Raw genomic sequence first — 53,145 nt, forward strand, 5'->3', positions numbered from 1 at the left:
GCCGATTCGGTTGCCGCCTGCCGCGCCAGGCGTTCCGCTTCGGCGCGCTCCGCCGCTTGCCGCGCCAGGCGTTCGGCCTGGGCGTGCTCGGCGGCCTGCAGCGCGCGCTCCTGCGCCAGGCGGAGCTCCACCTCTTCGGCACGCCGGCGTTCGGCCTGCCGTTCGGCCTCTCGTTCGGCCAGCTTTTTGGCTTCCTCTTGCGCCAGTCGCAAGGCTTCATCGCGCCGGCGCTGCTCGTCTTGCGCACGGCGCCGGGCCAGGACCTGCGCCTCGCGCGCGGCCGCCTCCTCGGCGCTCCGCTGTTCGGTCTGGCTGCGCGCCAGTTCCTCCTGTTCGCGGCGCCGCGATTGATCGGCGTTCTCCTGCGCCGCGCTTTCCTGCGCCAGGCGCTGTCGTTCACGCTCCCGCTCGGCCAGCTGCTGCGCACGGCGCTCTTCCTCCAGCCTTGCCTGCGCCGCGTCGCGCCGGGCCTGTTCAGCCCTTTCGATGGCGTTCCGCTCGGCCAGCTGCTGCGCGAGCCTGTCACGGGCCTCGCGCTCGGCGGCGGCCAGCAGTTCCCGCTCCCCGGCGCGGCGCGCTTCCTCTTCCACGGCAGCCAGCCGCTGCGTCTCGTCCGCGGCCTCGGCCTCCTGCGCCGCCAGCGCCGCCAGCGCTGTATCGGCGCTGTCAGGCACCGAGGGTTCGCCGGCGGTTTCCGGACCGGGCGGGGCATCCGCGACCACGGTTTCGGGCCCTGCTTCCAGCTCGGGCAAGGGGACACTGAAATCCGATTCGGCGCGTGCTTCGGCCGCGATCAAGGGTGTGCTGACCGGTGCGACGCGGCGCTTCAGCAAGCGGGGACGACTGCGCTTGGGCGTGGAAGAAGCCTTCTGTTTCGGACGCACGGCCGCCGCTTCGGCAGGCGCGGCCGGCGGCGCCACCGGATCGACCAGGCGCAAGCCGCTCGCAGGCCGCTGCGGCGGGGGCGCCGGTGCGGGAGATATGACCGGCTCAGCCTTGGCCGGGGCGGGTAGCGGTTCGGGCAAGGACGCAGGCGGTGGCGGCGGCGCCGGCGCAAGACTGACCGTGATCGGCCCACCACCGCCCAGGTCGAGTCCAGGCACGCCGAACTGCAGCGACAGCAGCAGCGCGTGCAGCAATACCGATACCGCCACCCCGGTCCCGAGGCGACGGTCGGCGCGGCGATGTGGCTGGTGTCGGCTGCTGGGGTTCGCTGGAGGCATGCCCATCCGCTTGCATATTTGTCAAGCTGGCATCTTAGCGTTTACTCGGCAGTTGCGCGAGACGCGCACGATAGCAAGCGCGGCCCGCCGCGCGCCCGTCAAGCCCTAGGGCATTTCAAGGCCGGGCCGGTGCGAACTGGTAGGTTTCGCCGTGCGACAGGTAGATGACGTCCTTGTCCAGGCCGGCCGCCTTGACCTCGCGTGCGAAGTCCTCGAGCGGCGACTTGAACACGTCGTAGTCGTTGTAGTGGATCGGCACCGTCTTCTTCGGCCGCACCAGCTGCATCATGCGCACCCCGTCCTTGCCGTCCATCGTCACCTTGACGACGCCGAGAATGCGGGTGCCGCCCAGGTGCAGCAGGGCCAGGTCGATCCCGGGGAAGTACTTGGGGATCGCCTGGATGTCCTCGTAGACGAGGGTGTCGCCGCTGATGTACATGCGGTAGTCGGGCGCCTGCGAATCGGCGCCGAAGTCGAGCACCGCTCCCATCACCCTGGGCAGCAGCGCCGCCACGCCGGCCGGCCCATGGCGTCCCGGCGTGGCCGTCACGCGCAGACGCGCCCCGCCCCTGCTCACTTCCAGCCGGTCCCAGACCGACAGGCCGAACACGCGCGTGAACCCCATGCGCTTGAGCCCTTCACCGCCCTCCTTGGTGGTGACGATGGGCGTGGCGCGGTTCAGCTTTTCCTGCACCAGCTGGTCGAAGTGGTCGCCATGCAGGTGCGACAGCACGACCAGGTCGATCGGCGGCAGGTTCTCGAACGCGATCGCCGGCTGGGTGAGACGCTTCGATTTCAGCCCGTAGCCGAGGTGGACGTGGTCGCCCTTGTGCAGGAAATTCGGATCGGTCAGGATGGTGAAGCCCTGGAAGCGGATCAGCACCGTCGCGGTGCCGATGAACTGCACGCTGCCTTCGTCCGGGGCCGCGCCCTCCGCCGCGGCCAGCTGCAGGCTGAAGGCGTCTCCCTGGGGAACCGGCGCCTGGGCCTGGGCGCCGTGCGCGGCGCAAGCGAGCATCAGCAGGAACAGGAGTCGATGCAGCGTGCGGACCAGGGCCATGCGGTTTCCTCCTTCGGCAGGCGAACGGCGGCGAAGGGGCCGCCGCGGCTACGCACAGTAGCACGCAGCGGCGCAGGCAGGCGTACGCTTCGGCCGCAGGCTAGGACTTGGCCTTCAGCTCCGCCAGGCGGCTGCGCGCGGCGGCCCAGTCGGTGCCGGCCAGCGCCGCCTCGCACACCGTGCAGGGCTCGAAGGGATTGCAGTCGTGCGTGTAGTCGAAGCAATGCGCGCCGGTCACGATCTTGGCGGCATAGGCATCGACGCGCGCTTTCACGCCACCGGCGCCGCCGGCGCCGGCCGCTCCAGCCTTGGGCAGCCATTTGGCGAAGGGTTCGACCGCCACGCCATCGGGCACGTACCAGCGCTTGCGGGTCGGGTTCCACCGGGCGCCGAGCGCCTTGGCGCCGTCCTTGTCGGCATAGGGGACATCAAGAAACTGCATGGTCTGTCAAACGGAAAGATCGATCGGGTCACCCTGGCGGCGCACAGGACGGCGGCCAAGCCGCGGCACGCATGATAACCCGGCGCCGCCTTCCACCCCAAGTGCGCCGCGTTTGGCCTCACTTGCACTAGGCTGCCGCCACGAACACTTCGTCCGCCCGGTCGAGGATGCGCTGCAGCGCGGGATGGTCGACCCGCCGCTCGACGGTCACCGCGTAGAACTGCTCGACGATCGCGTCCACCGTACCAAGCTGCTCCAGGCCGTACTGCCCGCACACGGCCGCCGCCAGCACGGCGGGCACGGCGATGAAGCCGGCGCCGGACCCGGCAAAGGACATCAGCAGCGCGCCGTCGTCGAATTCGCCCACCACGATGGGACGCAGGCGCTGCGACTCGAGCCAGCCCTTGAGCTGGCTGTGCAGGGTCGCGTCCTGCCCCGGCATCAGGAAAGGCGCGCCCTTCAGGCGCTGCGGAAATGTCCCCTGCCAGGCTGCGCACAGCTGCGGATGGCCGACCACGGCGATGGCGCTGGAGCCGAGCAGGTGCGTATGCCCGCGCACCGTGCCGCCCGGCGGCAGGCCCTGGTCGGAGATCACCAGGTCGAGCCGGTGCGCGCTCAGGTCCTGCACCAGGTCGGCAAATCGCCCTTCGCGGCACACCAGGCGCATCGCCAGCCCCGCCTCGCGCGCGGGCTGGAGCAGCCGGAAGGCCATGGTCTTGGGGATCACGTCGCAGATGCCCACCCGCAGGGTCTCGGCGCCGGTGAACACCCCGCGCCGGATCGCCTGCTCCAGCTCGTTGCCGATGCTGAAGATCTGTTCGGCATATTGCAGCACGGTCTTGCCGGCCTCGGTGAGCTCCAGCATCCGCCCTTTTTTCCGGAACAGTTCCTCGCCGAGATGGGCTTCGAGCACCTGCAGTTGGGTGCTGATGGCCTGGGCCGACACGTGCAGCTGCTGGGCCGCGCGCGCCACCGTGCCCGTGGTCGCAACCACGTGGAAGTACTGCAGGTGCTTGTAATTGATCATGGCTCGATACAACCAAAAATATTGATGATTGCGAAATTTTATTCGATTTTACTTTCGCATTGCCGCTTCGTATAGTGGTTACTCCGGTTCACCACTGAAGAGGATTGCCATGAGAACGTACGCCACCAATAGCCACAAAGCCATTTGCCGCCTGCTCGCGCTAGCGATGATCATCGACGGCCGGCTGGCGCCGCAAGAGCTCAAGGCCCTGCACCACAGCGGCCTGCTGCGCCGGCTGGAAGTCAGCGAGGACAGCTTCGACGAGACCGCCGGCGAGCTGTGCCAGGACTTGCTGGCCGGCGCCGGCGGGCGCGAGGACGGCGACGTGGAACTCGATCCGGAAACGATCGACCGCCTCCTGGCCGAAGTCGACGCGCCCCTGCTGCGCGTGCTGGTCCTGCAGGGCATGCTCGACATCGTGCGCGCCGACAAGGTGATCGACCACCGCGAACGCCGGCTGCTGCGCCGGGCGACCCATGCGTGGATGCCCGCGCTCGAACCCGCCGGCAGCTGACGGCGCAAGGAGGACATCATGGAACTGCTGTATACCGTCTGGCTCGGCGCACCGCTCTGGATGTGGGCAAGCTTCGTCGTTATCGTGGTGGCGCTGCTGGCCTTCGACCTGGGCGTGCTCAACAAGGATGACCATGTCATCGGCGTGCGCGAGAGCCTCAAGCTCTCCGCGCTCTATATCGCGGCCGGCCTGGCCTTCGGGCTCTGGGTCTGGCACGCCTTCGGCAGCGAAAAGGCCCTGCACTTCTACACCGGCTTCCTGATCGAAAAGAGCCTGTCGCTGGACAATATCTTCGTGATTTCGCTGATCTTCGCGACGCTGGCGATTCCCGCGGCCTACCAGCACCGGGTGCTGTTCTGGGGCATCCTGGGCGTGATCCTGACGCGCGGCATCATGATCGGCGCCGGCTCGGCCCTGGTGGCCAGCTACTACTGGGTGCTCTACATCTTCGGCGCGATCCTGGTCCTCACCGGCATCAAGATGTTCTTCGCTTCCGACAACCCGGACCAGATCCGCGACAGCGCCGTGCTGAAATGGCTGAAGGGCCACCTGCGCATGACCGAGGGCATGCGCGGCAACGCCTTCCTGGTGCGCGACCCCGATCCGGCCCGCCCGGGCCACACCCTGCTGCTGGCCACGCCGCTGTTCCTGGCGCTGTGCATGGTCGAGGTGACGGACGTGATCTTCGCGGTCGACAGCGTGCCGGCGATCTTCGCCATCACCAGCGACCCGTTCATCGTCTACACCTCGAACATCTTCGCGGTGCTGGGCCTGCGCGCCCTGTACTTCGCGCTGGCGGCGATGGTGGAACGCTTCACCTACCTGAAGTATTCGCTGGCGGCGGTGCTGGTGTTCATCGGCTCCAAGATCTTCCTGGGCGACTTCGTGTTCGAGGGCAAGGTGCCGGCGAGCCTCTCGCTGGCGGTGACGGCGGTGCTGATCGCGGCGGGGATCGGGTATTCGCTGTGGCGGACGCGCGGCGGGCTGGACGGCCGGAAGGCGTGATGTCCAATGGGCGGGTCGGTGGAGAAAACTGGCCCGCCCTGAGGGAATCGAACCCCCGACCCACAGCTTAGAAGTCAGGCGCTCGCTTGACAATTTGTCGTTTCGAATCAGCCGTTTGCTGAGCTGACGCTGCGTTATTCATTCATGAAATACAGGCGCGCAAGTACCTGATTTCATTGAATTGCGGTTTGTTGAATAACGCAGCAGGACGTCAATGAACCCGCTCGATTCACGGCCGTTCCAGCACGGCCAGCCCTCCTCAGCCTCTAGCAGGAGTGCCAGCCCGCGTAGGGATTACGACAGCATCATCCCTGTCGTAAGTAGCTCGCGCTCGCAGGACTGCGTCAGGTTGCCTCAACGAGGAGCGACCGAGCTACTTCAGCGCGACGGCAAACTCCCCAGCCCCTGCCGAAACCGCTCTTCAGTTCAACACCAAGGTGGCACGCCAGGCGCCGCATGGCGACGACCGCCTCGACGGCCAGCTCAACCGCAGTGTCGTCTGATCGACAAGTCTCGACTGCCAGGTAGTCCCATTGATCGCTTAGGAAGTGCATACACTCGCGCGTCAACGCCAACCGCGGTTCTGGTGCTACCGTAATCGTGACGTTTTGTTGACCTTCTGATGACTCGGGTCTATCCTTCATACATCTCCTTCCGCTGAGACACTCAGCATTCGTACAGGTTGTGGGATGCGGGCCCCGACTCGCCGTGGAAAGTGTGTCGGGGCTTGCACTATCTGGAATCTCTTCCATTGCGACCAGCATAACAACAAGATTTCAAGTCTCGCAAGAGTACACTCCACCCCCGGCCAGAACATGGCCACATCTCTTTACAACCGGAATTTACAAAGTGCCAGGGTTAAGTCTTTACTAACCCTTTACTTTCCTATTTGGTTACTATTTACTTGATGCAACGTTGATATCAAGTTGATGTTTGTCTTGTAAAGTAGGGTTGTAATCTAGGCTTCGGCGGTTGCAAGAATATTTTGCCTAAGTGTTGCAGAGTAACAACGCAAAGTCGGCGCTCGTGCGGTAGGACCACTTGCCCATCAAAATTTTTCACGGTATCAGGCTATGGATCAGGTACAACCTGCTGACATTGAGGACTGGATCGACGAACTCGATATTCTCTGCCGCGAACGTCGCTGCAGAGGACCGAAGTTCGTCAAACCGTTTCACTTCGCAACCCTGGCGCACACACTTAGGCGTGATCATGCGACCCAGTTGAACCTGCCGGAAAAGATATCCAGGTACGCCCACACAATGAATTTGTGGGACGCCGTCGACATTCCTTCGCCGCATGGGCCATTTGAACGTAACCCTGCCGGCCGCTACCATCCTCTTGAGCTCTTGGAAGACGAGGCTATGGTCGAGCCAACAGCGAAGGCTCTTTTGGCTCTGTTCACCCCTGTCTGTTCCGATCCAAAAACTCTCGACGCGGTCTACGTGATGCTGCGGGAACTGTTGGGTAATTGCCACGCCCATTCAGAAGCGAGCGACGGACTGTTCGGGGTCGTTTGTGCTCAAGTATGGAGTGTCGGGCGTCGGGCGCAAATCGCAATTGCCGACTCAGGCATTGGCATCCGCCGCTCACTGATGGGGAATCCCCTGCTGCTCGACAGGCTTAAGACCGAAAACAGTTGTCAGATGGCAACCGCGTACGGTATAACAAGTAAACCAGGTAAGGGACACTCAGGGTATGGACTCGCTGTGGCGAGAGGACTGATGGAGCAGAACCATGGAGTGCTATATGTGCGCTCTGGAAACGAAGCTTTCCATCTGTCCGGTGCGAGAACGAGTGCCTCAAACACGCGTTCCCGCTGGAATGGTACTCTGCTAGTAATTGAGTGGGATCTTGATCGACCTATGGACATCACCAAGGTCTACAAAGCTTTTCCCCTCCCAGAAGGAATGGACGATGACGATTTCGACTTTTAGTGTAGACATTGATTCGGTGGCCAGTGAATTGACGACCCGGCCGGTAGGGGCCAGAGCTCGAGAGGAGCTGCTTCGCTTTCTCGAAGAGTACCCGAGCATCGAAATCGACTTCCACTACAAGAGTCTCACCCCCTCGTTCGCTGACGAATGCATCGGCCAACTTGCTGCGACGATTGGCCTGAGTGATTTCAAAACTCGCGTACGGTTGACCAACTTGGACGAAGCGTCGCGACCGCTCGTAAAACACGTCATTTTGACTAGATGTAGTGCGGTTCGCACTTGAGTAAAACGGCACCCAGGCGGTGCCGTTTTACTTAGCGCAACACATCGACAGACTTGGCAAACTGATGCACGTCCCTAGCGCAGGACCGCTCAGAAGTCCCAGACGACAAGTCGGCTCAGACGCCAGGCGGCAGGCGCGGGAATTCACGCACACATGGCTCGTCCTTGAGTTTTTCGCGAAGCGCTTCCAGCACGTCTCCTTGGGGTCCGGATAAGGTCGTGAGCAGCCGCTGTAGCTGATCAGCATGAAGCACAGTCGCCCGCAAACGCTTTATTTCCCACAGCAGCGCGTGGACATCAGCAGAGTCTAGGTTGCGATTCTGTATCTCGCGAAGCGTGTCTCTACTCAGCGGCGGCTTGAAGCCCATGGTATTCATTTTAACTGTACAGGCATACAGTATATCAGCCGCATGCTCTGATCTAGGTCACGCCACCACACGTCCGTTCGGGCCATCATCGTTAGATGGACAAACGGGTGAACAAGCAAACTGCGCTATACCTTGAAGCGGCGGTCAACGTGAGCCGATCGCATGGCATCTTACCAGCGGCAAGAGCGCTGGCTGAGCGAGGCTTACCGATCGAGCTCGCGCTGCGCGTACTGACCCAACCGGGCCGGCGCCGCGCTACGCCGCCTCGAGCATCTCCGGCGTGACCGTGTTCCGGCAGACTTGGCCGAAGTCGGCGTGGTAAGTGATCGCCGTGCACTGACGTTCGCTCATCCAGCCGCCGCGTGCGGCGTAGGCATCACGTGACGCCAGGGTCGAGTGCTGGATCACCGACATGCCGGCGTGCTCCTTCTCCTCTACGTGGTGGCGGTGGCCGACATGGGCGTAGCGCTTTTCTGTGTCGCCCCATACTTTCGGAAACTGGGCGGCAAACAGGAGCGGGAGCTGGTCGTTCTTCTTGAGGTGGCCATGGTGCCAGGCGATCATCGTCTTGCCGTGCTGGTAGACGTAGTATGGCAGCTCCGAATCTATGACTTCGACCCGAGGCTCATTTTCGTACAGGGCCTTGAACATGGCGCGGAGCCAAACCGAGCTGGCGAGATCGTGGTTACCTTCGGCGAGCAGAACGACCACACGCTCATGCTTGGCCAGGGCGAAGTCGACGACCCGGCGCAGGATCCGGAGCGCGGCTTGAACGACTTTCGGGAAGCGACCGTCCTGGTCGAGTATGTGCCCCGACGTCGGGGTTTTCGCCTCCAGACCATCCGAATGCAGGAAGTCGCCCAGCTGGGCAACGATGCCAACGCGGGCCGCTGGGCTCGCATTCACCATATGTTCGAAGCAGCCGGCGAGCACCCGCTCAGCGATCGACAGATCCCAGTCCCCGTTTGGCGCCAGGTTCTCACGATGCCAGGCCAACATGCCGACGTGCGAATCGGTGAGCGTGTACAGGTTAGCCAGCTTGGCGTTCGTGACCTTCGGCGCCTTAACCGGTTTGACGCGGGGGAGCTCCGACGCCATAGCCTCAAAGCCGGCGCGCATGATCTCCGCCATTGCCACGTCGTCGGCCCGAGTCTTCACCCATTGCATGATCGGCTGGCCATCCCGGTAAAGCGTCGACGCTCCACGTAGGACTTGTCCTGGCGCCACGGCGTGCTGCAGATCGAACTCCGGGGCGTAGCCTCGGACAGCAGCTGCCTTCTTGAGTCGGCCGAGCGAGTCCTGAATGGCCGACTTGCCTACGCCGAGCGCGCGCGACGCGGCGCGGATGCTGCCATGCTCCTTGATGGCTTCGATATAACGCGCCTGCGTGCTGGTCGCGTACTCGAGCAGCTTCGGGTCTACTGTTGCTGGTTTAGTCATGCTGTTCTTTCACTTGGGCCAAGCTTGAACGGTCTTGAAATGGCGGGCGGCACAGTCGGCGTATTTTCCGAGGAGATCGATTGCCCAGGCCTGCCAGACATCGTAATCATCGGACTCGGGGCGCTCGACCTGCGGGCACGATGCCGCCAGGGCGCTATCTAGGGATGGCCTTGTTGGCGGCGTCGATGGCGGCGTCGAGGTTGCGCACGCGGTCAGGAGTAGGCCGGCAATCAGGGGGAAGAGGCTTCGCATTTCGGAGCTCCTTGGTGAGCGCCACGATCTTAGGCGCCAGGGTTGTATTGATGGCGCCGTACTCGGTAGCAGCTCGATGGATCGCCGCGGCGTCATCCTTGAGCGTGCTTAGAGCGATATCGGACCTCTCCGCCCTCTCATTCGCATGATCGGCACGCATTTCGGCGATCTTGGCATCGAGTCGGAGCCCGTTAGCTAGCCAGCCAGTCGTGCCGGCCGCAGCCATGGCGCCCACCAGCGCTACGCCGAACGCTAGTACTTTGTACTGGTCGGCGATCATTGGGCCTCCATGCACGCACGGCGACGCTCGAGCTGGCGAGTCCATACGCCAGCGCAGACCTTGTTGCCTGGGATTGAGCAGTCGAAGCCGCCGGATTTCTTATAGAGCAGCAGCGCATTGCAAGCCTGCACATGTCGGCCGGCCTGCAGCTCGCGCCGCATGGTCGACTTCTTCCAGGCGCCGGTCCCATATTGGTAGGTCCAGTCCATGTACACGTCATACTCAGCCTGGTAGAGCGGGACGTCATGGATCGAGGCCCGAAATATGGCCTCTTCCTTCGAAACGTGGCGGGCAGCGCGCTGAACCGCTCGAACTGGAGTGATGCGATCACCCATCCGCACCGCCGTGCCGTCTTCCTTGAACGTCGACCCGAAGCCCACAGTTGGACGATCGTTCTTGGTCGGGATGACAGCCGTATCGGTATAGCCCTCGCCCGCCAGGATCGTGACGAACGCAGCGGCACTAAGTGCCAGGCCACCCGCAGCTATTCGGGCCCGGCTCATTTCGCCGCCTCTATCTGTGCCAAGTGCGCCTCGCGCTCACGGCGCTCCAGGTCGGCCAACATCCACTCGCGGGCATTCTTCTGGCGCGTGTACCAGACGTTCAGCAAAAAAGTCAGCAGTGCTGTCACGATGCCGACGAGAATGCCTACTTGGGTAAGTGTCAAGGATGCGCCGATTGCGGTCACGCCGCCGGCATAGCTACCCACTTCGGGGGCGCTCAGTTTGCTCATGGAAGAGTCTTTCAGTGGGCGTTAAAAAGCCCGCTCGGGGCGGGCTGCGTGAAGATACTCAGGTGGCTGCGAGAATGGCCGGCGGTTCAAGCTCGAGGGCGGGCAACTCAGCGAACAGGGCGTCGTAGGCAGGAGCCACGCGGACTCCTGCATTTACATCAGCTTGAACCTGAAGGCAGTAAGCCCAAACTTTCGAGCGCCATGCTCGAAATGCCATCCCTTCCTGCTGGTATTTTTCGACCGCCGGCTCGTCTGCATACGAAGTCGCACTCAATAGATGATCGTATCCATATGAGCGGGCCACGGTGTCCATATGCCCCTGGACAGCTACCAAGTAGGCAGCTTCGATCTCCGCAGCGGTCGGCTCCCGTTCCGGCATGATCGCATCGCGCACTGCGCCGATAGCCAGAATCGGCAGCGGCGTCGGAATATCTGGGTTCTTGACCGCGTGCATAGTGTTGAACCAGTCGACCGGGCAGTAGCTCATAATGAGCGCGTGAAGCTCGTCGCCTTCCGGGGCCGGCACCGGCAGCGTGATTGCCCAGTCGGTACGATAGCGATCGGGGGTCTTGCCGTCGGCCTTGTAGCTGGAAACCAGCGCCGACTCGGGCAACACATCACTAAAAAACCGTACAGTGATCTGATGTTCTTCCGGGTCGGTGTTGACGATTCGATATCGGATGGTCGGCATTACGTAGTAGCTCCTGAAATGGTGCCCGGCGTCAGAACCGTGACGTTGCTGTAATTGGTGATGGCCGCGCCCCGTGCGCCGTCCAGGCCGTCAGCGGCTTTGACGCTGTTGCCGGTTGAACCCGCCGGCCCGCCGGCCTTGCCTGATTGGTTGGTGTAGATCAGACCGACCTCAGAGCCGGTCGCGGACTGGCCAGGGCTGCCGGAATCAGTGGAGAACCCACCGTCGCCGCCGTAGGTGTTGGCGCTGCCCTTGGTGCCGAGCGTGCGCCCCAGGCTACCGTGACCGCCGTCGCCGCCGTTCGTGTAGGTCGGAAACTGGCCGTCGCTCGTGGTGATCTTGCGGCCGCCCGCACCGCCGCCGCCGCCACCGCCGCCATTGCCGCCCGCACCAATGCCACCGATACCCTTCGCGCCGCCAGTTCCGCCGGCCACGGTGCCTAGGTTGCGCAGCCGTAGCTTATAGAGGGCCGCCAGCGCCGGGCCGCCAGCGCCGCCATTGGTGCCGGCAGTCGCCTGCCCTGCGCCGCCCTTGCTGCCAGCGCTGCCGGAGCTGGCGGCAATGGTGTTGCCGTTTCCGCCATTCCCTCCTGCTCCGCCGTTACCGGTGCCGCCCTTAGTTCCGGTGCCGTGCGTGCCGGGCGTTCCTTGCGCGCCGCTGATGGTGCCCGAGTTGATCAACGCAATCGAGGTGCCTGCGCTCCAGCCGGTGCCGGTGGTGATCGCGGGCGCGGCCGTGCTGCTGGCGGTGATAGCGCCCTCGGCACGGCACAGCACCATTGCAGGCCCTTTCGGGCTGCCGGCGGCGGCCCGCATGTTGTAGTCGACCGCGTTGCCGGGCTTGAGTATTACGGCGCGCGGCAGGACCATCGGCAGGCCCATCATTTCGAGTACCCCGGCATGTACGAGCCGTACAGGTTGACGCCGTCGCTGATGAACGAGAACACGGTGCGGCGGTTCGGCCGCGTGTCGATGTCGGGCTGCACATCGTCAGGGAACACGAACGCTGCGTCAAAGGTCAGCGTCCGCCCGCCGGTGGCGTCCTGCTTGACGTGCATGACGTAGGGGCCCGCCTTGAGGTTGGTTGGCGCGCCGAGCGTGCGATTGCCGATGAGCGTCAAGGTCGGCACCTCGATTGCGCCGGCGTTCCAGGCGATGGGCGTGCCCGAGCTGCCCGAATCGACCAGGTTGCCGGCCGCCGGAGGAACTACAGTGATGTTCTTCCAGTTAGTCGGGTCATTCGCCGGGTCGGTGTTCGATACGCTCGATGCGGTGCGTTTACGATAGGTGAAGTTATCAGATGGGCTGATAACCGAGGCATTGAGGGCGTAGGTCGAGCCGGACACCCAGGTCACAGCACCGGCGGACTGTGCCGCTTGAGCGGCCGCCGCTGCCGCTTGCTCAGCGGCCTGTGCGTTGGCGTTCACGTCGAGTGCGAGTGCATTTGCCTGAGTCGAAAAAAGGTCAATGCCTTGCTGCAGCGGCGGAAGCTTGTCCATCAAGTCCTCGGCCTCATCGTCAAATGGGCCCGGACGATCACGGCTTGGCGACGTGCCGAGTTGCGGAAGTACTACGGTAATCTGTGCTGGCATCAGGTCAGCTCCCGAATCTGAAGGTTAACAAACGAGCCGGCCGGGCTTCGCACGACGAGCTGGAAATCCTGCGCGAACCCGAACAGGTTCAGCGCTCCAAACTTCGGACTGCCAAGCCAGGCCCGGGGCGCCGACTTGGCCTTCGTCAGCAGCCGCACGACCTCGTCGACATCTTCGTTGCGAATGAACAGGTCATACTCGACGACGCGCACCGACTCACCTGGCCTGAACTCGATGGTTCCCCATTGATCTGGCTCATTCTCTGAATAATCGACGGTCCGGATGCTCGGCTCCCACTTCACGGCGCCCAGGTAGTCGTATCGGCCGATCTGGATCTCACCTACCTGGGGGATGTTGCCTGGCCAGGACACTATGATCTCGATGATCGCGTCGCGATACATCGGGAGATCGGTGAACGACACATCACTCCTGAAAGCAATCGGCTTGGTGAACCACTCGCTCCAGCTACGACAGTTGCGAAGCCGAAGGCTCTGTGTTCGGTCGTACTTGATGACGCCGGCCACGGTCACACGCACACGGACAGCCGACGCCAGCACACCGAAGAGTGAGAGCGAATCCACACGGACGCCGGGGGTCAGTGTCCATGACAACACCTCCCCGTTCGCTACGCTCGCAGTCCGCTTCGCGGAGTCGAACGCGGCGTAGAGGTTGGTCGGGCGAACGAAGATCCACTTTCGGCTCTCGCCCGTGCTGTTGTTCTCGGGGTAGTCCACCGCGGCCGACGTTGCGTTATGCGGTACAACGCACTCGTAGACCCTGTGGTTCGGACGTCGAACGCGGTCTCCGGCTGCTTTCGCGCCGGCCGTCCACAGCGGGGCGTCGTCGGTATCGTTCTCTTCAAGCGACGACGCTCCCATGACCGCGTCAGTGATTGGAACCGGCGCGATCAATTTCATACAGTTGCCTCCTTCCTAGTTTTCAGTCCCACTCGGTCCATTCGATCCAGACTGGTCGCGCCGCGCCCAGTGTTCTTCGCCGTCTCATAAAGCAGTGGGAATACCGTTTCACGAAGCGCCCTCACCTCACCCGCAACCTCAGCCAAAAGCTTGGAGTCGGCCCGCGGTGGGCTGGCCAGTCGGCGCATCAGCTCGCGGTTGTCAGCCGCGGGGATGATGCGTTCGTCCTCGTGGATCATGGCCGGCATGTCGTATGGCACGCGGTTCGTACCGACATCGAAGCCGCGGAGCTTGCGCCCCTTGTACTCGTCGCCAGCCATGAACGCCTTGCGGATCTCATCGATCGTGATGCCGGAAGCCAGCTTGTCCTTCCAGAACTCCAGGCCCGACGCATCCGGAGCACGTCCCAGCAGCTCCATGTACAGGCTGGCGATGCTGCCGCCAGAACTCGCGATCGGATTCGCCTTGGCGATGCTCACCGATTTCGCGAACGCTGCCATGGCATCGGCAAGAGTGAGCGTCGCAATCGACTGCCCTTTCAGTGCGTTAATCTGTTCCTGCCCGTTTGCGACGATGGCGTCCAAGTACTCAAGCTGATCGTTGAGCTTCTCGAGGGACTGCTCCTCAACACTCAGCGACTGATCGGTCACCCCAGCCAGGGCGGCGATATCGCTTTGCGTCGTGTAGAAATCCCGCAGATAGTCCTGCTGAGAGGCGAACATCGAACTTGCATCTTGCGACACGACACTCAGCGCCTTCTGGACGTCGCCAGCATCAACCCGCCCGCCTGCACGTGCGATCGCCAGCGAGGCGCGGATCTGGGCTTGCGCCCGGGCCCGGTCATCCAACGTCAGTTCGCCAGTACGCATGCCATCCAGCGTCGAATGCAGGGCGCCGGAAAGACCCTTGAGCCTGTCCACGATGGCCGTTTGGGCCTGCACATACTCCTGAACTCGCGTCTTCTCACGGCCAACGACACTCTGCAGTGCCGAGAACATGCTATCGACGCCGCCCAGAACGTTCGCCGCAGCGTCCTTGGCGCTTTGGACCGCGGTTGCCTGCGCCTTGATCGCCTGGATCTGGTCGAACAGTGCGCGGTTGCTCTCGTCCAGTGCATTGCGCTGCTTGATGAGCAGTTGAGCCGACGTCATGGTTAGCTCGTCGTACTCATTCTGCAGCTCGATGCGTTCTTCGAACTTCGCCGCGTCGATGTCAGCAATCTGTTTGAACACCGGGGCGATCTGCATCAACGTTGCATACGCTTCAGCGCCGGCGGCCGTCGTCAGGTCAAGGCCGGTGACAACATCGCGGAATTGCTTCAGCGAGTCCTCAGCGCCGGTCTTAATCCCGAACTGGTCGAGCGTTGGAGTGATCCGAGCACGCAGCGAATCGGCCCGCTCCTTCTCCGTATAGAAGTCCGCCATGAACTTCTCTGCGCTGGAAGTGAACTCGTCCAGCCCGCCGGCGAGAGCAATCAAGCGCTCGCGTGCGTCGACGGAACCGAGACCGACCTCACTGAACGACATACCCAGCGCTTCGGTGACCACGGTCACGGCCTGGTAGTCGGCAGCCACCCGCGACAGCGTCTCGAGATAGCCCTCCCCCACCTGCTGGAACCGCTCCAGCCCAGCGATACCAAACTTCGCCAGGTCGTCGCCTACCTTAGAGAAGACCGCCTCCAACTCCTTCTGGATTTCGTCATCGCTGAGCCCCTTCAGGCTCACCTTGCCGATATCGACCACGAAGCTGTTCAGCCGAGTCGAGAAGGAGTCCGTGCCCAAGGCGAGCAGCTTGCCGGCCTCGAACACGGTGTCGTAGAGGGAGGTCAGGACGCTGGCAATCTGTCGATTACCCTCCGCGCCTAGACCTTCGGTCTTTGTGCTGTACTTGTCGCTACCGAACCAGCCGCCGTCCTTCTTGATTTCGGCGTACTGCATGGCCTGCAGCCCGCCGGCGAAGATGCTGGCAAAATCCGTCTTGTCGAACGTGAAGCCGGTGTCCTCGACGGTTTGTTTGCCTCCGAAGATCTTGCCGACCAGCTTATCGCCGAGGATCCCACCGATGATCGCGCCGGCCGCCATCCCGAGTGGTCCAGCGATAGCGCCGAGCATCGTGAGCGAGGTAGCGCCGATGGTACCCATCGTCATAGCACCAGCGATTGCTCCACCAGCCAAACCGCCGGCGACGCCGCCGCCAACCTTGCCAAGCGTCCCAACAATACCCGGAGCGTCTTTGCCCAGCCCCTTGCCAAAGTCTCCGGTCACGCCCGTGTCACGCACCAGTAGAGCAGCAAAGTTGCCGATGTTGCTCTCGATGTTGCGCAAAGAGGTGAGCATGCCGACGCTGATGTTCAGGTCCTGGAAAGCGGCACGCTCGATCAGGTCGAGCGACTTGGCGATCGACTCCGTCTTGTCGTCCGAGCCTAGCACTGTGTCCGTGCCCTGCGACTTCTGGCGCGCCTCCGACAGGCTCGGACCACTGCCCGACACACTGCCGATCGCTACGCCTAGACCGGTCACGATCGCCGCCATTGCAGCCATGCGGCCGAAAGCGGTGTACGGGTCGCCGGCGCCCTGCGACAGCACAGCAGCAATGCCTTTCGGCACCAGCTCGGCCAGGGTCATGGCCAGCTCGGCGGCGTGGAAGACCTGCGACATGGACATCAGGGCCTGATAGCCCTTGCTCTGCTCACCGAAGAAACCGGCAGCGGCGCTGGTCATGCTGCCATAGCTCGAGAGACGATCCTTTGTCTCCCGCTCGTTAAGTTCGCTGATTTTGTTCAGGTAAGCGATCTCATCGAGGTCCTTTGAGCCCCGCTCCCGCTCCGCGGTGGCCCGATGCTTCGCAATCTCGGCCTGCCTCTTGCCGAAGCCGTCGAGCGTCGCGGTCAGCTTCGACAGGGATTCCCCGGCGCCACCGAACGCCTCGCGCAGCGCTTCTCCGAAGGTCTGCGCGCGCGACGGGTCCAGGAACTGGTTCAATTCTTCCAGGGCCTTGCGGCTGGTGTCCGCTGCGTCTTGCTTGACGGCGCCGGTCTGCTTTGCCGTGGCCAGGCTGCGAAGCTCCGCAGCTTGCTCGCGGTAGATCTCAGCCAGGCGCTTGCCTTCCGGCGTCATGGCCTGGATGGCTGCTGCCTCCTCCTTCAGGGCCGCGGCCGCGAGCAACCGTTTGGAAGCGAGGTCTGCTACTTCAATCTTGCTCAGCCCAATTTCAGCGTTCGCAAGAACCTGGGCGTCGACCTGGTCTTTCAGGGACTTCAGCTCCGCTTCGGCGGATTGGATGCCCCTGGCGTGGTTCTCCTCATTGACTTGAGCGCGGTTGAACTGCGCGACGGCCAGATCATTCTCGAGTTGCGCCTGGCGGCTTTCGCGTTTCGCTCGCAGCTCCTGAAGTTCTGACTCAGCATCTGCCACGTCACGCTGACTGTCCTTCATTTTCCTCGTCAGGGCGAGTTGACGTTCAGCCTGCTTTTCTTGTTGAGCCAGTCGAGCCAGATCCTTCTGCGCGGCCGCTCGGATTGCTTCATCTTCACCGATCTGGCCTAAGGCTTTCCGGGTCGCAATCCGGCCGAGCTCGCGCTGCAGCATAATTTCTGCGACGCCGTCGAGCTTGTGCAGGCCGGCGATGCTGTCCTCGATGCTGGCGTTTACCGACTCAGCCCGGGCCAGGGCGATTCGCTCGACGATCGCCTGCTCCGAGACGCCGGCCGCCTCACCTGCAGCGCGGATCTTCTTTTCAGCATTCGCGAGCTTTTCTGCTTTTGTGAGGTATTGATCACCCGCACTGTCCCAGGCGGTCATCGACTTTTGCAGCTGCTGACTGATCGCCGCCTGAGCGGAGTCCCATGCCTCCTTGTTGATAATGAACTCGAGCTCAACCTTCTCCTTGAGGAGCGCATCTTTGTTCGACGCATTCAGCGCATTCTGCGTCATGGCGGAGAACGAGGCGCGATCGCCGCCGGCCATCACGGACGGCGCCTTCGCAGCGTCAGCAAGGGCCTTGTTCACCTCGTCTAGGCGCTCTTTCGGCGTCTGCTTGCGCCCAACACCAAGGAACGCATCCCATGCGGCCTTGGCGGTGTCGGTCGCGCCACGCCATGCGCCTTCGATCAGTCCGAGGTTTTCCCGCATCTGCGCCGCACGCTCGGTGAAGGCAGTGGCGTATGCCTTCTGGGCCATTTCGGACGCTTCTTCCTTCCTGCCCTGCTCTTCCAGCGCTTTGATCTGCGCGAGGGTTGAAGCGGTCAGGTAGTTGTATGCCTCGTTGAGCTTGAGGCTGGCCTCGACCGGCGACTTACCCAAGTCGGCAAAGTTGTTGACAGTGCTTTCGACGCTTTGGCTGACGTCGCGCTCCATCTGAACGGCGAACAGGCCGAACTCGCGCAGGTTCTTGGCGCCGACTTGACCGCTACCCGCCAGGGCTGCAACCGCTTCGGATGCTTTCGCCTGGGTACCCGTTGTCTTACTGATCTCACGAGCCAGGTCTGCCAACTGATTGCGGCTGGTACCGGCTGCATTGCCAGACATGATCAACGCACGGTTATAACCGTCGCCCTCTTTCGATCCTTGGAAATAAGCCAAGGCAAGTGTCGCCGCAGCCGCAGCCACCAGGGTGTAGGGGTTGACGAGTTTCGCCAGCTCAGCACCCAGCGCCCGAGCGGCCGGCGCGACGCCACCGAAGGAGTCACGCAGTTGACCGCCTTGTTGAATCGCGACGGTCAACGGATTCATCCCGCCCTGGAGCGAGGTGATGATGTCGGTCACCTGCATCGGAACTTGGCGAAGCGCGTTCGCGGTCTCCGCAGCAGTCATTCCAGTGGCGCCTACAGCCTGCTCAGTTTCGCGCAGACGTTGGATCAGCGGTGCCGCCTGCTGAGTCAGTCCCATCTGAGCAGCTTGCATTTCTAACAACTCGGACCGTGTCCTTCCGATTGCATTGACCTGATTCGTCAGACTTTCAATAAAGGAGTCGCGGCTCGCCTGGGCTTGGGCTGCTTCGCGCTGTGCCTGAGCTTCTGCGCGAGCTGCTTGGGCAACCTCCTCATGAGCGGCGCGCATGTTCTGCAGCTGCAGAATCAGGTGAGCAGCTTCCTGCGACGCGCCGGCCTGTGCGGCGCGAAATCGCATTACTTCGTCAGCCGATCTGCCGTAGAGAGCGATCTGCTCGCGGAGTCCGGCCAGGAACGAATCTTTCGTTGCCTGCGCTTGGGCGAGCTCGCGCTCGGCAACCGCCTGGTCACGCGCTGCCTGTGCCGCTTGTGCCTGAGCGGCCTCGACAGCCCTAAGCTGACTCAGATAGGGTGCCAGCGAGGTAGGATCGACAGCGCGTTGATTGCCCATCTGCTCGAAGTAGGCAGCGGTGCTACGGCCACCGGCCTCCATGGCCAAGGTGGTGCGCTGGATCGACGCAATGATGCTACGCTGCGCGGCATCCACCGCCCGGGCGGATCCGGCCGCACTCGCACCGCTCTGCGAAATGGCGTGGCCTGCACGTTGCGCTGCATCCACCGCCGGGCGCAGGCCTGCTTCGACACCAGAAGCGTCAGCTACCACCCGAATTGTTGCTTCGTTGACGATCTCGGTCATCAGTGCCTTCCTACCATGTGACGGTGAATATTTGAGTGCTACTGCTGAATGAACAGCTTGAGGATGAGAGCGGCGCCACCCGCTGATGCGCCCAAGGCAAACCCGATGGCCGCTATAAGTGCTGCTGTTGCCAAGCGCTTGCCGACAATGCCGGCGTCTTTTGCATTCATCTTTCCGCCAGACGTATGGACAGTGGAAATGCAAAAAGCCCTGGCGCTGCGAACGCTCAGGGCTTTTTGCTTTTTGTATTACTCGTCTTTGTCGTTCATGGCACCGATTGCCGCGATCTCCATAACCTGAACGTCCGCCTCGAGCTCTTCGTACTCGTCAGGCTCCAGTTTCATCCGATCCATCCGATGATGTAACGGGCCGTAGTCGAGGCCGATCAGCCCCATCCCGGCGCCGCGCCACTGGGTCCGCATGTAGAGGAACAGCTCATATGCCTGGAGATTTTCTGGCCAAATCTCAACTTGCTCTTCAGGGTAGTCCGCCAGAGTGAAGCCGCCTGCTTCCATCTCGGCCAAGTCCTTATCACTCAGACCCGGCCTATACATGGCGTCGGCGATTAGACGGAGTTTCCCAGGCGGCCTTCGTTAATCGCAGCACGGTAGTCGTCCTTCAGCGCCTCGACCATGGCCGGGAGCGTGTCCACCAGCTCAGTCACTCCGTCCTTATCGAACGGCGCGTCGAGGTTCCATTCTTCGACGATGGCGAGGATGTATTCGACGGTGATCGCCGATTGACGGTTGACGATCTCGGTCTGGGTGAGGGTGAATTCAGGGATCTTCTCGCCGTCCGCCTTGGCCTTCTCCATTGCGGCCTTGAAGCGCTCGATTTCAGCATTCGCCTCGTCTTTCAGACGGGCCTGGAGATCATCAGTCAGCTCCGCGAGCTCCTTACGGGTGCGGTACTTGTACGTGACCTCCATGCAGCCGGCGCTGCCATCGAGCATCTTGCAGCTCACTTCTTTCTTGAAGTTCTTCGGGCGCTTGCCCAGGACGATTTTGGTACCTTTTGCCATGATTATTGTCTTTCAGTGGAGAGAAAAAAAAGACCGCGAGGTGCGACCCCGCGGCGAGAAAGGCCGGCCCAGTGTCTGGGCGGCCGGCAAAACCGATTAGTAGCGAACGACCTTGTTCTGCAGGTTGAAGGTGGCTTTCACAGCCATCACGTTGCCCTTGGAGAGCGACGGCGAGGGATTGAAGCTGCAGTAGCCTGCATACAGGAGCACGTCGCCGCCCGGCAGGCCAGTACGCAGGCAGGTCAGTTTCACGCCGTCCGAAATCGCTTGGAGCGCGGCATGATGCGCAGCCGACTTCTCGTCGGCGATGGTCAGGCTGACGGTTGTAGCGGTGAAACCATCAGGCAGGGAGACAGGCATATCGCTGTCCAGCAGCGGAACCTCGACGTTCTTGCCGTCGCCGCCGGAGACGTCCGCCGCAGTCACGCCGACGATGGGCACCCAGGTGGTGACCTTACGCACCGAGCCGGTGCCGGCGCCGGCCGGGAACAGATTGACGTCCGAAGTGTCCAGGCCTTCGAGCACGAAGTTGGTGCCGGTTGGCGTCTTCACGCGGAAAACGCGGCCGTTGGCCTTGCTCCAGCCGCCGGTATATTCGACGTAATCGCCGGCGGCGAACGTGTTGGTTGCGGTGCAGACTGCCTCAGAGGCATTCGAGGCAGCCGTGATGCTCACTGCAGTGGCGAAAACGGTCGCTACTGCGAACGCGAGGTTGTTTGGCAATTTCATGAGGGCCTTTCAGGTAAAGAGCCCGGGAGCCGGGCATTAAAAAAGCCGCCGGATTGCTCGGGCGGCTCGAATCAAAAGAAACAAATTAGAAGAACAGGGAAAATTCCTGCCGAGTCCCGCGGTAGGTTGTCAACTCATCGTAGGTGTCGACGGCACCGCCCAGGACCTCCGGTTGCAGTGCAACTGCCAGACGCATCGCCTGCTCAACTTGCTCTGCCACCTCCTCGGCCTCAACCGCAGTCGTGGCCCATACGGAAACTTGGATCCGGTGATGCTTTTGCTCGGGCTGCTCTCCCGTCAGGAAGTTCACCGGAGCGCCGCCAACACGTTGGACTACGATGTAAGGAGTGCTTACGCCTTCGTCGGCCAGGATTGGATACACACGGCCGCCGGCGAGCCCTGCCAAAGCCTCAAAGACTTGAACGTAGACGCTCATTGGGTAGCATTCCTTGCAATTTGCTCAGCCAGGGTCTGAGTCATGACGTCGACTGCCTCTTGCTTCTTGCTCTCGTACGCGGGGCGCATGAAGGGATATGCCGGCACGGTTGCGGTGCCGTATTCCAGCTCCGCTGCCCGCCTATGCGCAGCCCAACCGATGGTGCGTCCGGTCTTCGGGCTGATTCGCTTGTTTTTCGGGACGAAGCGGTGACCAAACTCGACCCATCGCCAGTAGTACGCTCCTGGGCTGGAGCTCGTTCCGCTTCGAACCGTGACGATGTAAGCCTGTCGCTTACCGCCGTCAGACTCTTCTTCGAGACGTTTGACGATGATGTTATCGAACAGCATGCCCGTCTCTTTGTTAGCCAGGGCGTTCTGCTTTACCTGGTCACGGAAAACCTCACTGCCGGCAAAGCCGACTGTTCGAAGCGTGACTTCGTCGACTGAGTTGACGACCTGGTCGGCAGTACTCTCGACTGCCGCGATAAGGCCAGAAGGATCGAAATCGATCATTTCACACCTTCACAGACCAAAAACACAAAATCGCTGCCCTTGGAATCCTCGAGTGGGGGCGACTTCACTTCATAGTCAACGCCTTTGTAGCGGACCCGCCAAGAGGCATCGACATCGCTGCGGGCGCGGATCCGCACCGAGCATTTCACGATCGAAACGTCGGCGCCCGCGCGCATTACTTCCGCGCCAGTTTGAAATCGAACCGACGCCCAGACCTCCTGCACTGGTTCGAAGCTGTTCACGCGCTCATTTGCCGCATTCCGAACGACCCCAGGCTTGAGGAGCATCACTCGATGGTTCAGGGTCATAGGTGAACCTTGTAAGGCCAGAGCAATCGCCTGACATACTCATTCTTTGTCTGGCCACCGCTTTCGAGATGCTCCTGCACGCGCGCCAGGATGAAGCCCTTGATGCCGTCCGGGACAGCGGTGTGGTCTTCGCCAAAGCCGCATTGGAACTGGACCTCAACCGCGTTGATGCGATCGGCGGTCGCTGGCCAGGTCTTTCCCGGCGCCGGCACGAGGAATCCCGGCTCGCTCTCACTATCGACTTGGTAGTCCTGGGGATCGAGGGTTTGCTGAACTCCATCGCGGTCATAGAACTTGACGTGGTCGACAAGCGCAAGCGGTGGGAACTGCAGCTGAATCGGCCCGGGACCTCCACGCTCACAGGTCGGAAACGCGTCTAGGGTCAGGCGCCAGGTCTGCTCCATGATTGCCCGGCTTGTTTCACTCTCCGCCTCAGTTGTGTAAGTCCGGATGCTCCTCTCGAGGTCGGCGTCCAGTGGCGACTTACCGTCTTGGTCGACATCGGCCCGGACAGCAAGCTGCGCTTCCGCAAGCGAGACAGCGAGCGCCACCGGCGGTGTCACTAGTCTGAACCTCATCGAGTACTCCTTTGCGTTGCGGCTGGCCGAGCTGCAGAGGTAACCATCCGCGGCGAATAGCCATCACCGGTCGGCGCCCGAGCGAACTGCTGCGTCGCTTCGACGATATGCGTTGGCGGTAGCTGAGGGATAGCAAGTTCGACCAGCACCACTTGAACTGGGATTGGCGACTCCATCACTGATCTCCTAGCGTCAGGTAGACGGTGCGATCATCGGTGCGCGCCGGGGTCGTCGCCGTTGTCGGCCTGCAGGTGATTGCAATCTCCTGCCCGGTACCGCCCGAGATGAAGATCGTCAGCTTCGATCCTTGTGCGAACTGTCCTGCGTCTTGACAGCCAACCAGTATGAACACCACGCCCGCGATTTCTGGGCTTCCCATATCGGCAAGCCAGGGCGCAAAGTCGAACGTGATGTCGATCGTGGCGTTCGGATCCTTTGTACCGCGCGGCTTCTTTTGATCGGTCAGGTTCCAGAAGTCGCCTTCTGCGCTGAAGGGCTTCGGCCCGACGCCGACGACGATTGTTCGAGCTTTCGAAGGCGTAAATGACATTCCAGAGTTCCCCAAAAGCTGCCAAGTAAGTACAAGGTCCGACGAGACTCGCGACAGAGTCGAATAGCTAACAACTAGGTCAGCAGATACCTGGGACAGGGTCGCGTAGGTAAGCACGAGGTCAGACGAGACCTGAGTGAGCCCAGCGGCACCAATTACGAACTCATAGGCACCATCGTCGGCCAGGTTATTCTTGTAGACCTTCGTCGCGCCGGTATAGGTGCCGTCCGGAGCATCGGTGAACGAGAACGCGCCGTTCTCCTCGACGTGTAGCTCGCCAGCGCTCGGCCAGTCGATGATTTCAACTCGGTACAGTGTGCCGGCCGGGTCGCCCTGCGCCACATCGTTGTTAAGCAGGCCGGGCAGCGGGAAGCCGACCGGCAGCTCCGACGCAGGGACGCCGACCAGGTGCGTCCCGAGGATGCCACCCCCATTCGTGTTGGGTCGTGCGAGATTGCGCAGCATTTAGGCCACCGTGCCTGGTTCGTAGTATGGGTAATCGTTCATGAACGTTGCGCCGCGCTTGCCGACCATAAGAATGCCGGGCCCGCTCGGTAAGCCGGTCGCTGTGACTTTGCCATCGGAGGCGACGGTCGCCGTGCCGTATGTGGTACTGGTCGGCGCGCTGCCGATCCGGCCGTTCTGCCGCCATTCCCAATGAACCACTGTACCCTGCGGCCACGGGGTCGCGCTGTTGTACTCCAGGCCGCGCGAGGTGGTGAACGATCCGGTCGGCGCTTGCGAGGCCGAGGTGGTCATCGTCAGCGTCAGCGGGTCGGAGAAGTTGCCGGCGGCGTCGACCGCACGGATGCGAACCGCATGGGCGGTGCTGGCTGCGAGGCCGTTAAACTGGAAAGTCAGGCCTGATCCGTTATCTTCCCAAAATGCGCCGCCATCCTTGCTTTTCTCGTAGTGATGCACACCCACGTTGTCGGACGCGGCCGGGTAGCTACCCGCCACGCTGGACGAGGTAATCGTGCCAGCCGTGATCGCCGCGCCGCCGGAAAACGTCGGCTTGACCGCATCGGCCGCCGGGGTCGTGAACGAAGCCGTGACGATATTGCTGTCCTGCCCCGCGCTGTCGGTTTGGATGGAGGCGACGTAGTAGGTCGTGCCGGCGGCCAGGCCCTCAAACTGCGCACTCTGCGTGCCGGTCGCCGCAACCGTTTGCGTCAGGCTGGCGGCCTTGATCGTGGCCGCATTCGGCGCAGCGCTGGCGATGCTGATGTAGCGGTACAGCGTGCCACCCGCCTCGTCCGTCGCCACGCTGAACGCGCCCGAGGTTGCGCTCAGCGGGGAAGCGGCGGCATTGCTCAGCACTGGTGCGTTGTCCGCCGGCGGCGCATAAAGCGGCGTCTGCAGGCCAGCGTTTGCTGTGTCCAGCGCCGAGCCCTGCTTGATGCGCAGATCGTGCGTTCCAGGCGTGATGTTGACGAAGTTCGCGGTATCGAGCGGGACGGTAGTCCAACCGGTCGCGGTGGCGTTGGTCGCGCAATCGACTTTGGTCGAGGCGACGGTGCCGTCATCGGGCGCCGCCACGCCGCCTACATAGACGCGGGTAAGCGTCGACGCCAAGTTCTGCGTGGTCATGCCGACAGTCAGGGTCGCGCCCAGGGAGACTAGCGTGACGTCCTCCAGCCGTGCGTCGTTGCCGATTTGCGCGATGATGGCGGCGATATCGGGACGGCGCTGGGCGAACAGCCCTCGGCGCACCGTGGAGCGCCGCCCCACGAGCGCAAGCGTGCCCTTTGCCGCCGAGTTGATCGCGTAGCTTTCGCCGATGCAGTCCTCGACAGTCACGTCGTCAGCGCTGACACGCAAGGCGCTTGCGATGCTGGCCCCGGTCCCCATGCTGCCGAACTGTAGGCGGGTGATGCGTGCGAACTTGCAGCTCACGATAAGCGGCTGCACCGAGGCGCTCACGGTTTCGATAGTCGCGCCCTTGCTCGGGTCATAGCGCATCGGGCCGGTGCCGTAGCTCGGGTCGTCGATCCAGGACGCGCCTACATCGGCTGTCAGCTCGGGGTAGCACGACGCACTCGTCGTCTTACTCGTCATCGTAAAAGTGCTGGTGACGGTCAACTTCGGTTTGAGTAGCTTCCCCTTGTGGATTTGGTCGGCAGCAACCAAGTCGGCCGGAACCGATGCCCACCAAGTAGGCAGATCGGGATACGTCCCTCCGACGCCGATTGTGCTTTCTACGAGTGTCGCCATTTACTTTCCTTATACGGCGCTGAATTCGACGTAAACCCAGGTATTTGCGGCCGGGATCGTAACCAGCTTGGCGGGCACGTTGGCGGCAAACACGTCGCTGATGGGCTTGACCTTGACCGTGCACGCGGCGGTCACGTTGGTGACTTCGCACGCCCAGCCGTTCGCGGTCTCAACCACGTTTTTGAACGACAGGCCGATATTGATGCCGCCCACGAGGTCGACAGCCGGGTCTTGGTCGAGCGAGTGCTCGGTGAACAGCGGATAACCCTCGCCGATCTTGAATGTGCCAATCGGATAGCTTTGCGTGATGCGCGCCATTTGCGAGCCGGTCGAGTGGTCGCCGTCGTTCCAGTAGCACGCAAAACCGCGACCAGTGGCGCGGCAGGCGGCCACGAAGTCGACGAGGTCCTGGAACTCGCCGTAGCCATCGTTCCGGCCCAGGCAACAGCCGAGCCACGGGATTTTGTTGTTCGGGTTGCCCACGTGGGCGATCATGTCGCCGTAGACGGCCGACGAGCCGCCGCCGTCCTCGGGTGCGATCTGCGGCGCGCTGTTGTACGGAACGTCTACCCAGCCGTGCGCGGCCGAGGCGCTGCTCCAGTCGGTCACGACCGAGTTGCCCCAGTCGAAACCGTAGCGGAAGCGCGGGCGGTCGGAATAGACGGCTGCGAAGCGGGTCGGACGGCGCAGGCAGTACGTGACCACGCCCCATGCGCCCATCGAGCCACCCCAGGCGACGCGCCGCGACTGGTTGTACTGCTGGAGGTTCGCGTCCATCCAATCGAGCAGCGCGTCGTAGCGATTCTCGGTCGTGAGGTGCACGAAGCCGTCAGCGAGCAGTAGGCCCAGGTGGCGCGACTCGAATTCTTTGTTACCCATGCTCGCCTTGACGTACTCGTCAATCGGGCGCATGGTCGGGAAGTAGGTCGAGCTTCCGGCGGTCTGCAAGCCGGTGATACTGAACCCGAATTCGGTTTGATCCTCGAACGCCAGGCGGCCACTCACAGGCGCGCGATACTGGCGGCCGGTCGTGTAGTTCTGACCGCCCGAGCCGTGCAGGTTGAACACCATGACGCGGCCGTTATAGGTGGCGTTGTTGGAAATGACGCCCGTGCCCATGTCAACGAAGGTCGGCTCGGCGTCGAACGCGAGCACGTCGGCTGGCTCCTTAATCTCGGGCTCAGCCATTCCGCCGTAGATCCCCCTCCCGCTGGCGACCGTGTAGGAATCGAGCGGCGCCGTCATGCTGCAGTATCACAAGTGGCGCGCAGGGTGCAGCCGTCATTGCTGGCCGGTGCTGCCGCGGTCACGGTACGACGCAGCCAAACAGCACGGTGCTGCCCAGGCGGGATGTTCCCGAGCGCTACACCAGCACCCAACGTGCCGGCGACTGCAAACGTGACACCCGCCGGCGCCGTGCCCTCGTTCGCAACCGATTGCTCAGTTCCATTGATGGCGGACGATCCAACGCCGATCGCCATATCAGTGCCAGTGTTCGGAGTATTTGTTGGAATCCACGCCATGGCGTTCTGCATAGTCAGCGTGGGATGCGCATTGTGTACGTACACGCAGCGGTACTCGATATCACCGACAGAAGATTCGGTCCCGTCAATGGTGTCGAAGAGCGCGCCTGGCGCAACGACCGTGGTTGACTTCGCACCTCCAACGGACGCCGCGGCGGTGCCGTTGGAGGTGCCGCCGGAGAGGCGATAAACGATATCTGCGGGCTGAATCGCCATTCGCGCACCTATGGGCTGCCGACCCGCTCGCGCACATACGCAAGCAGTTCGTCGTCGGACTTGCCGACTATGTCATTTGGGTAGATCGGTAGCGTCCCCGCTTTTCCGGGGACGGCGACCAGAAGAGCGCCCGGAGCCGCGGCCTCGGCGCGCAGATCTGCGAGCCAGGCGGCGGTCTCGGGGCTCATGGCTTACTTGGCCGCTGCCTTGGCTTTCTCTTCGTACGGCTCCGCAGCCTTCGCCTTGATCAGCGCTTCGGCCTGCTCCTCGTCGAAGCCAGCGATGTCGCCGGCGGTGTAGATCTTCCACGGCTTGAGGAATTTCACAGTTTTTTTCATGGTTTCTCGTAGTCTTAGGTGGACGGCACCGGTCGGTACCGCCCTATCGACCCGACTAGCGGGTCATGTGCACCGATTAGGCGCCCCAGGTCACGCCGGTCAGGATGGAGACCGATTCGACGTGACGCGGGCCGAAGTCGTGCTTCGCGATCACGCGCACCAGGGTCTGGTCACGCTGGAAGGCGCTGACCATGTCGCCGTTGCCGTCCTTGTAAGCAGCTTCTTTCGAGTAGTCGATCAGCAGGGTCTCGTCTTCACCGATGAAGCAGTCGTTGAAGTCGACGAAGTAGAGCTCGGAGGCGTTCGAGCCGGCGCCCAAGTTGTTCGGGACTTGGGTAGTCTTGCCGATCGGGTAGCCCTTCAGCATGTTGTCCTTCATCTCCGGGTAGACCTTGTTGCCGTTGCCGTCGCGCAGCGCTTCCAGGAAGCGGAAGGTACGTGGCGACATGATCCAGCCAGGGCGGCCCAGATTGGCGTCCACAGCCTCCAGCGCCAGGATCAGCTTGTTCAGGTCGGTCTCGACCTTCTGCAGGGTGTCGCCGGCCGACGCAATGAATTTGAAGCCAGCCAGAGCCCAATGCAGCAGGCCCTTTGGAGTGTTGTTGGTGCCGTCATCGCGGATGAAAGCCTTGTCTTCGCGCGAACCCATGGCCGCCGCCAGGTCGTCCACCACGATCTTGTCGACGTTCTGATTCGTGCCGGCGTAGGACAGCAGGTCGTTCGAGATCGGGACCAGGCCGGCGAGCTTCTTGCTCGACAGCTTCAGATCGTCGAACTGCTGGCCAGTGGTCGGGATGTCGGTTTCGGTACCGATGTAGCCGACGACTGCGCCGCCTTTCAGGCGCGGCAGGGTCAGGTTGCCATTGTTCAGGGGGATCGGGCGGGCGCCGAGGGTGCGCACGACCGACTTCGGACGCCACAGCTCGATGACTTCACGAGCCATGTTCGTCGGGACCAGGACGCCACCGGCGCCAGGGGTCAGGGTGCTCAGCGCCATCGCGACGTCGTCGCCGAAGTTGTTGTCAGCGGCGAACTTGGCGGCGGCCTGCTGGTTACCTTGGGCGGCGACGAGTGCGCGGACCATGCGGGACATACCCAGACCCGGGATTTCCGGGGTGCGGGGGGTTGCAGGCATGCTTGCCGCTGCCGGCGGCGCTTGCGGCTGGTGGGCCGATGCTTGGGCTCGATCGACGGGTACCGCCGCGGCGGCCGCGACGCGCTCGGCAGCTTCCATGCGGCCGATTTGGGCAGTCAGGTCATCGAATTTGGCTTGCAGGTCGGTGAACTGCTGCACCTGCTCGGCGTTGAGCTGGCCGCCATCCGCTTCGATTTTGGCCAGGGCTTGCACGCTGGCGTTGACCTTGGCGCGTTCGCTGCGGAGCTCATTAATGGTTGGCATATTGCCTCTCCTAGAAAAGAAAAAACCGCCTCAAGGGCGGCTCGGTTGCTTGTCCGCGAACGCGGTCAAATTTGGGTCTGGAGCGCCATTGCTTTCGCGCGGGCACCGATGGAAGTCTTGTTGCTACGGCCGGCGCGCGCTTCGCGAACCTGCTCGGTGATGCGGTCGATCGCTGCCTGTGGTGTTTCGAGGCGATCAGCCAGGCCGATATCGATGCCTTTCTGGCCCATGTAGACGTTCGCCTCTGTTCCACGCACGACGTCAACGCCGATGCCGCGGTAGGTTGCGACAGCTTCCACAAACTGGGTGTAGTAGGTTTGCACGATGTCGGTTAGGAATGCCATCGACTGTTCGGTGATCGGTTCATGCGGGCTCAGATCATTCTTGTGTGCGCCGGCGTACACCGTCGTCACCTTCAGGCCAAGTTGTTCGTTACGTGCCGAGACATCCAGGTGCTTGGCGATCACGCCGATCGATCCAACGCCCGAAGTACGGGAAACCGAGACGTTGCCGATCGCCGCCGCCAGGAGGTATGCCGCCGAGTAGCCGCTGTAATGGATGATGGCGGACATCGGCTTGATACCGCGGGCTTCGAACAGGAAGTCCGAAAGCTCGTAGGCGCCGGTCGTGCTGCCACCGGGGCTATCGATGTCGAAGGCGAGGTGCTCGACTGCGGGATCCGCCAGCGCGGCACTCACCTGCGCCCTGACCTGCTCGTAGCTCGTCATCGTCTCGCAGGGGTTCATCTGCATGCTTCGGCTGACCAGCACCCCGTGTACGGGGATGATGGCCACGCCCGTCTCGGCGATAATCTGGCGCCGAGCGCTCTCCTCGCGCATCGCCTGGGTTTCATACGGGCCATCGTCGTCGTCCATCATTTGAGGCTGCGCGCCGTTGACGCTCAGGTTGACGATGTTCAGACTCATCTGCTGGTTTGCCCAGGCCGCAGCCTGGTCCAGCATAGCCTCAGTCACCATTAGAGGCTGATTGAAGATAAGGCTCGCGATACGAAAACGGTTTTTCATGCAAGGATTCCTTCGATTTCGGCTACAACCTTCGGGTCAGCCTTCGGCATTTGGGCAGGCAACGGTTTGGCCGCATCGACCATGTTCAGCGGCTGGAGGTAGACGTCCCCACCTTTCACAGGCGGCAGATTCTCGAGGCGCCGGATATCGTTCACCGACAGCCAGCCCCACTGGCGGGCGATCGCGTACGACTCATAGCGCGATTTCTGGTCGCCGCGAAGCAGTCCAGAGACGTTGAACTCGATGTAGTACTCATCGCGCTCACTCGGCAACAGCAAATCGCGCATCATTGCCTGCTCATGCCGCTTAATCCAGGGCAGAAGCGTGTAGATGACGAATTGGATTGCCTGGTGCTCAATGTTCGAGAACGTGGCCTTGTCCAGCTCGCCGATCATGTGCGGTGGAACCTTGTAAATACGCGCAATGTCGAGGGCTGTCAGCTTGAGTGCCGGGATTAGCTCCGCGTCGACGTTGGTCATCGACAGCGCCTTGAAGGTCATCCCCTCCTGCAGCATGGCGACACGCTTAGCGTTACCAGTCCCACCGTACCGCTGCTGCCACTGGTCAGTGATCCGATCAATGACGTTCGGGTCTTTGATCGGCGCCGCTTCACGAGGGCGTTCGATCACACCGGACAGAGCTGTACCGTTCAAGAAAGATTTGCCGGCATACTGCTGGATAGCCTGGGCGTGACCAATCGCATTGGCATGCAACATGATCGGCGACAGCCCCACGTAGCCGTTTAGGCTCCACCACCGAACATGGTGGACCATGCGCTGAGGGATCGGCTCTTGACCATCGATCTGGTAATAGGGGCGAAGGTCGGAGCCCTTCATGACCACGACCGACTGCGCTGGCACCGGGTAAAGACCGGTCACGGTGCCGTCGCCATCGCGCCCGATGATGCTGTAAGAGTTGCCACGGGAGCCAGCGGATAGCTGACTGCCTTCGCGGTACTCGAGCGGCGTCTGCCACTCGTTCGGTGCGTAGGCAAGGATCCGGTAGAGTGGATGATCCTTCGCGGCCTCCCTGCCCTCATCCTTTGTCCGGCGGAATAGCTCCAGCGGAAGCTGGGCGATGCTCTCGGCAAGGAGCGTTACGCAGCTCTGCACTGCGGTGAGAGACAGTGCGGACTCGACCGTCACCAATGGGCCGGCGTCAGACCGCGCTCCGCCCAGCCCCGACAACCACCCGCCGTTACCGGTCGCGAGCTGGGAGCTGAAAAACTGTTTGGTGAACATCCGTTATCCTTTGCTGCCTACCCGCGCCATGGCGCGTGAGACGATGTACGACCAAGACAGCAGACCGAGTCCGGCGATAATGAAGCCAGCCGGCGGGTAGATCATCCAGGCGCCGACGGTAATCAGCGCCAAGCCCAGGATGCCGGCGACGAGGGTCGCCCAGTCGAGAATGCTCATATCGTTACGCCCTCGTCGTAGATAGATGTGGTCTGTGCTGGCTCCGGGTTCAACGCCATCAGTTGGACGGCGTTGAAGAGTGCCATCAGCGGGTCAATCTTGCCGGTGCCGGAAGCCTGCTTTGTGATCAGGGCCGCGTTCCCGCGGGGCTCAATTTTGGCGTTGCCGACGCACCAGTTCATGAGCGGCTGACCGCCATGCAGCAGAACGCCCTCCGCCAGCTTCCTTTCGGTGACGCTGATCGCACCGATCAGCTTCCAGCCCTGCGAGATGCCGAAGCACTTCGACTCATCGATTTCTGCATCGACCAGCGCCTGGAACATCACCTTGTGAGTCTTCTCCGGGTCCAACCCAACGGAAGCGAGCAAACCGGACTCGTTCACTTCCTTGACCACAGCAGCCACCGCGGCGACGTCGCCCGGCAACTGCTCGATAATCACCAGGTCGCCCTGTTGCTCAAAGTCGTTGTACTTGCTCTCTTCACTCTTGCGACGCTCGAGTGCGATGGGATGCGCCCACGCGCGAGTCCAAGCGAGCCATTTGCCTGTGCCACGCTCGCGCCCCACGAAAGCCAGCCCCAGCAAGTCGTCTAGGCCGCCACCGTCGATGCCGGCCGTGACTACTTCGCAGCGGGCAAGGAGTTCGCTCAGCGAGAGGCCCGGGGCCTTCGCCTGGCGCTCCCAGAAGTCGGCGCCGGCCCACCGGTCCGCGCGCAAGTTCATGCCGATCTCGACATTCAGGTGCTTGGCGACGAAGGTCTGCAACGACCCATCCGTCTTGTGCAGCAGTTTCTTGAGGTTGTCCTCGATCCACTCGGCGCTTACGGAGCGGTCAATATTCGGATTCGTGATGTAGTAGGTCGAGGAATCAAGGTAGGCCTTCGCCTTGACCATCGCAGGCGGGTATTCGTAAAGGACACCCAGCGACTTACGGTCCTCGACCTTGCCGTCGCGGACGTCTCGGTAATAACTGAGTTTTTCCTTGAACACGCCAGCTGGCGGCTCGTCGCTTTGAGTGGTCAGGAAGATGACCCAGCCCTCAGGACGGGACACTTGTCCGCCCAACGCCTCCATGAACATCGCTTCGGCGTTCGCACGCTTACCAAACAACCAATGTTCGTCCACCAAAACTTTGCCGGACTTTTTGCCGGAAACCGTGTCCGTGTCGGCGGCGACGACCTTGAGCGATGCCTTTGATACGCGATGCGTGATCGTTCTGACGTGATCCTGCACATGAAACAAGGCTGAAAGCTCCGCATCGGCGCGCACCATTGCGGCTGCAGGTTTGAAGCTGTTGTCGGCGACCTCCTTGGTCGGTGCCAGGATCAGGTGCTCTTCCTCGTTTCGCCAGCAGAGGATCACCGCGGTAAGCATAATGCCGGCGGCGATCGTCGATTTCGTATTCTTTTTGCTAATCAGGAGGTAATACTCGCGAATCAGCTGCTTTCCAGTCTCAGGATCGTAGGCGCCGAAGATTGCGGCAACGAAGTCGAATACCCACTGTTCGCTGCACTCGCCGAAGTTAGGGCTCCGGTGTTCGCCAAGGTCCTCATCCCAGACGGTTGCTGGCAGGTCGCAGACGCGCAGCTCCTTGAAGATGCGCAGCGCCTGGTCAGCCTCGTCTGGAAAGATTGGGGGCGGGATGATCGAAAGCTTGGCCTTCAGCCTGTCTTCCCAATCCGGACAAGCGGTTGACCATTCCATACTTCGACCTCACTTCACGGCTTTGAGCGGCGGGCGTGCAGCGCTGAATCTGCTCGCGACCTTCTTCGCTTCTTCGTCCTTCTGGTCCTTCTTCCCTCCCTCACCAAGCTTCTTATGCTTGAACGGGAGCATTGCCTTTGCAGCATCAATGCGGAGCCGAAGATCCGCGGCCGGCTCGTTCATCACATTGGTGAGAAATTCGACAGGATCGGCAGTCGCAGGGATGTCGATCGTGTCGACCGGCGGCAGCGTGGTCATCGGAGCACCCGGCCCTGGGGGCGATTTGCGCCGCTCTTCGAGGTACGCTTTAACTTCCGGGTCTTTAACAGTCCTCGACCCGGCAGCTGATGCCGTTTTTTCACTGAAGCCGGCGCGAATCGCCGCTTCCTTATTGGAGAACCCGGCCAACACGGCATCGGCGAAGGCTCGCTTTTTGCCTGTTAAAGCCATTAACAAACTCCTCCAAGGGGGATTTTTTCTGCGCGTGAGGTGCTAGTCGGTGTCCGGTGCCGAAGGGTTGGAGGGATGCGACACCCCCTCCCCTTGGGCGGCTTCCGGCGCCGCTGTCGGACCGGCCGCCCGCAGACGCGCGACGAGGTCAGGCGAGCCCATCACGACGACGACTCCAGTCGCCTTGGTCTCGGCAGCGGTGCGGAATACGTCGCCGAACAGCGTATCGAAGACGCCTACAAACGGGCGGATCTCCGGCGCCGAGACGATCAATACCTCACGCTTCGCGTTTCGCAGCTCAATGAGGCCATTCCACCTCGATACCACACGCATACCCTCGATCTGGTGGTCGCCGAATTGTAGGGTGTACGTCTCCTCCGGAATTAGCTCTACCTTCATTTCAGCCTCTCGCGCGCTGCCGTGCCTCACGCGCCGTCTTGGCGTCGTGGCACGGTACACAAAGCGTTTCCTTGTTGCTGTCGTCGTCACTTCCGCCATTCCACAGCGGGACAATGTGGTCGACCGGATGCCCAAGGGTCGTGCGTCCTTGCCTCTTGCATTCTTGGCACAAACCACAGTCACGCGCACGGATCCGCTCGCGGTCTCGCACGCCAGCCGATCCTCGTTTACGTTCGACTACGTCCGGGCGTTGCGTCGGAAGCATGGTGATCCGGCTGCGTGCCGTCTTCAGCGCAGACCTGAGCGTTTGCAGCTTCATTCGATTTCGAAGACAAGGCCATGATCGACGATGGCGTCGATGCAGCGGGCAGCGCAGGCCGAGCAGGCGCGGGCGACTACGGCGACACAGAACAGCGCCGGGCGAACCCACCATGCGATCCGGGTGCGGAGACTTAGCGTGGTCGTCGCCATCACCGCGAACTCCATACATCGTGCACATCACTGCCCAGGCGGTTCGGTGCCGTTACTGGCGTGGCGATATCAGTACCCTGCTTACTCAGTCCGAGCAGGCCACTCGGGAACAGGTTGTCCAGCATCCGGCGCACGTTGTTCGGCACGCTGCTGGCCACCTCGATGAAAGACATGCCGACGCGGCCGTGTCCTTTAGCGCGGAGGATGGCTTGCGCCTCCTCGCAGTCCGCCAGGTGCTGGGCGATCTGATTGAGCCGGTGGAGGTCGTGCGCCTTCGTCTCGTGCGCTGTAGGCCCGAAGACGGCGCGCAGGATCTCCGCGCGGTAGATATGTGCTGTGTCGTTCATTTCGGCTCCTGCGATCGTTCAATGACCGTCACTTCGCGCCAGATCTGCACCAGGATGCGCAACCACACCAGCTCGGATTCGATGCTCATCGCGCACCTATGAAAAAGAAAAGCCGCCGACGCATGGCTGCGAGGGCGGCAAAGGAATCCGTTGTTGGGGCGGATTCAGGAGACACGGTCACTGCCAGGCCATACCGGCCCAGCAAATAAACATCACATATGTTGTAAAATCTCTTGCAATACAACAGAAGTGTTGTATAATGAATTCATCGACAAGAAAGGAGGTTTATGAAATACAGCGAGTTTAGAAGATGGCTGGAGCGTCAGGGAGCGAAGTTCACTTCTCACAAACGCGGCAGCCACTTCGATGTAGAGCTAAACGGAGAATACAGTACCTTCCCAGACCACGGAGCGAAAGAGATGGGAGAGGGATTAAGGAACAAGATTCTCAAAGACTTAAAGCTTAAATGAGAGGAGAAGCCCCGAAAGGGGTTTCTTCGATACTCGCAGGTTTCATAGCCTAAGCAATACCGTAGGTAGCACTACTTACAAACGACCAAGCAGCACCAGCCGCGATGCGGCATTGACCAAGAGGATTCAATCATGTTGAACTATCCGATCACTCTGGAGCCCGACACTAACGGAACGTTACTAATCGACTTTGTCGATTTCCCGAATGTTCACTCGGTTGCGGACGATGAGTCTCACGTTGAGCGCGAAGCACTTGATGCGCTCGAAACCGCCCTTCAAAGCTATTTCGAGCGGCGCCTACCCGTTCCCCTGCCCTCGCCGACTGGACCTGGCCAGCAGACGGTTACCCTGCCTGCCCTGTCAGAAGCAAAAGTCTTGCTGTGGAATGAGATGTTCGCTCAGAAGCTGCGGAAAGCTGATCTTGCGCGCATGCTCAACGTTCATAATCCCCAAGTGGACCGACTGTTCGATCTGAGCCATGCGTCAAAGCTGGACTTTGTCGAGCAGGCCGCCAAAGCGCTTGGAAAGAATCTCGTGGTTTCTATTGTTTAAGGGCGGCGCGATGACCGGAGTAAATCAAAAACCGCATTTTCCCCTAAGGCATGTCGAAATCGTTACTCGCGGAGGCTATTCGCAAGCAGTGTCCGTTGTCTATGCCATGGGAGACAACCTCGTAGGCGGCGTCCAGATCACTCCTGGGACCAGTGATAACAGCTTGTCGGAAGTTCTCTTTACAACTCTCGATGCGTCGCTTACTAAGGAAGCGCTCGTTGCGGCGCTCGAGGAAGCCGGCGCGGAGATCGTTGCAGTCAACTTCTCGTAAATAGAAAAGCCCGGACGCTTAGGGTTCGGGCTTTTTGTCTGGGCGAGCGAAAGCAACTCTAGGTGGCTTGCACTGCATGCGTTCCTCGGGACGGTGACAGCGAGCTGTCTAGTACGGCACCTAAGAAGAATGTATTGAAGACTCAATGATACGCCTGAGCTTCGGCGTTTACAACTATCGCACGACGATTTTGTAGCGCAATCTATACCCGGCGGAGTCTCGCGTTCGCAACGCCTGCATGCGTCTGCTCCAGCGCGAGGAGCTCGCCAACCATCTCCGCAACCAGCTTAGCCTCGTACGCGCTGATTTTCAGTTCCGCAGCGCTACCGAGCGGCTGCTTCCTTGAGCCACAGCAGGTCTTGCATACTATCAGTGGCTTGGTCGAAGTGGCGCCGGTACCGTCACAGGCCTTGCACACGTCGTCCAAGTAATACACCAACGAATGTTCAGCGACGCGCCGGTACAGGGCGGGCGCGAGATGGCCGATCTTTGGCCAGTCAGCCGGCTTGATCCAGTGCCGTTCGGCGCCTTTCTTCGATACGATGTCGCACCAGGCGACATACAGCGAGCGGAAAGCCGCTGCTTCGCTGCCTGCCATGGCACATGTCGCTGCATTCGCCTCGACCACTTGGCGGCACTCGGCTTCTCGCGCAGTATCTTTACGACGCACCGCATCGGCGAGTTCACGCTCTGCCCGGCCTTGTGCCGCGACTGCATGCGCCAGCTTTTGCACGACGGTACCAGCATACTTCACCCGGTGAAGTAGCGCCCCGATGTCGCGCGCCGATCGATCAGCTAAGGCGGCAGCTTGGAGCGGCTCCGCCTTGTGATGCAGTTCGTCGTCCAGCAAGTTTGACGCGCTGAGCGCGCCCATGTATTTGTCAGCGAAGGCCATAGCTTTCTCATCTGAATGGATGAGTCAGCTTATCACTTGAGGATCAATCTTCTTGCCTGTCCGAACTTTTCCAATTTGCAACGCTAGCACTCGTCAAGTTTGTTCTGGCTTCCATTCATCCAGGCGTGTCAGCGCGTGAGTAATAAGGATAGTCGATACCTCGTCCTTAATGGTAACGAGGTCAGCTGCATCCATTTCCTCATCGTCGCTTAGCTGCACTTCACGGTTCGGAAGGATCACTGCCCCTGGCTGCACGAGCCTGACGACCTCCGGCAGTCGAGTTTCCGTGTCGCGAGAAAGCGCGAAGAAGGCATATTGAGCAGCTAGAAACTCGCGTGTATTCACGATTAATTTTATGTATTCCAATCTGGCAATGAATCTAATGTGCAACACATCGGCAGCAAAATCGTTCGGATGATCCGGCAGGTTCTTATACGAAACATGATGGGATACCGAACGCCCGCGACTTTCGGCAAAAATTGCTGAGCGAACCCGACCCGCCAAGACAGCGACTGCTTGCGAATTCTGAAGGAATTCAATAATTTCGGACCGTCTCATCTTCGCCCCCTGAGTTGTTTTGATACCTATACAATACTGCAGATTGAACGATTAGGCGGCTTCGCCGTCGAGCTCATGGACAGTGATGGCAGCACATGGGATTTCACCGTAGAACTTTAGGAGTTCAATACATACGACCTGAGCATCATCCTTCCAAACGATCCCATTGCACCCGTCTTTGAGCCCCTTCAAGACATTGTCGGCGTCAGGCTTCTTTGTTGCCCGGATCGCCCCGGCAATCGCCATGATCCGGCGCTTCTTCGACCAACTGGCGGGAACTCCAAGTGCAAGCCTCACGACTAACTTGACCGGCCGTGCAGTTGGCTCCCGGCCGAGCATCGCCGCGCTGGCGGCATGCTGTACCAAAGACTCGTAGGCTGCAGTCTTCGCTGGCGTGTATGCGACCACTCCCTTGCCCCGCCGAGCGAACTTAGGGCGCCCTTTCGGTACTGGTTGCCCAGGCACGATGAATTCGATCATCGGCGCCCCTCGATCGTCGATGCCACAGCTCCCGCGAGGCGGTGAAGTCGCGCGTTAAACCACCGACGGACGCAGTAGGACCGCGCCACGCTGATGACAGTGTAGATCAGGCCCAGGGCGAAGTTGGCGCCGGGGGTGATGTGGAATCCGAACATCGGGAATATCAGCATGTTGGCGGTATAGTTGATCGCGAAGCCGATGAAGACGTTGATGATCGCTTCAATGAGTGAGCCGAGTCGGGACTGGTTCATGCTAGCAGCCCCTGAAAGCTGATCGTATAGTGGACCGGATTCCGGTCGGCATAGCGGTCGATGATATCGGAGGCGCCAGCATTGAGTGCTGGGTAGAACGGGGCCGCGCGCGGCGGGCGATCGTCCGTAAATTTCCCCTGCATCATCGCGTCGCGCAGGACAACCAGCGACGTAATTGCCTTCGTGACGTGCGACATGCCCGAGTCGGCGTCGATATCCTCTCCCTCCCACCAGGCCATCAGATGGCGCATCACGCCATCGTAGTAGACCGATCCGCGCACGCCAACGACGCGGTAGTTATGCCGACCGTACTTCGATGCCCCTTCGAGCATCGCCACGCCGATTTCGGCCAGCACAGTCGCCGGTACGGTCGACATCGGGGCCTTGCGTACGCCAACGATGTCCTTGGGGTTCGTGGGCTTATCGCCCTCCATCGGGTGGAACGTCAGCATTTCGTGCGAATCTTCCATATCATCCTTTCGTTTCAGTTTGGACTTGCTCTTGTTGTTGCTTTGCTTGGCGTCTCTCGATCCAGCGCTCCCGTAGTGCCATGTCCTTTGCGTGGGCAAACAGTGGACAGGCGCGGTCGTCCCAAGAGACGAATGGGCCACGTGACGGGCTGCTGTCGCCGTGCCCGAGGCAGTGCCCCTGCCCCGCTTTGAGCCGGTCCGGATACCCCTCGGTCTTCAGCTTGTCGCAGCGAGCACACAGCTCCGCGCCGTCCCTCACGCAAACCTCGGCAACGGAGCGTCCTTCCGCACCAGGTCCTTGAGATTCAGCCCCTCGGGCCTCCGCGCCCGAATCTCGGCTGGTGCTGGCGCTGGCGGCCGCGGTGGTTGTGGTGGTTGCACCTGGATGGATGCGGCCGGTGGCGGGCCGTCGTTATCGATCGCGACCTGGATACGGCCCTTGAATGACGACATTTGCTCGCCCGGGTGTGGCCTTAGCCCCAGTTCGGCGCCTTTGGCGAGGATCGTCGCATCGCTAACCCACCATGCACCGCCATTGGCTGGCTTCTTCAGCGCCTCTGGCGGAGTCCAGTCGGCTGCGAAGTGCTCGCCGGGCCCGAAGAACGTCGCCGCCTGCTTGATGAACTGCGGCTCAACGCGCATTGCCTTCACGTAGGCGGCGTACGCCTTTGCCCCATCCAGCATCTGCGTCGGCGTGGTTCCGAGGTTGACCCGGGCGGTCCAAGCCTTGTAAGCCGCCTTTTTGCTGTCGCCTGGACGCGTGGGATAGACCTCCCAGACGACTTCGAATACGGCCGGGTAGTCATTCCGCTTGACCTTCGCCGGCTTGGCGCTGGCGGCGCGCAGCGCGTCGAGTTCGTCCAGCAGCTCAACGACGGTCGACGACTTCAAATGCACAGTATTCGCAGTGGCGGCCAGCTCGCGCAGTGGAGAATAGTCACGCATGAGCCACCTCCCCCGCCCGCTGCTTGAGCTGCCACTTTGCCCACTCGCCCGCCACCCAAGTGACGCCCTTTGGGGTGAAGCGCGCCGCGTTATAGGCGTGCCCGTTGCCCGGCGCCGTACCGGCCTTCACGCAGAACCGGCCAGCGTCAATATGCTGCGAGTGCGGCGTCAACTCCCCGCCCAGGCGATACATGATCTTCTCCTCGATGAGGAACTCGCGGAACTGGCTCTCATTCGCCTGCAGCAGCTTGGCCACCTGACGGAAACCCTTGGTACCGGTCGAGTCAGCATAGCGCTCCACGAATTCGACGGCCGGCGCCGCGGCGGCGAGCTGCTCCGCTTGGGCCGTGATTACGTCCTGTTGGTCGGCCGCCAGGCGCAGCGCTTCCGCGAAGGAGCGGGGAAGACCCGGCACCGGCGCCACTGCTTCGAGCTCCATCCACCGGTCGATGATCTTGGCGCGCAGTACGGCACTGTAGCCGGACACCACGATCAGGCAGTCCCGCTTCGTCAGGTCATAGACCATCGTCGGGCGGCCGCCGCCGTCCGGAGCGTACGGGCGGGCAGTATTACGACCAAGTCGTAAAACCCCCTCGTTGATTAGGCGCTCAATCGTGACAATGACGTCGTTGTGGCGCGCCTCGCAGATGTCCGCAATTTCGCGGCTCGACATCGTGGCCTTGACAGCACCAATATGTTGCAATGCTTGCATGTTGCACCTCGCGTTCATCTCGTATGTGCCGCCTAAGCGGCCTCCTTGTAGACATGGCCATCGTCGACGCGCTGACGCACTAGGTTCATTGCCGCGACGACCTCCGCCCTGGTCGCCACTTCCATCTGGCTGTCGTGGACAGTAAGCGCCGCCTCAATATCGCGCAGCGCTTCGCCGTCCAGGCGGAAGTTGCCGCTCTTGGCGCTGCGGGTTTTGGCACGGAATGCGCCATCCAGCGCCCGGGCGAATGCGTCCTCGTGTTCGGCCCCAATGTCGGACTCGGCCATGGCCAGCCCGATGTTCAGCGCCGTCACCACGCAAGACCAGGCCTCCTCGCTGGCGTCGCCGGTGCGCAGCTGCTCCAGACTCAGCCAATATGCCAATCCCAAGTCCTGCAGTTGCCCATCGTTTAGTGGCGCCGCGTCCTGTCCCCGCGCATGACATTTGGCGATGACGGTCAGGCCGCCACCGTTCGATACAGGGCGGGGACGGTACTTCTTGTTGCGAGGCTTTTTCATGCGGCCTCCCGCTCCGGCTGCGTGGCATCGACCAACTCAAAGTCAAACAGAGTTGGCATGCTCACCTCCCGCTCCATCGCATGACAGTAGTGCACCTGATCGGCGAAATACGCAGGGTTGAGCTCGGACCCGGCGCCGCGCCGGCCCAGCTTCATGGCGCGCACTGGAACTGTACCCAGGCCACAGAATGGGTCGTACACAACGTCACCCGGATTGCTGTAGCGGTTAATGAGACGGTCGACGATATCGATTTGGAATGGGCAAACGTGCTTTTCGACCGCGCGCGCCGACTGCTCGCCATTCAATGTGCGCATCCGAACGATGTCGTGCCAGACCATTGGATCGGCGCTGCCGGGGGCCAAGCTGAGGTAGTCGGCCGGAAGCGTCTTATTAGCTAGCATCGACTCCCCAACCTTGACGTGGTATTCATAGTTGTAGATGTTGGCCAGCGACAGGTCGGTGAACATCTTCGCCAGCTTGCCCGGGCCGTAGCTGGCCAGCTCCTCCGCGCAGAGCAGACGGTCGCCACTCGAGCGCCAGAATGCGTGGGCGTCGACCTGCCAGCGGGCGACGCTATAACCAGTGCCGGGGATAGGCGCCAGGCGGCGATCAAAGTCGACAGGCGTGCCGTCTTCGGCCTGACACAGCGGCTTTGCCTTGGTGACCGGGACATCTGCGTACCCGCGGCTGCGGTCAGTCTGAGGCTTGTGGAACAGCAGGATGTACTCAGGCGACCCCACGCCCATCTTCGTGCCGTCCTTGCACACCTCGGAATAGCCCAGCCGGTAGGTTTGGTTATTCTCGCGGACGACATCGGTAACTACCGTGATCATGCCCAGGTAGTCGAAGCCGTGCTTCATCCCGTGAAACAGTGCCTCGGCATGGAACGGACTGACGGTCGGGACGCCGGCGCCGGTCACGTTGCCGAAATTGATGCGATCCTTCACGTGGCAGGCATAGATGCGCCCCGGCTGCAGGATCCTGTACAGCTGCGGCGTCAGGAAGTCCATCTGGGCCCAGAAGTGGTCGTTGTCCTGGGTGTGGCCGAAGTCGTTGTAGCTCGGCGTGTACTCGTAGTGGTTTGCGAACGGGATGCTGGTTACGATCATGCCGACGGAGTTGTCCGGCTGCTCGAGCGCCTCTAGCACGCAGTCATTGTTGGCCACGGTGAAGCGCTCACCTTTGACAACGTGCCGCTCGACGCCGATCGTGCGCGCGAGCGAATCCTGCATCGACAGCTGGTCCAGCCCATACGAACGGATAATCTCGCCCATCTTTTCCTGCATTTCGTCGTGGCGGCGCCACTTCTCCTGCAACTCGGCCAACACGGCGCGCTCGACCTCGGTGTGAATGATGTCGATCCGGACCGGGCGGGTCTGCTGGAAGCGCTGAACCCGGTGGATGGCCTGGATAAAGTCATTGAACTTGAAGCCGATGCCGGCGAAGATCTCTCGATGGCAGTGCACCTGGAAGTTGCAGCCCGAGCCGGCGATGATCGGCTTCGTCGACAGCAGCTTGAACTTGCCGTCGCTGAAGTCGGCGATGCGCTGCTCGCGCTGCTCCAGGTCCTGTGTGCCCCACACGCTGACCGCCTCGGGCAACGCCGCCTGGATAGCGTGGCGCTCGTCCTCGAGGTCGTGCCAGATCACGAAGTGGTCGTTGGGATCCGCCGCGACGATCTCCGCTACTTTGGCCACACGCGCGGTCATGCTCTGCCGCTTCTCGCCGGCGGCGGCCGACAGACCCATGGCGACGTTCGGAATCAGTAGGCCCTGCCCGTTCTTCTCGTTGCCTGCAGCCTCGTAGTCGCTCGGCACCTCGTGGTAATGCACCTCGAGCGGCGGCAGGTCGTAGCCCTCGTCCGAGTGTCCCAGGTCGCTCGGTCGGCGGATGAAGCAGGCCCAGCTCGCCACCCACAGCCAAAACTCCGTCTCCTTATGCGGGTACAGGGTCAGGTTGCCAGCTTTCTCGCTGTCTCGTTGAAAGAAGCGGGTCAATGCCTGGCCCGTGTCCATGACGCCCAGGAAGCCAGCGTAGTGGATCAGCTCCTTGAAGCGGTTGGGGCTCGGAGTCGCCGTAAAGACGAACTTGAATTCGACTTGGTCGAACATCGGCAGGAATTCCTGATAGGTCTTACTGCCGTAGCTGCGCAGGACGCTCGCCTCGTCCAGCGACGCCGCGCCGAATCGGCTCACGTCGACCTTGCCCTCGCGGACGCTCTCGTAATTCGTCATGTAGACGATGTCGGCGCCCTCGATCTCGTCGTTCGAACGGATGAACTTCAGGGTGACCGCATGCTCCCCGGTGAAACGCTTCGCAGCCTCACGGACGAACTCCTGTCGCACGCCCAGCGGAAGCACGATCAAGCGCAGGCACGGTCGATGGATGCCAATCTGGCGCATCACCTCAAGGTTCGTGCTGGTCTTGTGCAGGCCGAACGATGCGAAGATGGCGCGCTGCCCGCCCTTCAGGGCCCAACGGACGATGTCGCGCGTGTGCGGTTTCAGGCCCGGGTTGATCTGCTCGAGCGGAACGTCGAAGCCCTTGGCCGGCGCCAGTCGGATCTTCGCCCGCAGGAACTCGTTGTAATCGCTTAAAATATTGGCAGACATAATTACTCCACGGTGATTTGTTCAGAGGCCGCGCCGGCTGCAACCGTCGCGGCTTCGTTATTTGTGAGCATCGACACGCACTCGGCCAACAGCTCTCGTTGGGCGCCATAGCGCTCCTCGAAGCGCGCCTTGTAGGGATGAACCGCGATAAGCGTCGGGTTCGCGCCGGTACCGTCTTGGTGGTGACCAGCGCACAGCGGCAAGACGAGAAGATGGGCGCCAGGCTTCGTGCGGCCGTCGATGTGGTGCACGCTAACGCTGGGGTTGTGCCAGCCGTCCTTCTTGCATGCCACGCAGCCCAGGGCCGCAACCGCACTCATGAAGCGCGCCTCCTCGGCGGTGGGCGGGCGGCCCTTCATGCCACGGGACCTCACCGGCTTCGGCAGCTTCAGCTCCTTCGCCCTTGCCTTGGCCTGGACCGCAGCGACACGCAGCAGCCCGGCGCCGGCGGCAGGCGTCTTGCTGCTTGCGCGCGACATCGGCGACTTGCGCTCCAGCGGTTTGCCCTGCTTTAAGACTGAACGGCGCATCATGTTACGATCCCCTTTTTGTGAGGAGATAGGCAATGCGCAACGACCCCGATAAGCAACACCTCGACTACACAATGCTTCTGGAGCCTTACGAGGGCTACACCGTCGAATGGGCTACGTCCCGCTCCCGATCTGAGCAAGGCAAATGGATGGGACACTTCCGCGCTTACAAAGACGAGACCCCAACAATCTTTGGATCGGTGGCCAACTTGCAGAACAGCGAGGCGGACGCCCAAAACAAAGCAGTTGAGATCGCCAAGGCCAAGGTCGACGAGGCAGTCGCCGCGAAAAGCTGACCGTACCCTCATGCGACCTCCGCCACATCTAACGAGATGACCTTGTTCGGCGCCTTGTCCCAGCCGCGGACCTCATCGGCAGTGAACTTGCCAGCCTGAGACTGGTCGGCAGTGTAGCCGCGGAAGCCGGCGCGGTGATAGAGCTGGTGCTCGTTGTGCCAGACGTTGAACAGCTCCTGGTCTCCCGGGAACAGGATGTCACGCAGCTGCGCGGCGCGCTCGAACTTCATCGCCTTGACGGCCTTGGCCAGCTCGGCTTCGAGGCGCGTGCGGCGGCGGTTGGCGTTGCGCTTGACGCGCGGGTTGTCCGGGAAGGTGGCGTAGAGCTCGAAGCTTGCCTTGTTCGTCACGTCGTACCGGCCCAGCGCAACCCACCACATATTGTTGATGTTGTAATACGCGGTGCCTTGCTGGATGCGGCCGTGATAGTCGAAGCACCAGACTGACTGGCCGTGCACGAGCAGGGTGTCGTCGGCAGAACGGCGGTTGCTGTTGAAGCAGCCGACCAGACTGCGGCTGTTGTTCGCCGTAAAGTACGCGTCCCAGTCGCCCTTAAAGTGACAGCTGGTGCGGTAGCATTCGGCGATCCATTCCAGCGCGGTCAGGTGCATGAAGCCGTGCTTCTCGCTCCGGCCGTTCCCAGTCTTCTCGTTGAAAGCGTACCCAGTGAACACGTTGCACAGGTAGTCGCGGATCCTGCGGCGCGTGCGCTCCATTTCCAGGCGCATCACGTAGGTCATGTGGCCTTCCTTGTCGCCCTGGTAGCGGCCGCCATGGTCCGGACGGTCGGGCGCGTTCACGCACTGGAACATCTCGAACTGAATGCAGCGGCCGGACAGCTTGAGGTCGGCCTGCAGGTCGCCCTTGGTGCAGTAGCGGTTATTATTGCCGGTAAAGATGTAGGTCGACTCGCCGACGGTCCAGCCGAGGCGGTTCAGGGTCTGCACGATGCGGGTGAACACGTCGCGCTTAAACTGGCGCTCCCATGCCTGAGCGGCATCCCAGCCGCCGGCGTCGCGCGCCTGGGAGATGCCTTCTTCCCATATGGAGAGGCTGGCGTCTCCGAAGTTGATCGTTCCGGTACGGTCGATTCGCGTGCTCATGCGTCACCTCCGGCGACACTCTTGAACACGAACCCCGCCGGCCGAACTGACCACTCCGGGATGTCCTGGCGCATGCCACGCGGGTTCGGGATGTAGCGCTTATTCAAGGGCGGCTGCGTAAAGACGTTGACCGGCTGGCGCACTGCGGCGATCTGGCCGACAGGCTTCACCTTTGCTTCGCCTGCCTCTTGGTCGTAGTGCTCCCGGGCCGCTTGGCTCACGGCGATCTTGCCGTCCAGCGTCTCGGTCAGCCAGCCGCTACGGATTGCGGCCTGCAGCGAATCTTCCTTATGGGTGGTCTTCGTGCCGAAGTGAACCGCGGCGAACAGGTCGCGCGACGTTTGAGGTCCGTTCTTATGCAGATATTCGCCGGCGACATATGGGATGGTGCCGCGCGCGGCCTGGCGGAAATTGCTTGGTTTGGCCATTGTTAGGCCCTCCGGGTAGTGAATTTGGCGAACTGGCAGTTAGCGGCGTGGGCGCGGCCCTGTTGACGGCCGCACGCTACGCACCGCGGCTGTGATTGACGGATGTAGCTCATGCGGCTACCCCGGCAATCTGGCGTTCGTGCACGAAGTTCGCGCGAATGAGAGCTTCCGACAGCGGTGGGCACACGCTGTTGCCACACATGCGAACCTGGGCCGATTTGGTCAGGGGGATGCGCGGAAGCGACAGAGGATCGGCCGCTACCTGCTCCCCGCCGGCGAACAGCAACGCCGGATCCGGGATCTCGTTGATCACGTAATCGGCCGGGAAGCCCTGGGCGCGGTACAGCTCGTGCGGCGCCAACATGCGCAGGCCGATGTCGACGATCTCGTAGTCCTGTCCTTGGATCGTTACCAGGCCATAGCGATCCTTTGTGGTGACGGTGTGCAGCGGCTCGGTTAAGCGCGGATCCTGGTCGGTTCCGTAGTATTTCAGGAGGAAGGCGCGCACCTCTGCGTGATGCTGGCCGCCGGCGCTGATCGTGTGCAGCGGTTCATCGGCGCCAGCCGCGGTGCTAGTGCCGCGCAGCTTAAGCAGATGGCTCGACACCAAGCCGAGCGCGTGGGCTGCACCCGCCGGGTTTTCCTTCGGACCTGCGGTGATGGTCGGTACCGGTTCGGCCAGATCGCTACCGGTCGAGCCGGTGCGGAACTTGGTCAAGTGGGCCGTGACCAGGCTGTGGTGGTCCGAGCTGGTGACCGTCCCGATTGGCTCCTCGAGCTCGGAACCGACCACGCCTGTGTAGTGTTTGGCGAGGAAGGCAGTGGCGACCGCGGTATCCGCCTTGGACGTGATGGTGGCGGTAGGCTCGTCCGCCGCGCGCGGGCGGCTGTCTCCAGCACGGCCACCAACTCCGACCAGGGCCGCCGAAACCATACTGAAGTGTCCGCCTTTCACCTGGGCGCAGATGGTGCGCAGCGGCTCGTCAGCTGACATGACACGCTGGTTGCTCGCGTTGGCGTGCTCGTTAAGGAAGGCGGTCACTAGAGCATGGCGGTTCTCGGTCGTGATCGTCTTAATCGGCTCGCCGGGCATAGTCCCGCGGGCATCCGCAGGGCGCTTATCGCTGTAGTACGGCGCCAGGTATGCGCTTGCCAGCGCCTTCTCGCCACGCTGGGCGCCAGTGATCGTCCGGAACGGCTCGTGCACCGATTCACTGCGATCGCTCCCCTGGTGCGTCACCGGGACAATGGACGGGACAACCACAGCGCGGTGGTTTTCGGTGGTCAGGGTGCCGAACGGCTGGTTTGCCGTTACCGGCTTGCCGGCGTAGATCGGCCCGCCCTGCCCCACGATGAACGGATCGGCAGCGTCAACCACATAGCGCATAATGCCCTTGGCGATGCGGCGCAGCGTGGCTTCGGCCAGTGGCCTCTTACGGCCGAAGATACTCGGGCACGGTAGAGACCAGTCGATGCACTCGGCCGCAGTGCGATACGGCTGAAGCTTCCCGGCACGCACGCCGAGCGAATCCGGCGCGCCATGGGTCGGCTCTGGCCAGCAGATCGGCAGACCATCGCGGCGGGCGACCAGAAAGAAGCGCTTCCGGATGGTCGGCGTGTCGTAGTCGCAGGCGCGGAGCTCGCGATACTCGACCCGGTAGCCATGGCCTTCGAGCTGGCGGACGAAGCTTCGGAACGTGACGCCACGCTTGGCCGGGTCCGGGTACCAGACTTCGGCGTCGTCGACCATCTTCATGGTGAGCGGACCCCAGGTCTGGAACTCCTCGACGTTTTCGAGCATGATCACCCGAGGCTTGCACGTGGCCGCCCAGCGCAGCGTCACCCAGGCAAGACCGCGGATCTTCTTTTCGACCGGCTTGCCGCCCTTCGCCTTGCTGAAGTGCTTACAGTCCGGCGACAGCCACACCAGTCCTACCGGCTGGTTGTTGGTCACCTCGATCGGATCGACGTCCCAAACACTTTCGCACAAATGTTTCGTGTAGGGATGGTTCATGGCGTGCATCGCCAGGGCTTCCGGATCGTGGTTAATCGCGATGTCAACCGGACGGCCGAAAGCCGCCTCTAACCCGGTACTGGTGCCGCCGCCGCCGGCGAAGTTATCGATAATCAGTTCGTTGCCCAGGTCGAGCGCCATCGTCATGAGGTCGCGCTTCATACACGGACCTCCACGCTACGCGGGCCGAACAGCGCCGCCACCAGCGGGTCGCGCACGATCGGCGCGCGGCTCAGGCGAATCGCGTAGTGGGTGTCGTCCTTCATGATGTGGAAGTGGCGGGACGGGTCGAGCGCCGCACGGCTAAGCGCCGACATGGACTGCGAGCCCGGGCGCGCGGCCGGCGCCGCGTCGAGGTTCGCCAAGTAGGCATGGATCTGCTCCGATGTCATCGCCAGGCAGTACACCGGGTCGCCGCGGTAGGTCGGCGTGCCGTCGACGTAGCGAGCGATCGCAATCATGCTGCCCAGGTCCTTGAGGTACTTGCGGACTCCGGACGGGCCGACCTGCAGGATCTCGCCGATCTCGTCGCGCATCAGCTGTCGCACCTGAAGCGTGGTGATGAGGAGGCGCAGACGCTCGACGCGAGCCGCGGTCTGGCCATGGGTCACGTGGCGCGCGCGGATCATGCTGCCACCCCGATCAGGGCACGGGCGGCCGCATTAAGGTCAGCATCGGTGAGAGTGTGGCGGAATGATGTCGTGACATAGACGACGTCCCCAACGCGCAGCCAGCCGTTCTCACTGGCGAGCTCCGCGAGCGAATTTGCTTCGGGCTCCGGTGGGTTGATGGACCAGAATTGCGGCATGCGGCCCGGCTGGATTGAAGACTGGTCTTCACCGGCGTGCACCGCCGGTTGAATTTCGTGTGCTAACATTCGTTCTCCTGTTGTTCTTGTTTCACTAAGCCCGCCTGGCCGCGGGCTTTTTCACTTCTGCTGCTCAGCGAGCAACTCTTCGAACTTCTCCCGGCTCATCACATGTCCGGGTTCCACCGGTAATGGCTGCTGGGTGTTCGTTTCTTCGGGTTGATCCATCCGTTCTCCTTTTCTGATCCGGCGCAGTTTTGACGACTGGCGCCGGGGTATCGTGGTAATGCTGGGGAGCTGGCCTAAGCAGCCAACTCGCGAATTTCTTTGACTGGCACGCCCAGGTGCTCGTGAATGCTCAGGATCACCGTGGCGCCTAGGGGTCGATCGCCACCCCTCAGCTTGCTGATGTCGCTCGGGTTGAGCTCAAGCTCACGGGCGAGCGCTGCATCACTCTTGATCTGGAAGCGCTCGCGCAGCGTGTCGAACAATCGGGCAACATTCATCTCTTGGGCTCCCTGGTTTGTTTTGGTCGTATTGGTGACGGCGTGCCCCGCCGCCTGGGTCTTCCTTACGTCGACTAGTTGTCAACCGCCCGGGCTTGGCGAATCGTGATCTCGGTCATCAGCTCGCCGGCTGCACGCTCGCAGACCTGGGCCGACTCGACCAACTCTTTGTGAGCGGCGAGGAGCTCGCTCTCGGTAGCCGCGGACGACAGGTTCACCAGCGCGAGCTGTGCGTCACTGCCCTCCTTCATCACCGAGCGCAGCAACTTGCCGACATCGAGCCGGCCGGCGCCGCCCTGGTCGACCGAGCGCGCCTCGATGCCGAGGGGGCAAAGAATCTGGTTCAGGACGCTGAGGCGCTGCTCCATCGGCAGGGCTGCCAGAATCGACAGCACCATGTTGGCCGGCAGCTTCGCCTCCTGCTCGTCGTCGCCACCCAGCCAGCGGTACAGCTTCTGTGCTGCGCTCTTTGCGCGGGTGTATGCGTCCTTGCTGGTGGAATCGAAGGTAATGCCAGTGGCGATGTCCGCCTGGGTTGCCTCATGAGCTTCGGTGACGTGGATCGCTACCGATTCGCGGCTCATCTGACCGGCGCGGCGCCAGGTCTCCAGAGCAGCGCGGAGGATTTCAACCAGTGATTGTTTTTGAAGACCCATCTTCGTGACCTTTTCCAAAATGCAAGCTAATCTGACAACAATTAAGAACAACAACTCGCCGCCATGACTACTGCGCCTGTCACACTGCTCTACCGTCCTGATGCTCTCCGCGGCTACGCGATCATCACGAACTCGGCGGAGGTGTCGGCCTCACTCGGCACGAAACGCTATGGCACTGCTGGGTCGGGCTTTCGGTCGCTTGACCTGGTCAGTGCCCCAGGCTCTCTCGACTTCGAGCGGATGTACGCCCAGTCCGCATCAGGCAGCAGGTCTTCGCAACGAACCTCCCCCTTCGATTCGCGCTCGAGCAAGATGCAAAGCTCGGCCCTAAACGATTGGTGTCTGCTAGCCGCCTTCCGGAGGTATCCCTCACTTGTCCCGCACGCTGCCACGTATGCCGCTCGCTCATCCTTTGACAAGGAGTTGAGGTACTTAAGCAATTTGTCCATAGGCATAATTTACCCGCAGGTAAAGAGCAAGTCAATACCCACAGGTCATTTACCTCCAAGTAAATTGCTGATTCAATGCCGCATGGACAAATATGAAATACGGCGACTGAACCTACTTGCTCTGCTGCGCACGCATTGCGGTGGCAAGGCGGCAACGTTGGCGGACAAGATTGGCCGCTCACCGTCTTATGTGTCGCGGATGCTGTACGTCGAAGGCAAAGAGGGGAAGAAGCGCATCGGCGAGGACATGAGGGATCTCATCGAGAGCGCTTTGGTCCTGCCAAAAGGCAGCCTTGATGATGATGCTTCGGCGCTCAATGAAAAGCATGGACTGATTGTTGACGCTGAGCTCGCCGCAAATCCTCATCACGGCGAGGCTCCTTCTGACGAGGACGTTAGTGAGGCGGTGGGTACACGGCAGCTTTCGCCCGAGGAGGTCCAGCAGCTCATGCCTGGCGCCATGCGTGTGCGGGTGGTCGATTCCGACGACCCTGCGCTGACGCATATCCCGAAGGTCAAGCTGCGCCTGTCGGCCGGCATCAGCGGCTTCGAGATCGAGCCTGAGCGGTTTGATGGGTCAACCACTACCGTGCCGACCAATTGGATTGAGCGCAATAACTACAGTCGCGAGAACCTCATAGCCATCCGCGTAAGGGGCGAGAGCATGGAGCCGACGCTCTATGAAGATGACTTGGTAGTCATCAACATCGCTGACACCAGCCCTGTGGATAGTGGCGTCTACGCGATCAACTATGAGGGCGAGCCGGTTGTTAAGAGGCTGTCGCGCGATGCCGGGCAATGGTGGCTAACCTCTGACAATCCGGATCAGCGCAAGTATCACCGCAAGCTCTGCCAAGGTAACGACTGCATCATCGTGGGCCGGGTCGTTCGTAGGGAAAGCGAAAGGTTTTGATGTTGTATGTGGTTCTACGTCTGCGGGGAGAGCGTATGGTAGTGGCACTCGTTGAGCAGTGGCAGTTAGGTGGGCGGCATGCGCCAAGCCTGCTTCAAGACCTGCAGAGTCGATTTCGTCTGCCAGCGATGCTGGTCGCACGCGACGACTCGAGCTGGCGTAATGCCCGGGCCTACGCCGAATTTCCGTCAGAACAGTTCTTAAACGCCCTGCTCGCGCTGGACGATGTGGATTGGTCCCCGGCGCCGGCGGCCAATGAGCCGTCAGTGACCACCCGCGCACAGGACTTAAGCGCATGAAAGTTGAAGTCGCCCTCACTGAGCTGCGCAAGGTGCGCCTGGTTGTCGCCTTCCCGCACGAATCCTACGTCCGTCCGGGGGTTGGGGATGATCTCATCGCTCGGCTTGCGCCGTATCTCCCGCCGTGGGGAATCATGCTGGTCGCCGAAGGTGATCAACCTCACGCTCATGCCGCCTTTGAAACTAAGGAGCTTCTTCCCCTACTGGCCGAAACCAAGCTCACTCGGTTCGATATCGATCTTGACGTCCCGCCTGAGGATGACGACGATGAACTGCCATTTTAGGCGCTACGGCACGCTTTAATGCTGACCTGGAGCATGATGAGACCACGACTCTTTCTTCCTTCCCTTGCGCTCTTCCTTGTGGGCACTGCAGTGAATGCCGCCGAGCAGATGACCGTCTTAAATCTGCCGCTCGGTGGGAAATTGCCGCAGCCGATCCGAGTATGCAAGCCGCAAGGCCTTACAGATAAAGAAGTTAAGGCGATGTGCTGGATCTCAGCGCCCTTTGCATACAAAGGCCGCAAGTCGGGGATGGTTGACCTGCCTGGACGCGATCAGCGTCCTCGCTGGGCCGCAAACGCCACTTTTAATATCTCCGTTGGTCCAGATAACACACTCAGTAAGATCAACGTAACAAGTTTCAACGGGCAGGCGCAGACCGAGATTCGAAACTCAATTTCTTCGCGATTTGGTCCGCCCCTTCCGAATCCTGGCGGTATAGTGGAGTGGAAACGTAGCGACATCTATATCCGCTCCTACTGCTCTCCAGCTGAGTGCCGGACAGAATTTTTATCTCCCGTCGAGTACGCCGAGTGGCAGGGCGAGCTCGATGCCCGCAAGAAAAAAGACTTAGCGCGTCCAGTGGCGCCGTGAATTTCAGTGAGTCTTTTGCCGACCGAGCAACGGTATCATGCTTGAGCGAAACGGCACGCTTAGATGCCGCCACCATTACTATCATGTCCAATACGAAGAAGAATGATCGACCGCAAATTCCGCCTCCGCGAGATCTCGAGCGAAAGCACGGCCCATCTCCTGACTGGGGTAGAATCTCAAACAACGAAAATACCGTGACTCCGCGCGTGCCTACCCCGCCCCCAACGACCAGGCCGAAAAAATGACCGATCCAGTGGACAACATCGCTACCGACCAAGAACTAGATCATGCGTGGAACAAGCGCGAATCGGCTCTCTATCGTGCTGAGTTGTCCGCTCTTTATCACCAGAAGCGCGAGCGCTTCTTCGAGTTACTAGATAAGCTCGGTAAAGCGATCGCTGTATTTGGCGGATCTGCAGCGCTATGGAAGATCGGTAACCCTGACTTGGTTGCCCAGATTGCAGCCTTCATTACTGCCTCATCCGCACTTTCCCTGGTGTTTTCGTTCTCTGAGCGGTCCAAGCGTCATGCCGAGCTCGCACGCAGT

The 53,145-nt window shown here is 61.6% G+C and carries 67 protein-coding genes and 1 pseudogene (1 of these 68 only partly in view); 12 read left to right on the plus strand and 56 right to left on the minus strand.

What is annotated here, in order from left to right; all coding sequences use genetic code 11:
• From V7778_RS04305 to V7778_RS04320, 4 genes and pseudogenes are all read right to left on the minus strand, one after another.
• Nucleotides 1-1,139 (minus strand): annotated as a pseudogene (locus V7778_RS04305) (hypothetical protein); the annotation flags it as partial.
• Between the two features lie 199 nt (nucleotides 1,140-1,338).
• Complete coding sequence (locus tag V7778_RS04310) at nucleotides 1,339-2,283, minus strand: MBL fold metallo-hydrolase (protein ID WP_335552108.1); 945 nt, start codon at nucleotides 2,281-2,283, stop codon at nucleotides 1,339-1,341.
• Nucleotides 2,284-2,383: 100 nt separating this feature from the next.
• Nucleotides 2,384-2,725: a DUF5710 domain-containing protein gene (locus V7778_RS04315; RefSeq protein WP_335552109.1), complete on the minus strand. Its 342-nt coding sequence runs from the start codon at nucleotides 2,723-2,725 to the stop codon at nucleotides 2,384-2,386.
• A gap of 127 nt (nucleotides 2,726-2,852) precedes the next feature.
• Nucleotides 2,853-3,752: a LysR family transcriptional regulator gene (locus V7778_RS04320; protein ID WP_335552110.1), complete on the minus strand. Its 900-nt coding sequence runs from the start codon at nucleotides 3,750-3,752 to the stop codon at nucleotides 2,853-2,855.
• A gap of 109 nt (nucleotides 3,753-3,861) precedes the next feature.
• Between V7778_RS04320 and V7778_RS04325 the strand changes: the two genes are divergently transcribed.
• From V7778_RS04325 to V7778_RS25130, 4 genes are all read left to right on the plus strand, one after another.
• Entirely contained in the window at nucleotides 3,862-4,266 is a 405-nt protein-coding gene (locus V7778_RS04325; protein ID WP_335552111.1) for a tellurite resistance TerB family protein, read from the plus strand.
• 18 nt (nucleotides 4,267-4,284) lie between these two features.
• Nucleotides 4,285-5,271 (plus strand): TerC family protein, encoded by a 987-nt coding sequence (locus tag V7778_RS04330; RefSeq protein WP_335552112.1) that lies wholly within the window; start codon nucleotides 4,285-4,287, stop codon nucleotides 5,269-5,271.
• A gap of 1,073 nt (nucleotides 5,272-6,344) precedes the next feature.
• Nucleotides 6,345-7,208 carry an ATP-binding protein gene (locus V7778_RS04335; RefSeq protein WP_335552113.1) on the plus strand — a complete coding sequence of 288 codons (864 nt, stop codon included), beginning with the start codon at nucleotides 6,345-6,347 and terminating at the stop codon, nucleotides 7,206-7,208.
• The gene (locus tag V7778_RS25130) at nucleotides 7,189-7,491 is read left to right on the plus strand and encodes an STAS-like domain-containing protein (protein ID WP_442920694.1); all 303 of its coding nucleotides are present in this window, start codon (nucleotides 7,189-7,191) and stop codon (nucleotides 7,489-7,491) included. Before V7778_RS04335 ends, V7778_RS25130 begins: the two co-directional genes overlap by 20 nt.
• 115 nt (nucleotides 7,492-7,606) lie before the next feature.
• Here V7778_RS25130 and V7778_RS04340 read toward each other — a convergent pair whose 3' ends face one another.
• From V7778_RS04340 to V7778_RS04500, 34 genes are all read right to left on the minus strand, one after another.
• The gene (locus V7778_RS04340; protein ID WP_335552115.1) at nucleotides 7,607-7,867 is read right to left on the minus strand and encodes a hypothetical protein; all 261 of its coding nucleotides are present in this window, start codon (nucleotides 7,865-7,867) and stop codon (nucleotides 7,607-7,609) included.
• A 246-nt stretch (nucleotides 7,868-8,113) separates the two neighbouring features.
• Nucleotides 8,114-9,298 carry a hypothetical protein gene (locus V7778_RS04345; protein ID WP_335552117.1) on the minus strand — a complete coding sequence of 395 codons (1,185 nt, stop codon included), beginning with the start codon at nucleotides 9,296-9,298 and terminating at the stop codon, nucleotides 8,114-8,116.
• Between the two features lie 154 nt (nucleotides 9,299-9,452).
• The gene (locus V7778_RS04350; protein ID WP_335552119.1) at nucleotides 9,453-9,830 is read right to left on the minus strand and encodes a hypothetical protein; all 378 of its coding nucleotides are present in this window, start codon (nucleotides 9,828-9,830) and stop codon (nucleotides 9,453-9,455) included.
• On the minus strand, nucleotides 9,827-10,333 hold the full coding sequence (locus V7778_RS04355; RefSeq protein ID WP_335552121.1) for a glycoside hydrolase family protein: 507 nt from the start codon (nucleotides 10,331-10,333) through the stop codon (nucleotides 9,827-9,829). Before V7778_RS04355 ends, V7778_RS04350 begins: the two co-directional genes overlap by 4 nt.
• The gene (locus tag V7778_RS04360) at nucleotides 10,330-10,563 is read right to left on the minus strand and encodes an HP1 family phage holin (RefSeq protein ID WP_335552123.1); all 234 of its coding nucleotides are present in this window, start codon (nucleotides 10,561-10,563) and stop codon (nucleotides 10,330-10,332) included. The genes V7778_RS04355 and V7778_RS04360 overlap by 4 nt, the downstream gene beginning before the upstream one ends.
• Before the next feature lie 58 nt (nucleotides 10,564-10,621).
• Nucleotides 10,622-11,254: a hypothetical protein gene (locus V7778_RS04365; protein ID WP_335552125.1), complete on the minus strand. Its 633-nt coding sequence runs from the start codon at nucleotides 11,252-11,254 to the stop codon at nucleotides 10,622-10,624.
• Entirely contained in the window at nucleotides 11,254-12,138 is an 885-nt protein-coding gene (locus tag V7778_RS04370) for a hypothetical protein (protein ID WP_335552127.1), read from the minus strand. Before V7778_RS04370 ends, V7778_RS04365 begins: the two co-directional genes overlap by 1 nt.
• Complete coding sequence (locus V7778_RS04375) at nucleotides 12,135-12,845, minus strand: hypothetical protein (protein ID WP_335552129.1); 711 nt, start codon at nucleotides 12,843-12,845, stop codon at nucleotides 12,135-12,137. The genes V7778_RS04370 and V7778_RS04375 overlap by 4 nt, the downstream gene beginning before the upstream one ends.
• Nucleotides 12,845-13,762, minus strand: a complete 918-nt coding sequence (locus V7778_RS04380) for a hypothetical protein (protein WP_335552131.1) — start codon at nucleotides 13,760-13,762, stop codon at nucleotides 12,845-12,847. The genes V7778_RS04375 and V7778_RS04380 overlap by 1 nt, the downstream gene beginning before the upstream one ends.
• Entirely contained in the window at nucleotides 13,759-19,347 is a 5,589-nt protein-coding gene (locus tag V7778_RS04385) for a phage tail length tape measure family protein (protein ID WP_335552133.1), read from the minus strand. The genes V7778_RS04380 and V7778_RS04385 overlap by 4 nt, the downstream gene beginning before the upstream one ends.
• A gap of 38 nt (nucleotides 19,348-19,385) precedes the next feature.
• A complete protein-coding gene (locus tag V7778_RS04390) occupies nucleotides 19,386-19,517 on the minus strand; it encodes a hypothetical protein (RefSeq protein ID WP_335552136.1) in 132 nt (43 codons plus the stop codon).
• Nucleotides 19,518-19,595: 78 nt separating this feature from the next.
• Nucleotides 19,596-19,862, minus strand: a complete 267-nt coding sequence (locus V7778_RS04395) for a DUF1799 domain-containing protein (protein WP_335552459.1) — start codon at nucleotides 19,860-19,862, stop codon at nucleotides 19,596-19,598.
• 50 nt (nucleotides 19,863-19,912) lie between these two features.
• Nucleotides 19,913-20,368, minus strand: coding sequence for a phage tail assembly chaperone (locus V7778_RS04400; protein WP_335552138.1), 456 nt, complete (start codon nucleotides 20,366-20,368; stop codon nucleotides 19,913-19,915).
• A gap of 96 nt (nucleotides 20,369-20,464) precedes the next feature.
• Nucleotides 20,465-21,097: a phage tail tube protein gene (locus V7778_RS04405; RefSeq protein WP_335552140.1), complete on the minus strand. Its 633-nt coding sequence runs from the start codon at nucleotides 21,095-21,097 to the stop codon at nucleotides 20,465-20,467.
• An 85-nt stretch (nucleotides 21,098-21,182) separates the two neighbouring features.
• Nucleotides 21,183-21,533, minus strand: coding sequence for a tail completion protein gp17 (gp17, locus tag V7778_RS04410; RefSeq protein WP_335552142.1), 351 nt, complete (start codon nucleotides 21,531-21,533; stop codon nucleotides 21,183-21,185).
• Nucleotides 21,530-22,048: an HK97-gp10 family putative phage morphogenesis protein gene (locus V7778_RS04415; RefSeq protein ID WP_335552144.1), complete on the minus strand. Its 519-nt coding sequence runs from the start codon at nucleotides 22,046-22,048 to the stop codon at nucleotides 21,530-21,532. Before V7778_RS04415 ends, gp17 begins: the two co-directional genes overlap by 4 nt.
• Complete coding sequence (locus V7778_RS04420) at nucleotides 22,045-22,356, minus strand: phage head closure protein (protein ID WP_335552145.1); 312 nt, start codon at nucleotides 22,354-22,356, stop codon at nucleotides 22,045-22,047. The genes V7778_RS04415 and V7778_RS04420 overlap by 4 nt, the downstream gene beginning before the upstream one ends.
• Nucleotides 22,353-22,934 carry a head-tail connector protein gene (locus tag V7778_RS04425; protein ID WP_335552147.1) on the minus strand — a complete coding sequence of 194 codons (582 nt, stop codon included), beginning with the start codon at nucleotides 22,932-22,934 and terminating at the stop codon, nucleotides 22,353-22,355. Before V7778_RS04425 ends, V7778_RS04420 begins: the two co-directional genes overlap by 4 nt.
• Before the next feature lie 175 nt (nucleotides 22,935-23,109).
• Nucleotides 23,110-23,949: a phage fiber-tail adaptor protein gene (locus V7778_RS04430; RefSeq protein ID WP_335552149.1), complete on the minus strand. Its 840-nt coding sequence runs from the start codon at nucleotides 23,947-23,949 to the stop codon at nucleotides 23,110-23,112.
• Nucleotides 23,950-25,698, minus strand: coding sequence for a hypothetical protein (locus tag V7778_RS04435; RefSeq protein ID WP_335552151.1), 1,749 nt, complete (start codon nucleotides 25,696-25,698; stop codon nucleotides 23,950-23,952).
• Nucleotides 25,699-25,707: 9 nt separating this feature from the next.
• Nucleotides 25,708-26,943 (minus strand): alpha/beta hydrolase-fold protein, encoded by a 1,236-nt coding sequence (locus tag V7778_RS04440; protein ID WP_335552154.1) that lies wholly within the window; start codon nucleotides 26,941-26,943, stop codon nucleotides 25,708-25,710.
• Nucleotides 26,940-27,437, minus strand: coding sequence for a hypothetical protein (locus V7778_RS04445; protein ID WP_335552157.1), 498 nt, complete (start codon nucleotides 27,435-27,437; stop codon nucleotides 26,940-26,942). The genes V7778_RS04440 and V7778_RS04445 overlap by 4 nt, the downstream gene beginning before the upstream one ends.
• Before the next feature lie 8 nt (nucleotides 27,438-27,445).
• Nucleotides 27,446-27,625 (minus strand): hypothetical protein, encoded by a 180-nt coding sequence (locus tag V7778_RS04450; RefSeq protein WP_335552159.1) that lies wholly within the window; start codon nucleotides 27,623-27,625, stop codon nucleotides 27,446-27,448.
• A 3-nt stretch (nucleotides 27,626-27,628) separates the two neighbouring features.
• Nucleotides 27,629-27,775, minus strand: coding sequence for a hypothetical protein (locus V7778_RS04455; RefSeq protein WP_335552161.1), 147 nt, complete (start codon nucleotides 27,773-27,775; stop codon nucleotides 27,629-27,631).
• A 76-nt stretch (nucleotides 27,776-27,851) separates the two neighbouring features.
• Nucleotides 27,852-29,174: a phage major capsid protein gene (locus V7778_RS04460; RefSeq protein WP_335552163.1), complete on the minus strand. Its 1,323-nt coding sequence runs from the start codon at nucleotides 29,172-29,174 to the stop codon at nucleotides 27,852-27,854.
• 65 nt (nucleotides 29,175-29,239) lie between these two features.
• Nucleotides 29,240-30,199 carry a S49 family peptidase gene (locus V7778_RS04465; protein WP_335552165.1) on the minus strand — a complete coding sequence of 320 codons (960 nt, stop codon included), beginning with the start codon at nucleotides 30,197-30,199 and terminating at the stop codon, nucleotides 29,240-29,242.
• Nucleotides 30,196-31,440, minus strand: coding sequence for a phage portal protein (locus V7778_RS04470; protein ID WP_335552167.1), 1,245 nt, complete (start codon nucleotides 31,438-31,440; stop codon nucleotides 30,196-30,198). The genes V7778_RS04465 and V7778_RS04470 overlap by 4 nt, the downstream gene beginning before the upstream one ends.
• A 3-nt stretch (nucleotides 31,441-31,443) precedes the next feature.
• Entirely contained in the window at nucleotides 31,444-31,617 is a 174-nt protein-coding gene (locus tag V7778_RS04475) for a hypothetical protein (protein ID WP_335552170.1), read from the minus strand.
• Complete coding sequence (locus tag V7778_RS04480; protein ID WP_335552171.1) at nucleotides 31,614-33,320, minus strand: terminase large subunit; 1,707 nt, start codon at nucleotides 33,318-33,320, stop codon at nucleotides 31,614-31,616. The genes V7778_RS04475 and V7778_RS04480 overlap by 4 nt, the downstream gene beginning before the upstream one ends.
• Before the next feature lie 9 nt (nucleotides 33,321-33,329).
• Complete coding sequence (locus tag V7778_RS04485; protein ID WP_335552173.1) at nucleotides 33,330-33,770, minus strand: terminase small subunit; 441 nt, start codon at nucleotides 33,768-33,770, stop codon at nucleotides 33,330-33,332.
• A 42-nt stretch (nucleotides 33,771-33,812) separates the two neighbouring features.
• The gene (locus V7778_RS04490; protein ID WP_335552174.1) at nucleotides 33,813-34,169 is read right to left on the minus strand and encodes a hypothetical protein; all 357 of its coding nucleotides are present in this window, start codon (nucleotides 34,167-34,169) and stop codon (nucleotides 33,813-33,815) included.
• A gap of 1 nt (nucleotide 34,170) precedes the next feature.
• Nucleotides 34,171-34,488, minus strand: a complete 318-nt coding sequence (locus tag V7778_RS25135; protein WP_442920695.1) for an HNH endonuclease — start codon at nucleotides 34,486-34,488, stop codon at nucleotides 34,171-34,173.
• Entirely contained in the window at nucleotides 34,485-34,640 is a 156-nt protein-coding gene (locus V7778_RS04495; protein WP_335552176.1) for a hypothetical protein, read from the minus strand. Before V7778_RS04495 ends, V7778_RS25135 begins: the two co-directional genes overlap by 4 nt.
• Nucleotides 34,640-34,987 (minus strand): hypothetical protein, encoded by a 348-nt coding sequence (locus tag V7778_RS04500; protein ID WP_335552178.1) that lies wholly within the window; start codon nucleotides 34,985-34,987, stop codon nucleotides 34,640-34,642. The genes V7778_RS04495 and V7778_RS04500 overlap by 1 nt, the downstream gene beginning before the upstream one ends.
• A 287-nt stretch (nucleotides 34,988-35,274) precedes the next feature.
• Here V7778_RS04500 and V7778_RS04505 point away from each other — a divergent pair, with 287 nt between their 5' ends.
• A complete protein-coding gene (locus V7778_RS04505) occupies nucleotides 35,275-35,457 on the plus strand; it encodes a type II toxin-antitoxin system HicA family toxin (protein ID WP_335552181.1) in 183 nt (60 codons plus the stop codon).
• A gap of 132 nt (nucleotides 35,458-35,589) precedes the next feature.
• A complete protein-coding gene (locus V7778_RS04510; protein ID WP_335552183.1) occupies nucleotides 35,590-36,009 on the plus strand; it encodes a type II toxin-antitoxin system HicB family antitoxin in 420 nt (139 codons plus the stop codon).
• A gap of 473 nt (nucleotides 36,010-36,482) precedes the next feature.
• Here the strand turns inward: V7778_RS04510 and V7778_RS04515 are convergent, their stop codons facing one another.
• The 10 genes from V7778_RS04515 to V7778_RS04560 form a co-directional block, all read right to left on the minus strand.
• Nucleotides 36,483-37,175: a hypothetical protein gene (locus V7778_RS04515; RefSeq protein WP_335552185.1), complete on the minus strand. Its 693-nt coding sequence runs from the start codon at nucleotides 37,173-37,175 to the stop codon at nucleotides 36,483-36,485.
• Between the two features lie 93 nt (nucleotides 37,176-37,268).
• Nucleotides 37,269-37,733, minus strand: a complete 465-nt coding sequence (locus V7778_RS04520) for a hypothetical protein (RefSeq protein WP_335552186.1) — start codon at nucleotides 37,731-37,733, stop codon at nucleotides 37,269-37,271.
• A gap of 51 nt (nucleotides 37,734-37,784) precedes the next feature.
• Nucleotides 37,785-38,213: a RusA family crossover junction endodeoxyribonuclease gene (locus V7778_RS04525; RefSeq protein ID WP_335552188.1), complete on the minus strand. Its 429-nt coding sequence runs from the start codon at nucleotides 38,211-38,213 to the stop codon at nucleotides 37,785-37,787.
• Nucleotides 38,210-38,464, minus strand: coding sequence for a DUF7220 family protein (locus tag V7778_RS04530; RefSeq protein WP_335552190.1), 255 nt, complete (start codon nucleotides 38,462-38,464; stop codon nucleotides 38,210-38,212). Before V7778_RS04530 ends, V7778_RS04525 begins: the two co-directional genes overlap by 4 nt.
• Nucleotides 38,461-38,934 (minus strand): dATP/dGTP diphosphohydrolase domain-containing protein, encoded by a 474-nt coding sequence (locus tag V7778_RS04535; RefSeq protein ID WP_335552192.1) that lies wholly within the window; start codon nucleotides 38,932-38,934, stop codon nucleotides 38,461-38,463. The genes V7778_RS04530 and V7778_RS04535 overlap by 4 nt, the downstream gene beginning before the upstream one ends.
• A 255-nt stretch (nucleotides 38,935-39,189) precedes the next feature.
• The gene (locus V7778_RS04540; RefSeq protein ID WP_335552194.1) at nucleotides 39,190-39,879 is read right to left on the minus strand and encodes a hypothetical protein; all 690 of its coding nucleotides are present in this window, start codon (nucleotides 39,877-39,879) and stop codon (nucleotides 39,190-39,192) included.
• Entirely contained in the window at nucleotides 39,872-40,591 is a 720-nt protein-coding gene (locus V7778_RS04545) for a phage antirepressor KilAC domain-containing protein (RefSeq protein WP_335552196.1), read from the minus strand. Before V7778_RS04545 ends, V7778_RS04540 begins: the two co-directional genes overlap by 8 nt.
• 32 nt (nucleotides 40,592-40,623) lie before the next feature.
• On the minus strand, nucleotides 40,624-41,109 hold the full coding sequence (locus V7778_RS04550; protein WP_335552198.1) for a hypothetical protein: 486 nt from the start codon (nucleotides 41,107-41,109) through the stop codon (nucleotides 40,624-40,626).
• On the minus strand, nucleotides 41,106-43,721 hold the full coding sequence (locus tag V7778_RS04555) for a DNA methyltransferase (protein WP_335552200.1): 2,616 nt from the start codon (nucleotides 43,719-43,721) through the stop codon (nucleotides 41,106-41,108). Before V7778_RS04555 ends, V7778_RS04550 begins: the two co-directional genes overlap by 4 nt.
• A gap of 2 nt (nucleotides 43,722-43,723) precedes the next feature.
• Complete coding sequence (locus V7778_RS04560) at nucleotides 43,724-44,254, minus strand: Ref family recombination enhancement nuclease (RefSeq protein WP_335552202.1); 531 nt, start codon at nucleotides 44,252-44,254, stop codon at nucleotides 43,724-43,726.
• Between the two features lie 32 nt (nucleotides 44,255-44,286).
• Here V7778_RS04560 and V7778_RS04565 point away from each other — a divergent pair, with 32 nt between their 5' ends.
• On the plus strand, nucleotides 44,287-44,547 hold the full coding sequence (locus tag V7778_RS04565) for a hypothetical protein (protein ID WP_335552204.1): 261 nt from the start codon (nucleotides 44,287-44,289) through the stop codon (nucleotides 44,545-44,547).
• 8 nt (nucleotides 44,548-44,555) lie between these two features.
• Here V7778_RS04565 and V7778_RS04570 read toward each other — a convergent pair whose 3' ends face one another.
• From V7778_RS04570 to V7778_RS04605, 8 genes are all read right to left on the minus strand, one after another.
• Nucleotides 44,556-45,650, minus strand: a complete 1,095-nt coding sequence (locus V7778_RS04570; protein ID WP_335552206.1) for a UvrB/UvrC motif-containing protein — start codon at nucleotides 45,648-45,650, stop codon at nucleotides 44,556-44,558.
• The gene (locus tag V7778_RS04575; RefSeq protein WP_335552208.1) at nucleotides 45,647-46,078 is read right to left on the minus strand and encodes a hypothetical protein; all 432 of its coding nucleotides are present in this window, start codon (nucleotides 46,076-46,078) and stop codon (nucleotides 45,647-45,649) included. The genes V7778_RS04570 and V7778_RS04575 overlap by 4 nt, the downstream gene beginning before the upstream one ends.
• A gap of 109 nt (nucleotides 46,079-46,187) precedes the next feature.
• Nucleotides 46,188-48,254, minus strand: coding sequence for a DNA cytosine methyltransferase (locus tag V7778_RS04580; protein WP_335552211.1), 2,067 nt, complete (start codon nucleotides 48,252-48,254; stop codon nucleotides 46,188-46,190).
• Nucleotides 48,251-48,721 (minus strand): ArsR family transcriptional regulator, encoded by a 471-nt coding sequence (locus tag V7778_RS04585; protein WP_335552213.1) that lies wholly within the window; start codon nucleotides 48,719-48,721, stop codon nucleotides 48,251-48,253. Before V7778_RS04585 ends, V7778_RS04580 begins: the two co-directional genes overlap by 4 nt.
• Complete coding sequence (locus V7778_RS04590; RefSeq protein WP_335552215.1) at nucleotides 48,718-48,969, minus strand: hypothetical protein; 252 nt, start codon at nucleotides 48,967-48,969, stop codon at nucleotides 48,718-48,720. The genes V7778_RS04585 and V7778_RS04590 overlap by 4 nt, the downstream gene beginning before the upstream one ends.
• Nucleotides 48,970-49,202: 233 nt before the next feature.
• Nucleotides 49,203-49,406, minus strand: coding sequence for a hypothetical protein (locus V7778_RS04595; RefSeq protein ID WP_335552217.1), 204 nt, complete (start codon nucleotides 49,404-49,406; stop codon nucleotides 49,203-49,205).
• 74 nt (nucleotides 49,407-49,480) lie between these two features.
• Nucleotides 49,481-50,062, minus strand: a complete 582-nt coding sequence (locus V7778_RS04600) for a toxin YdaT family protein (RefSeq protein ID WP_335552219.1) — start codon at nucleotides 50,060-50,062, stop codon at nucleotides 49,481-49,483.
• Between the two features lie 167 nt (nucleotides 50,063-50,229).
• Complete coding sequence (locus tag V7778_RS04605) at nucleotides 50,230-50,517, minus strand: transcriptional regulator (RefSeq protein WP_335552221.1); 288 nt, start codon at nucleotides 50,515-50,517, stop codon at nucleotides 50,230-50,232.
• Between the two features lie 76 nt (nucleotides 50,518-50,593).
• Here V7778_RS04605 and V7778_RS04610 point away from each other — a divergent pair, with 76 nt between their 5' ends.
• The 5 genes from V7778_RS04610 to V7778_RS04630 all read left to right on the plus strand — a co-directional run.
• Entirely contained in the window at nucleotides 50,594-51,424 is an 831-nt protein-coding gene (locus V7778_RS04610; protein WP_335552223.1) for a S24 family peptidase, read from the plus strand.
• Between the two features lie 35 nt (nucleotides 51,425-51,459).
• Nucleotides 51,460-51,723 carry a hypothetical protein gene (locus V7778_RS04615; RefSeq protein WP_335552225.1) on the plus strand — a complete coding sequence of 88 codons (264 nt, stop codon included), beginning with the start codon at nucleotides 51,460-51,462 and terminating at the stop codon, nucleotides 51,721-51,723.
• Entirely contained in the window at nucleotides 51,720-52,007 is a 288-nt protein-coding gene (locus tag V7778_RS04620; protein WP_335552227.1) for a hypothetical protein, read from the plus strand. Before V7778_RS04615 ends, V7778_RS04620 begins: the two co-directional genes overlap by 4 nt.
• 18 nt (nucleotides 52,008-52,025) lie before the next feature.
• Nucleotides 52,026-52,598, plus strand: a complete 573-nt coding sequence (locus V7778_RS04625) for a hypothetical protein (protein ID WP_335552230.1) — start codon at nucleotides 52,026-52,028, stop codon at nucleotides 52,596-52,598.
• Between the two features lie 241 nt (nucleotides 52,599-52,839).
• Nucleotides 52,840-53,145, plus strand: partial view of a hypothetical protein gene (locus V7778_RS04630; protein WP_335552232.1) — the 5' portion only. 237 nt of this gene lie beyond the right edge of the window; 306 of the gene's 543 nt are visible here — the first part of the coding sequence; its start codon is at nucleotides 52,840-52,842; its stop codon lies off the right edge, out of view.

The sequence above is a fragment of the Massilia sp. DD77 genome (genome assembly GCF_036961685.1).
In the GTDB taxonomy this organism is placed as follows: Bacteria; Pseudomonadota; Gammaproteobacteria; order Burkholderiales; family Burkholderiaceae_D; genus Telluria.

Coding starts and splice junctions, on each gene's coding strand:
- V7778_RS04315 (WP_335552109.1), bottom strand. CDS start 2,725: ATGCAGTTTCTTGATGTCCCCTATGCCGACAAGGACGGCGCCAAGGCG.
- V7778_RS04505 (WP_335552181.1), top strand. CDS start 35,275: ATGAAATACAGCGAGTTTAGAAGATGGCTGGAGCGTCAGGGAGCGAAG.
- V7778_RS25130 (WP_442920694.1), top strand. CDS start 7,189: ATGACGATTTCGACTTTTAGTGTAGACATTGATTCGGTGGCCAGTGAA.
- V7778_RS04595 (WP_335552217.1), bottom strand. CDS start 49,406: ATGAATGTTGCCCGATTGTTCGACACGCTGCGCGAGCGCTTCCAGATC.
- gp17 (WP_335552142.1), bottom strand. CDS start 21,533: ATGAGCGTCTACGTTCAAGTCTTTGAGGCTTTGGCAGGGCTCGCCGGC.
- V7778_RS04350 (WP_335552119.1), bottom strand. CDS start 9,830: ATGATCGCCGACCAGTACAAAGTACTAGCGTTCGGCGTAGCGCTGGTG.
- V7778_RS04450 (WP_335552159.1), bottom strand. CDS start 27,625: ATGAGCCCCGAGACCGCCGCCTGGCTCGCAGATCTGCGCGCCGAGGCC.
- V7778_RS04470 (WP_335552167.1), bottom strand. CDS start 31,440: ATGTTCACCAAACAGTTTTTCAGCTCCCAGCTCGCGACCGGTAACGGC.
- V7778_RS04455 (WP_335552161.1), bottom strand. CDS start 27,775: ATGAAAAAAACTGTGAAATTCCTCAAGCCGTGGAAGATCTACACCGCC.
- V7778_RS04590 (WP_335552215.1), bottom strand. CDS start 48,969: ATGTTAGCACACGAAATTCAACCGGCGGTGCACGCCGGTGAAGACCAG.
- V7778_RS04465 (WP_335552165.1), bottom strand. CDS start 30,199: ATGAAAAACCGTTTTCGTATCGCGAGCCTTATCTTCAATCAGCCTCTA.
- V7778_RS04310 (WP_335552108.1), bottom strand. CDS start 2,283: ATGGCCCTGGTCCGCACGCTGCATCGACTCCTGTTCCTGCTGATGCTC.
- V7778_RS04480 (WP_335552171.1), bottom strand. CDS start 33,320: ATGGAATGGTCAACCGCTTGTCCGGATTGGGAAGACAGGCTGAAGGCC.
- V7778_RS04525 (WP_335552188.1), bottom strand. CDS start 38,213: ATGATCGAATTCATCGTGCCTGGGCAACCAGTACCGAAAGGGCGCCCT.
- V7778_RS04355 (WP_335552121.1), bottom strand. CDS start 10,333: ATGAGCCGGGCCCGAATAGCTGCGGGTGGCCTGGCACTTAGTGCCGCT.
- V7778_RS04565 (WP_335552204.1), top strand. CDS start 44,287: ATGCGCAACGACCCCGATAAGCAACACCTCGACTACACAATGCTTCTG.
- V7778_RS04620 (WP_335552227.1), top strand. CDS start 51,720: ATGAAAGTTGAAGTCGCCCTCACTGAGCTGCGCAAGGTGCGCCTGGTT.
- V7778_RS04515 (WP_335552185.1), bottom strand. CDS start 37,175: ATGGCCTTCGCTGACAAATACATGGGCGCGCTCAGCGCGTCAAACTTG.
- V7778_RS04490 (WP_335552174.1), bottom strand. CDS start 34,169: ATGAAGGTAGAGCTAATTCCGGAGGAGACGTACACCCTACAATTCGGC.
- V7778_RS04485 (WP_335552173.1), bottom strand. CDS start 33,770: ATGGCTTTAACAGGCAAAAAGCGAGCCTTCGCCGATGCCGTGTTGGCC.
- V7778_RS04345 (WP_335552117.1), bottom strand. CDS start 9,298: ATGACTAAACCAGCAACAGTAGACCCGAAGCTGCTCGAGTACGCGACC.
- V7778_RS04560 (WP_335552202.1), bottom strand. CDS start 44,254: ATGATGCGCCGTTCAGTCTTAAAGCAGGGCAAACCGCTGGAGCGCAAG.
- V7778_RS04370 (WP_335552127.1), bottom strand. CDS start 12,138: ATGATGGGCCTGCCGATGGTCCTGCCGCGCGCCGTAATACTCAAGCCC.
- V7778_RS04575 (WP_335552208.1), bottom strand. CDS start 46,078: ATGGCCAAACCAAGCAATTTCCGCCAGGCCGCGCGCGGCACCATCCCA.
- V7778_RS04605 (WP_335552221.1), bottom strand. CDS start 50,517: ATGCCTATGGACAAATTGCTTAAGTACCTCAACTCCTTGTCAAAGGAT.
- V7778_RS04375 (WP_335552129.1), bottom strand. CDS start 12,845: ATGCCAGCACAGATTACCGTAGTACTTCCGCAACTCGGCACGTCGCCA.
- V7778_RS04380 (WP_335552131.1), bottom strand. CDS start 13,762: ATGAAATTGATCGCGCCGGTTCCAATCACTGACGCGGTCATGGGAGCG.
- V7778_RS04585 (WP_335552213.1), bottom strand. CDS start 48,721: ATGATCCGCGCGCGCCACGTGACCCATGGCCAGACCGCGGCTCGCGTC.
- V7778_RS04610 (WP_335552223.1), top strand. CDS start 50,594: ATGGACAAATATGAAATACGGCGACTGAACCTACTTGCTCTGCTGCGC.
- V7778_RS04420 (WP_335552145.1), bottom strand. CDS start 22,356: ATGACCCTGAACCATCGAGTGATGCTCCTCAAGCCTGGGGTCGTTCGG.
- V7778_RS04510 (WP_335552183.1), top strand. CDS start 35,590: ATGTTGAACTATCCGATCACTCTGGAGCCCGACACTAACGGAACGTTA.
- V7778_RS04335 (WP_335552113.1), top strand. CDS start 6,345: ATGGATCAGGTACAACCTGCTGACATTGAGGACTGGATCGACGAACTC.
- V7778_RS04440 (WP_335552154.1), bottom strand. CDS start 26,943: ATGACGGCGCCGCTCGATTCCTACACGGTCGCCAGCGGGAGGGGGATC.
- V7778_RS04395 (WP_335552459.1), bottom strand. CDS start 19,862: ATGGAAGCAGGCGGCTTCACTCTGGCGGACTACCCTGAAGAGCAAGTT.
- V7778_RS04425 (WP_335552147.1), bottom strand. CDS start 22,934: ATGAGGTTCAGACTAGTGACACCGCCGGTGGCGCTCGCTGTCTCGCTT.
- V7778_RS04550 (WP_335552198.1), bottom strand. CDS start 41,109: ATGAAAAAGCCTCGCAACAAGAAGTACCGTCCCCGCCCTGTATCGAAC.
- V7778_RS04570 (WP_335552206.1), bottom strand. CDS start 45,650: ATGAGCACGCGAATCGACCGTACCGGAACGATCAACTTCGGAGACGCC.
- V7778_RS04330 (WP_335552112.1), top strand. CDS start 4,285: ATGGAACTGCTGTATACCGTCTGGCTCGGCGCACCGCTCTGGATGTGG.
- V7778_RS04495 (WP_335552176.1), bottom strand. CDS start 34,640: ATGGCGACGACCACGCTAAGTCTCCGCACCCGGATCGCATGGTGGGTT.
- V7778_RS04475 (WP_335552170.1), bottom strand. CDS start 31,617: ATGAGCATTCTCGACTGGGCGACCCTCGTCGCCGGCATCCTGGGCTTG.
- V7778_RS04385 (WP_335552133.1), bottom strand. CDS start 19,347: ATGACCGAGATCGTCAACGAAGCAACAATTCGGGTGGTAGCTGACGCT.
- V7778_RS04430 (WP_335552149.1), bottom strand. CDS start 23,949: ATGCTGCGCAATCTCGCACGACCCAACACGAATGGGGGTGGCATCCTC.
- V7778_RS04445 (WP_335552157.1), bottom strand. CDS start 27,437: ATGGCGATTCAGCCCGCAGATATCGTTTATCGCCTCTCCGGCGGCACC.
- V7778_RS04340 (WP_335552115.1), bottom strand. CDS start 7,867: ATGAATACCATGGGCTTCAAGCCGCCGCTGAGTAGAGACACGCTTCGC.
- V7778_RS04460 (WP_335552163.1), bottom strand. CDS start 29,174: ATGCCAACCATTAATGAGCTCCGCAGCGAACGCGCCAAGGTCAACGCC.
- V7778_RS04555 (WP_335552200.1), bottom strand. CDS start 43,721: ATGTCTGCCAATATTTTAAGCGATTACAACGAGTTCCTGCGGGCGAAG.
- V7778_RS04580 (WP_335552211.1), bottom strand. CDS start 48,254: ATGAAGCGCGACCTCATGACGATGGCGCTCGACCTGGGCAACGAACTG.
- V7778_RS04320 (WP_335552110.1), bottom strand. CDS start 3,752: ATGATCAATTACAAGCACCTGCAGTACTTCCACGTGGTTGCGACCACG.
- V7778_RS04520 (WP_335552186.1), bottom strand. CDS start 37,733: ATGAGACGGTCCGAAATTATTGAATTCCTTCAGAATTCGCAAGCAGTC.
- V7778_RS04390 (WP_335552136.1), bottom strand. CDS start 19,517: ATGAATGCAAAAGACGCCGGCATTGTCGGCAAGCGCTTGGCAACAGCA.
- V7778_RS04415 (WP_335552144.1), bottom strand. CDS start 22,048: ATGATCGATTTCGATCCTTCTGGCCTTATCGCGGCAGTCGAGAGTACT.
- V7778_RS04365 (WP_335552125.1), bottom strand. CDS start 11,254: ATGCCGACCATCCGATATCGAATCGTCAACACCGACCCGGAAGAACAT.
- V7778_RS25135 (WP_442920695.1), bottom strand. CDS start 34,488: ATGAAGCTGCAAACGCTCAGGTCTGCGCTGAAGACGGCACGCAGCCGG.
- V7778_RS04600 (WP_335552219.1), bottom strand. CDS start 50,062: ATGGGTCTTCAAAAACAATCACTGGTTGAAATCCTCCGCGCTGCTCTG.
- V7778_RS04625 (WP_335552230.1), top strand. CDS start 52,026: ATGCTGACCTGGAGCATGATGAGACCACGACTCTTTCTTCCTTCCCTT.
- V7778_RS04360 (WP_335552123.1), bottom strand. CDS start 10,563: ATGAGCAAACTGAGCGCCCCCGAAGTGGGTAGCTATGCCGGCGGCGTG.
- V7778_RS04500 (WP_335552178.1), bottom strand. CDS start 34,987: ATGAACGACACAGCACATATCTACCGCGCGGAGATCCTGCGCGCCGTC.
- V7778_RS04325 (WP_335552111.1), top strand. CDS start 3,862: ATGAGAACGTACGCCACCAATAGCCACAAAGCCATTTGCCGCCTGCTC.
- V7778_RS04535 (WP_335552192.1), bottom strand. CDS start 38,934: ATGGAAGATTCGCACGAAATGCTGACGTTCCACCCGATGGAGGGCGAT.
- V7778_RS04545 (WP_335552196.1), bottom strand. CDS start 40,591: ATGCAAGCATTGCAACATATTGGTGCTGTCAAGGCCACGATGTCGAGC.
- V7778_RS04400 (WP_335552138.1), bottom strand. CDS start 20,368: ATGGCAAAAGGTACCAAAATCGTCCTGGGCAAGCGCCCGAAGAACTTC.
- V7778_RS04540 (WP_335552194.1), bottom strand. CDS start 39,879: ATGCGTGACTATTCTCCACTGCGCGAGCTGGCCGCCACTGCGAATACT.
- V7778_RS04435 (WP_335552151.1), bottom strand. CDS start 25,698: ATGGCGACACTCGTAGAAAGCACAATCGGCGTCGGAGGGACGTATCCC.
- V7778_RS04530 (WP_335552190.1), bottom strand. CDS start 38,464: ATGAACCAGTCCCGACTCGGCTCACTCATTGAAGCGATCATCAACGTC.
- V7778_RS04405 (WP_335552140.1), bottom strand. CDS start 21,097: ATGAAATTGCCAAACAACCTCGCGTTCGCAGTAGCGACCGTTTTCGCC.
- V7778_RS04615 (WP_335552225.1), top strand. CDS start 51,460: ATGGTAGTGGCACTCGTTGAGCAGTGGCAGTTAGGTGGGCGGCATGCG.